The organism is Vibrio sp. R10-SG3-ISO3 (assembly GCF_059834225.1).
On record NZ_JCBDHE010000048.1, the window covers coordinates 1 to 57671 of the forward strand.

Genomic DNA, 57671 nt, shown 5'->3' on the forward strand with positions numbered 1-57671 from the left:
AACGCATCGGCGCAAGACTCGATCACCGCAGTGGCGGTGGACAGTCATATGGTCTCTCTCATCGGTGCATTAACGGATGGCAAGTTTGAGCAGTTGGACATTCTTAGCCGAGAAAATATTCCTGCCGCTATGCTTAGCCGAGAAGTTAGGGTCGGTGTGAGCGCTCGTCGTTGGACGGACTTAGAAGTGGCCAAATTTGAAAAGCTCACCGGGTATCGTCCGACCGAGCTTTACTTTACCGCTGATGTGGTGGCCGTATTAGCCAACGAAGAGAACCCAAACCAAGAGGTGACATTGCAACAGCTCCGTGACGTTTTTGGTTGTAACGACGATGTCCTGCCTACGCGCTGGTCAACGTGGGGCAAAGAAGCAGAAACGCCGCTGATGCTGCCTTTTGCGGTGGATGAAGGTTTAAAACTCCATCATACCTTCCACGAGTGGGTCACGTGCAAGGAGGGCACCTATGCGGCGACGCAGTTTGTCGCGGATGAAGAGGGGCTGGAAGAGGCGCTGGATGATAACGAGCAAGCGCTAGCGTATGTGACCTATTCCAAACGTTGGCAAGAGGCGAATATCTTGTCGGTCGTCGATGACCGAGGTGATCGTTACGATGTGAATAAAGAAACCATCTTGTCGGGCCGTTATCCGCTGTCGAGTGTTTATTACTTGTATCTCGATTTGCCACCGCATCGAAATTACTTTTCACCGTCAGAAAAGCAGTTTATCGAGTTGGCACTGAGCCAAGAGCATCAATCGGTGCTCAATCGCTATGGTTTTATCAGTTTACCTGAACAGGCGATTTGGCGAAATTATGTCAAGCTAGGCTTAGAGCTACCTATCGTTGAGGGTGGTTATAAGTAACCATTTCACTGACACTAACTCATGCGATCTAAAAAGCCCCAAACGGGGCTTTTCTATTAATTGAGGCGGTGACAGTCCAATTAGGACTCGACCATGACGCGCGTATCTTCACTCAGCGATTCGAGTTCGTTGGCCACATCGTCAATGCTGATCTCCTGTGGCAATCGAATTGCCATGTTGGCGGTGAACAAACTCGAGCTCACTCCGCCACCGCCCGCAATAAAGACGCGTTGGCAATCCATGTCGAGAATATTAATACCTTGACCATCCAGTACGTGAGTGATCTCATTAACGATGCCGTTGCGATCGTTAGCGTCTAAACGGATTTGATAAATCGCATCCGAGGCATGAGCCGCAGTGTCTGAGTCGACAATTTGTACCAACAACTCATCATAAGATTGGAATGCGGCTTTGACGGTGTCTACGTTCTCCACCGGGACATCGACTTTGATCACGGCTGCGACTTGATCCTCAATAAAGTTCACTTTGCTAATCAGCCATTTACCGCCGTTCTCATGGGTAATGGCCGCAAGGTTTTTGATTGTGGTTGGCGTCGCTTTACCAACAAAATTGACAATAAATGTATGAGTCATAAGTGCCTCCTGCGTTCTTGGACGAAAACATATCGTCTCATTTCAGTGTAGGATCGCGGTAAAGTTGAGGTTTGACTTAGGTCAATTTTTCAAGCTAATACATTGTTGAAATTGAGAATATTGGTACTTCTGACACAAAAAAGCGACGCATGGCGTCGCTCGATGAAGAAGTGTGAACACGAGATGTTGGGTTTAAAACGTCACTTTAAGCTCAAAGCCGTAAAAGACGGGGTCATAGGTTGCGCCTGAATTGAGGGCAAACGTCGCGGCCTCTTGGTTACCAAACCACGGATTGCTCACGTACTGCCACTCTGCGCTGCCGCCCCAGGCGTCAGTCACCCAGCCATGAATATGGCCAACGGGGTTCAAGAAAAACAGTGTTACGTCACCCATGCCTTGGGACCCGAATACTTCACCGCCATCGGAGACGATACTTTGTTCTGCTTCAAACATCATCTCACCAACCACGGCGCCAAAGAATGGGGTGATGAACAGATCTTGCCAAGAGGGCACTTCCGCAAACGCTTCCACCCCGTACTCCCAGAAAAACGCTGACATCGTAGCGGAATAGAGGAAGGACTCAAACTCATTGAATCCAGCGTGACGCGCCGCAGTGTAGTAGACACCCCCAAAATAGGGGTGCATGACGTAATTGAGAAAATGCTCGTCACGATCCCAAACTGGACCATCAGAGACGTTGTCTTTCCACTTCTTACCCAAATTACTCAGGTCACGACTCTCTTCATCCCACTTAGTGATGGACTCAGGCAGTAGAGTCATCAGACCGACAGTGGCGACGCTGAGGCCTAAAATGGTGTAGGTTTGGCCCATCAAGTAATCCCAGTTTTTCTCACTTTGCACCGTAAGATAGCGTGGGCGAGGAGGCTCAGAGAGCTCAAGCTCATTTGCGCTCAGACTTAAGGTAAAAGGATCACCGCTTTGGTATTGGTATGAGTGCGCGTAGAAGGTATGGGGCTTTGCAGGGATATAACTCAACTCTATCGGCTGAATATCATGTTGGCTTCCTGCTGCGGCATAAGACGACGCCGTTAATAATAGTGCACCCACGCTTTTTCTAAACACATGAACTCCAAAGGGTTGTTATATTGATCGCGCTCACAATTATCCCTTATAGAGGGGAGAATGCAAACCAGTAAATGTCATAAATAAGAAACTAGGTGATATTAGTAATGTCTGTCACTATAGAGCGATAACAAAAAGATAAGTTTCACGCGCTGACGCTACCAAATAAAGGAATTCATATGTTAAAAATTGCCATGTTAAGTACTGGGGAAGAAGTGCTCCACGGAGACATCGTCGACACCAATGCCGCTTGGCTGTCTGAGCAGTTCTTTACACACGGATTTTCACTAGCTAAACGTTCTACCGTTGGTGATGAAGAAAGTGCCCTAGTGGAAGAGCTGTTGATGTTGAGCTTTAACTATGACGTGGTGGTGGTTAATGGCGGCCTCGGACCAACCAGCGATGATTTAAGCGCGCACGCAGCTTCGTTGGCTGCAGATGTGGAGCTTGTGCTGTATCCCGAGTGGCTTGATAAGTTGACGGCCTTTTTTGCTGCCCGCAACATGGCAATGCCCGAAAGTAACCGCAAGCAAGCGATGTTACCTAAAGGCAGTGTCTTACTCGACAATCCTATCGGCACGGCGTGTGGGTTTAAGGTCGTGATCAATGACTGCGTGTTTTATTTTACACCGGGTGTGCCGAGTGAATTTAAGCGCATGGTCAAAGAGCAAATCTTGCCTGATTTAAAACAGCAGCACCCTCAAGTGCAGGGGTACGAATGCAGTCGACTCTATACGTTTGGCACGTCCGAATCGGCGTTGTCTGACACGCTCGATAAAGTGTCATTACCTGAGGGGTACACTCTGGGCTATCGGTCTTACCTGCCTTTTATTGAGGTCAAACTCTTTGGCCCGAAAGGAGAGCTAGAGACACGGGTTAAGCTACTGCAACTGATCTTTAATCTCATTGAACCTAGTGTGGTGTCGGTAGATGAAACCATGCAAAAGCATGTCGCGTTTTTAATCGAAGAGCGTAAATCATCGATTGCGACCGCCGAGCAATCGACGTTTGGCGCGCTATCTCAGTGGTTGCACGCTGAGCCCGAGGCAGCGCAATACTGTGGTCATGGCTGGGTGATTGGTCATGCGGTCTCGGTGGGCGAGCAAAAAGAGGATTCATTAGCGGCGGCGTTCGCCTTGGCGGGGGCGACTCGCGAGAAATGCGCGACGGATGTCGCTATTGTGACGGGCAAGGTCATAGAGGGGGTGTTCTCCCTCGCACTATCGACTCCAGAAGGTGAATGGGGGCAGACGATGAAGTTCAATCGCCAATATGGCCGTCAGGATCAAATTACGATCATTACGACCACGGCTGCAGATATGCTCAGACGCTATTTGTCAGCGAAGCCCCTGTTTGCGAAATACAGCTCGTTATCTCGTGAAAAAGAGCTGTTCGTGCCACGAAATGCGCTCGAGAGTTAGTCAATAACAGTGAGTCTGTCAAATGACTCACTGTGTCACTTCTCCTTATCTTTATGAAAAGTAAGTTTATTTTTTACTCCCTCAGAATTAAACCTTTTAGAAGAAATCGTTCTAATGGTTAAACGGATGATTTTCAATAGAAGCGCTGTTTGTCTTACTTTTGCAACGTGCATTTAACAAAATTGATCGTAAACTGGAAATTCGGCAGGGTGTTGCAAAGGAGAGTGACATGTTTAATCAATCGAAGATCCTTATCTGGTATCAAGTGGCGAGCCAGAAAGTATTTCTTGGTGAAGCGCTCAGTGATGAGCATCACGATGTGATTTCTATGTGGCTCAACGCCCCAGAAGAGCTCACACCTAGAGAGAGTTTGGGCTATCGACTTTCACTGTTTGATGATGACGGAAGACAGATTGGTGACAAACCCGTCTCCATGATGACCGCCGATGAGTTTTTGTCCGGTATTCGTCTTCAGATGTAACCTCAATCTCGATAGCTCTCTGGGTTGCTCTGGTCTTTTCAGTGATTCAGTTTCGGCTGTTGAAGATTGGATATGAAGTGTCAAAATTGATAACAGCAGTAAAGAGTAAGGCCAGCATGACGCTGGCCTTAATGTTGTTGGGAATAGGATGGTGCTTGATGTCAATCGGTATGCGCTCACCAATCGCTGTTAAGCGCGTTTTTCCTTAAGGCGATAATTGACGTCAGCCACTTCCACATCCGACTTTGCTCTGCATATACAAGGCAAAATTTCATCACCCTGTGTATAAGCCATCGCAAAACCAACGTATTCCACCTCGCCTGAGACCAAGGTACAGCGGCACGCTCCACAGTGTCCATCTCGACAGTTATATTCAGGTTCCAGTCCGGCCTGTTCCATCGTCTCCAATATCGTGTTGGACGAATTGGATTGGATGGTGGTAATCGCGTTGATTTTGATACTGGGCATTACAGTTCGAAGTCCTTGAAGTCATCAGCACGTACGTCGCTGTCAATCTGACCGACAAGGTACGATGAGATCTCCGCTTCTTGCGGTGCGACTTGGACATTATCTGATGATAACCAAGCGTTGATCCAAGGGATCGGGTTCGATGTCGCATTTGGATAAGCGGCGCTCAGTCCGACAGCTTGCATACGAATGTTAGTAATGTACTCAACGTATTGGCAGAGGATGTCTTTGTTCAAGCCGATCATAGAACCGTCTTTAAACAGGTACTCAGCCCACTCTTTCTCTTGTTCCGCCGCGGCTTTAAACAGGTCGAAGCACTCTTGCTTACACTCTTCTGCGATCTGCATAAATGAGAAGTCATCTTGACCATTGCGAAGCAAGTTGATCATATGTTGGGTGCCAGTCAAATGGAGCGCTTCATCACGAGCAATCAACTTAATGATTTTCGCGTTACCTTCCATCAGTTCACGTTCTGCAAATGCAAAAGAACAAGCAAAGCTCACGTAGAAGCGAATGGCTTCCAATGCGTTTACAGACATCAAGCAGAGGTAAAGTTGCTTCTTCAAATTGTGTAGAGAAACCGTGACTTCTTCGCCTTTGATCTGATAAGTGCCTTCACCAAAACGGTGATAGTCGTTGGTCATCTGAATCAAATCATCGTAGTAGCGTGAGATGTCGTCCGCACGCTTCAAGATGTGCTCGTTTTCAACGATGTCATCAAACACGAGGCCTGGATCATTCACAATGTTACGAATGATGTGCGTGTAAGAGCGTGAGTGAATCGTTTCAGAGAACGACCAAGTCTCGATCCACGTTTCGACTTCTGGCAAAGAGACCAAAGGCAACAGCGCGACGTTAGGGCTGCGACCTTGGATCGAGTCAAGTAGCGTTTGGTATTTCAGGTTGGAGATGAAAATGTGTTTTTCATGTTCTGGCAGTTTGTTGTAGTCGATGCGGTCACTCGACACGTCGACTTCTTCTGGACGCCAAAAGAAAGAAAGCTGTTTTTCGATCAGTTTTTCAAATATCTCAAATTTCTGTTGGTCGTAGCGAGCGACGTTGACAGATTGGCCCAAGAACATAGGCTCTTTGAGTTGATCATTTTTAGTTCGGTTAAAAGTACTGTAAGCCATGATGCCTCAATTCCTTTTATGCCCCGAGACTCGGGGCATTAATTTGGTTAAACGTTGCAAATCCTAGTAAGCGTTAGATCTTACAACCGCCGCCTGCACAATCGTCGTCTTGCGGCTGAACGGCGTCTTTTTGGTCGTCGCTCGCGCCATCACGCGTGTTGTGGTAGTACAGGGTTTTAACGCCGTATTTGTACGCAGTCAGAAGGTCTTGCAGCAGTTTCTTCATTGGCACTTTGCCACTTTCAAAACGGCTTGGGTCATAGTTAGTGTTCGCGGAAATCGCTTGGTCAACGAATTTCTGCATGATGCCCACTAGGTGCAAGTAACCGTCGTTTGAACCAATATTCCAAAGCAGTTCGTAGTTGTTCTTAAGCGCAGTAAAGTCAGGCACCACTTGTTTCAAGATGCCGTCTTTTGAGGCTTTAACAGAGACATAACCACGCGGTGGCTCAATACCGTTGGTGGCGTTAGAGATCTGAGATGAGGTCTCAGAAGGCATCAACGCGGTTAATGTTGAGTTGCGCAGACCGTGTGTCATGATCTCTTCACGTAGGCCATCCCAGTCGTAGTGCAGAGGTTCATCACACACTAAGTCCACGTCTTTCTTGTACGTATCGATAGGCATGAGGCCTTTCGCGTAGTTGGTCTCGTGGAACGATGGGCATTTGCCTTGTTCTTTCGCCAGTGCAACGGACGCCTTAAGTAGATAGTACTGCATCGCTTCAAAAGTGCGGTGCGTCAGTCCGTTGGCGCTGCCATCCGAGTATTTCACGCCATTTTTCGCGAGGTAGTAAGCGTAGTTAATGACGCCCACACCGAGTGTACGGCGGTTCATGGTGGACTTATACGCCGCTGGTAATGGGTAGTCTTGGTAATCAAGCAGTGCATCAAGTGCACGTACGACCAAGTCAGACAACTCTTCGAAGTCATCCAGTGACTGGATAGCACCCAAGTTGAAAGCAGAAAGCGTGCAGAGCGCGATTTCGCCAGAATCATCTTCAACATTGCTCAGTGGCTTGGTCGGCAAGGCGATTTCAAGACACAGATTCGATTGGCGAACCGGCGCAACGCTGGCGTCAAAAGGACTGTGCGTATTACAGTGGTCGACGTTCTGAATGTAAATACGTCCTGTGGATGCGCGCTCTTGCATCAAGATAGAGAACATATCGATGGCTTTCACCGTTTCCTTCTTAATCGATGGATCGTTTTCGTACTTAACGTACAAACGTTCGAACTCATCCTGATCTTCGAAGAATGCATCGTACAACCCAGGGACATCAGAAGGAGAAAATAGGGTGATGTTGCCACCTTGAACCAAGCGTTGGTACATCAAGCGGTTAAGCTGAACGCCATAGTCCATGTGACGAACACGGTTCTCTTCGACACCGCGGTTGTTCTTTAGCACCATCAATGTCTGAGATTCGCGGTGCCAAATAGGGTAGAAGACGGTTGCTGCGCCGCCACGAACGCCACCCTGAGAACAGCATTTGACGGCGGTTTGGAAGTATTTGTAGAACGGGATACAGCCAGTGTGGAACGCTTCACCGCCGCGGATCTCTGAACCCAGAGCACGGATTCGACCTGCATTGATACCAATACCGGCGCGTTGTGATACGTAACGCACGATGGAGCTTGCGGTCGCGTTGATCGAATCAAGGCTGTCGCCACACTCAATCAGTACGCATGAACTAAATTGACGCGTTGGGGTACGTACACCCGACATGATTGGCGTAGGCAGAGAAATCTTAAATGTCGACGTCGCATCGTAGAATCGCTTGATGTAGTCAAGGCGCGTCTCTTTCGGGTAGTTTGCGAACAAACACGCTGCCACAAGGATGTACAAGAATTGAGCGCTCTCGTAAATTTCCCCTGTCACACGGTTTTGAACGAAATACTTACCTTCCAGCTGTTTCACAGCGGCATAAGAGAAGTCGAGATCGCGGCGGTGGTCGATGTAAGCATCAAGCTCATCTAGCTCAGACTTAGTGTAGTCCTCTAGGATGTGCTGGTCGTATTTACCCATATCGACAAGACGCGCAACGTGGCTGTACAGCGTTGGTGGCTCATATTGACCGTACGCTTTCTTACGCAGATGGAAGACGGCTAAGCGAGCGGCGAGGTATTGATAATCTGGCGTCTCTTCTGAGATAAGATCAGCGGCTGACTTGATGATGGTCTCATGGATATCAGAAGTGGTGATGCCATCGTAGAACTGGATGTGAGCGCGAAGTTCTACCTGCGACACAGAGACATTATCAAGGCCTTCTGCTGCCCAGGTAATCACTCTGTGGATCTTGTCCAGATCAATGTTTTCTTTGCTGCCATTACGTTTAGTAACGGTGAGTTGTTGGTTCATTCTGCTTCATTTCCCTAACAAAACTGATTAAAGCCGTGTTTATATGTAATTCTTGTAAAATTGATTCCAGCTTTGTGATCAAAATCATTCTATACATTGTAGTACAAACACAATATATAGGGGTGCATCGATGTGCGGGTTACAAGATAGAGCTATCGAAGACGGTTTTCAAGTTACAGTTTTGGGATGACTTGTGGATAACTGACAAAAATAGAAAAAACAGTAAGTGACTACTAACCGATGAGGAAAGGGCAAACAAGATTGTACAAAATTACCGTTTTGGAATCGGTTTAGAAGTAACCATAAACAAAAAAAAATTCCTTGATCTTTGCTAATTTTTTTTCTGCGTTTTTTGATGTGTTTAAAATGGAATCACGTGCACAAAAATCGACCTAAAAAGGCGGTGGACTTGTGTTACCGCCTAGGAGATGACCACTAGATGTTGTGCGCTGACGGGGTTCATCGATCAACGTTTTTGGGTGTGGACGATGTAGTTCACGTCGACATTAGTGCCTAATCGATAGCGATCAGTGAGCGGATTGTAGTGCAGCCCGGTAATGCCGAGTTCAGTAAGATCCGTTTGATCAATCATCTTGATAAGCTCAGATGGGCGAATAAATTTCTCATGCTCGTGGGTGCCTTCCGGCACGATTTTGAGGAGCTTCTCCGCACCGACAATCGCAAAAAGATAAGACTTGATATTGCGGTTAAGTGTCGAGAAGAAGACGTGACCACCTGGCTTGACAAGGCGAGCACAAGATTGCACAACGGAAAGCGGATCAGGAACGTGCTCAAGCATTTCCATACACGTCACAACGTCGTAACTTTGGGCATGGGTTTGCGCATGGTCTTCAATGGTACTCTGAATGTAGGTTAACTGAGTGCCGGTTTCCAAGGCGTGCAAGCGAGCGACTTCAAGGGGCTCTTTGCCCATATCGAGACCGGTTACTTCCGCGCCTTCTTTCGCCATGCTCTCAGCTAAGATGCCGCCGCCACAACCGACATCCAACACACGCTTGCCAAACAGCCCACTGGCCATGTCGAGCACATATTGTAGGCGTAGGGGATTGATTTGATGAAGGGGCTTAAACTCGCCTTCTAAATCCCACCAACGTGATGCCATATCTTCGAATTTCTTTATCTCTTTTGGATCGACGTTTTGTGATTGGCTCATAGTCATCTCTGTATCCATACCTAGGTTATTGGGCGACATTATACTCAATCATCTCCTTGGCACCATGAAAGGGCGCACTTTTCTGTATGGCTGGCTAAAAAGTAGTCATTAATCAGCAAGATAATTCATGAGTGTGCAATTTCTCAGCGTTTGATTCACAACCAAGCTCACAACCTGATAAAACGAGAGGGAAAGTAATGCCGAACTATTGATTTGTGTGTTATATTTTTGCACCTTAAACGTATTGTACATACGATCTATAAATAGAGGGATAATGGCTCTATGAGCGATCTAGCTAAAGAGATCACGCCCGTAAACATTGAAGATGAGCTGCGAGGTTCCTACCTAGACTATGCGATGTCAGTCATCGTTGGTCGTGCTCTTCCAGATGTGCGTGATGGCCTAAAGCCTGTACACCGCCGCGTGTTATTCGCGATGAACGTACTAGGTAATGATTGGAATAAACCATACAAAAAATCTGCCCGTGTTGTTGGCGACGTTATCGGTAAATATCACCCTCATGGTGACAGTGCTGTGTACGATACTATCGTACGTATGGCTCAGCCGTTTTCATTGCGCTACATGCTTGTTGATGGCCAAGGTAACTTTGGTTCTATCGATGGTGACTCCGCAGCAGCAATGCGTTACACCGAAGTGCGTATGGCAAAAATTGCCCACGAACTTCTCGCTGACCTAGACAAAGAAACCGTAGATTACGTGCCAAACTACGATGGCACAGAGCAAATCCCTGCGGTACTGCCGACAAAAATTCCTAACCTACTGGTGAACGGTGCCTCTGGTATCGCGGTAGGTATGGCCACCAATATTCCGCCTCACAACCTAGGTGAAGTGATTGATGGCTGTCTGGCTTACATCAATAATGAAGAAATCACGATTGATGAGCTTATGGACTACATACCGGGTCCTGATTTCCCGACTGCGGCGCTCATCAGTGGCCGCAAAGGCATTGTAGACGCGTACAAAACCGGTCGCGGTAAGATCTACATGCGTTCTAAAGCGGAAATCGAAGTAGAGAAGAATGGCAAAGAGACCATTATTGTCACTGAAATTCCTTATCAAGTGAACAAAGCTCGTCTGATCGAAAAGATTGCTGAGCTGGTTAAAGATAAGAAAGTGGAAGGCATCAGTGCACTGCGTGACGAGTCTGATAAAGACGGCATGCGCATTGTGATTGAATGTAAGCGCGATGCAGTAGGCGAAGTGGTGCTCAACAACCTCTACGCACAGACTCAGCTGCAAACGACTTTCGGTATCAACATGGTGGCTCTAAATAACGGCCAGCCACAGCTATTCAACCTAAAAGACATGTTGAAGTGCTTCGTTGACCACCGTCGTGAAGTGGTCACTCGTCGTACTATCTTCGAACTACGCAAAGCACGTGAACGTGCGCATATCCTTGAAGCGCTATCCCTTGCGCTTGCAAACATCGATGAAGTTATTGAACTGATCAAAAACGCACCAACACCAGCAGAAGCGAAAGTGGGCTTGGTATCGCGTGGTTGGGATTTGGGTAACGTTGCATCAATGCTTGAGCGTGCTGGTACTGATGCCGCACGTCCAGAATGGCTAGAAGATCAATACGGTATCCGTGATGGTCTGTACTACCTAACAGAAACTCAAGCGCAAGCCATTCTAGAACTTCGTTTACATCGTCTAACCGGTCTAGAGCACGAGAAGATTCTTGATGAGTACAAAGCGCTTCTAGATGAAATCGCGGAGCTTATGCACATCCTGGCTAGCACTGAGCGCTTGATGGAAGTTATCCGTGAAGAGTTAGAAGCGGTACGTGATGGTTACGGTGATCCTCGTCGTACAGAAATCACAGCGGCCACCCATGACATCGATATGGAAGAGCTGATTGCTCGTGAAGACGTAGTGGTAACCCTGTCTCACGAAGGTTATGTGAAATATCAGCTACTGAGTGATTACGAATCTCAGCGTCGTGGTGGTAAAGGTAAGAGCGCCACCAAGATGAAGGAAGAAGACTTTATTGAGCGTCTGCTTGTCGCCAATACGCATGACAATATTCTCTGCTTCTCGACTCGCGGTAAGACCTACCGTTTGAAGGTGTACCAATTGCCTCAAGCGACACGCACAGCGCGTGGTAAGCCAATCGTTAATATTCTGCCTCTTGAAGAGGGAGAGCGTATTACCGCTATTTTGCCAGTTGATGAGTTCTCGGCAGACAAATACATCTTCATGGCGACAGGCGATGGTACAGTGAAGAAAACGTCACTGGATCAATTCGCCAATGTTCGTTCAAATGGTCTGATTGCAGTGAACTTGCGTGATGACGATTCACTGATTGGTGTGGATATCACTACCGGCGAAAGCGACATTATGCTGTTCTCTAAAGCGGGCAAAGTGGTGCGCTTTAGTGAAGATAAAGTCCGTGCGATGGGCCGGACCGCAGCAGGTGTGCGCGGTATGAAGCTAGCGGATGATGACCAAGTGGTGTCACTGATTGTTCCTGCGAACGAAGGCGATATCCTCACTGTGACGCAAAACGGCTACGGTAAGCGTACTGAATTGGCGGAATACCCAATTAAAGGTCGCGCAACCCAAGGTGTTGTCTCTATCAAAGTCTCTGAACGTAACGGCCCAGTCGTTGGCGCTGTTCAAGTAGAAGAAGGCGATGAGATGATGATGATCACCGATGCCGGTACACTGGTACGTACTCGTGTGGCGGAAGTGAGCCAAGTCGGTCGTAACACACAAGGTGTGACTCTGATCCGCACCGCTGAAGATGAATCGGTCGTTGGATTACAACGTATCGATGAAATCGAACAAGCAGACATCATCGATGGCGAAGATGCTGAGCAAGATGAGTCAGCACAAGTGAGCGCGCCAACTGACGCACCGGATGTGAATGACGGTGATGACGAGCAAGTGTAATCTTACTCTGTTACGTTGATAAAGAAAGCCGAGGTTAATCCCTCGGCTTTTTTGATCGATTAAAAATTGGCGTCAAAAATATATCGTTATAACAATAGTTTAGCTAATTGATGAGCGAAATTTAATTCACGTGCATAGGTGCTATTTTGCCTATAGAATGCGCGCGATGTTTATTTACTCACTCAATGCGAACCATGAAGTTATCACTCAAACAAAAACTCATTATTGCTAGTTTGTCGGCCGTTGTTTTGATGGCCAGCGTCTTGACTTGGCTGTCTGCCCAGCAACTTGCCAATCAAACTCATCAAGGTGTACAAGACCGTGCAGAAAGTATCGCCAATGCGGCGACCTCAGGTATTGCCGACTGGATAGCGATCCGTAAGGATATTGCGTCTGCCTTCAATCAATACGTGGGCGAAGAGAATGTTGTGCCTTATCTGCAACAAGCAAGCAATGCTGGTGGCTTCGACGACATTTTCTACGGCACACCGAAAGGAGAGATGTTCCGTTCTCACCCTGAGCGCAATCGTGCCGACTACGATCCGCGAGTCAGACCTTGGTATATCGATGCCAAGAATGCAGGACGCCAGATGATCACCACGGCTTACCAAGATGCAATCACTAATGCGCTGCTTGTGACGATCGCTCAGCCGATTACGCAGGGTACGCAGCTACTCGGCGTGGTTGGCGCCGATGTGCTGATTGATCAGCTGATTAACGACGTCATCAACCTTAATGTAGGCAAAAATGCGCACGCGATGTTGATTGATACACAAGATGGTAATTTCCTCGCTCATCCTGATAAAACCTTGCTGCTCAAACCGGTCAGTCAGTTGTTCGACCGATTATCTTTGCAAGACATCAAACAAGCAGCAGACGAGGGATCGATACATCGATTACATCAAGGCAATCAAGAGAAGCTGTACTATTTCAAATCCGTTGCCCACACTCCTTGGATTTTTGCTATTGAAATGGATGTGACGACTGAAGAAGCGGCGCTCAATCAGTTGATGATCAAGCTGGTGGTGACGTCACTGGTGATCACGGCAGTGGTCATCGCACTGGTCTCTTGGTTGGTGAGCTTCCTATTCCGCGACTTAGTGCGCGTGTCGACCGCGTTGGAAGCCATTGCGTCAGGCGAAGGGGATTTAACTCAGCGTCTAGAGCCAAGAAGTGACGATGAAGTGGGTCAACTGGCGGCAAACTTTAATACGTTTGTCGGCAATATGCATGCGATGGTATCGAAGCTGAGCCTTGTGTCTGCCTCATTGTCTGAGCAATCGAAAAGCACAGCACGAAATGCCGCGCAGCGAAGTGAACGAATTCGTTTGCAGCAAGATGAGATCAACATGGTCGCCACAGCCATCAACGAGATGGCGGCCGCGACGCAAGAAATTGCCGGCAACGCGGACCACACAGCGCAGAACTCTACCCAAGCGGTGTCAGCCTGTATGCAAGGTGGTAAACAAGTGGTGCAAACGCAAAGCTCGATTCAGAACCTGGCTAATGAAGTTCAAGTGGCGACAAAAGTCATTCAAGAGTTAGAAGTCCATGGCAACAGCATCAATACCATTCTTTCGACGATTCAAGATATCGCAGAGCAGACAAATTTGCTCGCCTTGAATGCGGCCATTGAAGCCGCTCGCGCTGGTGAGCAGGGTCGTGGGTTTGCGGTCGTTGCCGATGAAGTGCGCGTGCTTAGCCAACGCACACACTCATCGACCAAAGAGATCCAACACATGATTGAGACGCTGCAAGGCACCACGCTAAAAGCGGTGGGCATCATGCGTGATAGTGGACAATTAGCGGGAACCAGTGTTGAAGACGCGGATTTGGCGGCACACAGCCTCACTGATATTCAACATGCGGTCGAGCGTATTAGCGATATGGCGACTCAGATCGCCTCAGCGGCAGAAGAGCAAGCCTCGGTGACGTCAGAAATCACGCGTAATACGGTTGGTATTCGTGATGTCTCCAATGAATTAGCCGATGAAGCGCATGACGCTGCGGCGCAAGCAAGACAGCTTTCCGAACTCTCACTTGAGCTTGAACAAGAGATAAAGCGTTTTAAGCTCTAAGCGATGAGATGAAAAGCCACTAAGTAGAGATATCATTGTTAAGATAAAACAACGCCCAGCTTAGCTGGGCGTTGTCGTTTCAGTCGAACAGGTCACTTAGTCAATGAGACCGTAGTCTGCGGCAAGAATGTCGATGATCTCTTGCTTAGGATTATCGCTGAGCGTAATCGCTTTGCCGGTGATCTTTTCTGCGATACCTGTGTAGGTCTTTGAGATGTCCATCAACGCAGAGAGAGGAAGGGCATTATCACGAGCTAGGGCTTCACGCTCAGGCATGCGATCTTTATTGAGCAAGATGTCTGGGTCAGGGAAGTGGTTTAGCAAGAATTGGCGGAAACCTTCTTTTGAGTTCTCGACAATATTGCCGGCTTGGTATTGCGCTTCATCCCAAATACGTGAAGAGTCCGGTGTCCCCACTTCATCCATGTAGATGACTTTTTCCTGACCCGCCGCGTCGGTGACGTAACCAAACTCAAATTTGGTATCAACAAAGATTTGACCGACTTTCGCTAGCGCAGAGCTAATAACGCCAAAGCCTTCACTGAGTAGCTTCTCATAAAGCGCGATGTCGCTTTGCTTTGAGAAGTTAAACGCGGCAAAGTTCTCCTCAATGTTACGGCGACTGATGTTAACGTCGTCCGCTTCTGGTACACCAGGGATGCCACGCAGAATGCCTTTAGTGGATGGCGTCATAAGTAGCTCTGGAAGCGCTTTGTCTTTCTCTAAGCCCTCAGGTAGTGTGATACCACAAAACTCGCGCTCACCTTTTTCGTAAGCACGCCACATTGAACCGGTGATGTATTGGCGGCAGATGGCTTCGATCATGATGGGCTTGGCTTTTTGCACGATCCAAACCAGTGGGTGAGGAATGTCGAGAATGTGGCTGTCTGCGAGCCCATTGTCTTTAAACAGTTGGAACCAGTGGTTGGAGATGGCGTTTAACGCCGCCCCTTTACCTGGCACGCCTTTTAGATTCCCTTCACCGTGCCAAATGCAGTCAAACGCGGAGATACGGTCACTGATCACCATAATTGCTAGTGGTGCGTCAGGCGACACGTCGTAACCTTTTTCTTCGATAAGGCGTCGGCTATCGGCTTCGGTTAGCCAATACACAGAGCGGACTTTACCACTGTGAACCGGTTTATCAGTGCGGATGGGAAGATCGTCATTAACGGCGAGAACTTGTTCTGCGAGACTCATTTAGACATTCCTATAATTTGTCAAAAATGGTTGATAAGCCATGAAGGCCCTTCATTTGCAGAGCATGATACCAGAACTTTTTCTCTGTTCCAGATAAAAAGCAAACGTTTGCTTGTTTTTAAGTTGAATGAGTTAGGCCTTGGTTTCAAATCAAGAAACCGCGAAAAGAAACGCCTCTTATCACAACGATAGGAGGCGAAGCAGTGAGGTTTCGATTTAGTGGTAGTGATGCATAGACGCATCAACAAAAAAGACTTCACACTGATGTTGCTTGGCCAGTTCTTTCAATAGTCGCTGTTCGATAAGAGAGAGCTCACTTGAGGCAACCACCGCACTGGCGTTACCTGATTGAATCGCTTTGGTCACAATATCGACTTCCGACTGAATTTGCGATGGCTTCATGTGGATGATTTGATTGCAACGCACTTGATGTGAGGACAGTTGAGCAAAATCTGGACGTGGGCATTTACCTGTAAATAGAATCCACTGTTTCTGCTGTGACAGATCAGCCAGTCGTTCAAGGCTGGTGTCATCCAAAGACAGAGGCTGGGTAGACTGAGCCAACACATTAAACTTTGAGTAGCCGTGACGAGGTGTTTGAACTGAAATCATAATACTGTCCTTTCATACATGCTGTATGTGTATACAGTAGTTTTGTTGTGGCGAAGACGCAAGCATTTTTTGCGCGCAAAATGAGCGGGTCAGGTAGGTTAATAAAAGGGGGTTGTTTTCTAACTATCTGATAAGTAGTTAAATTATATTGGTTTGATAGGTTGAATGAGAGCTTTGAAAAGGTGCAGAAAATGTGATGGGTGACTCACTCTACTCAGCAGGAGGCCAAGTAGAGGCGAACAGGGTGAGAAGAGGTGCTAGAGAAAACGTTCTGGATAGTCGCTAAAAATACCATCCAATTGAGAAAGGTGTTTGAGTCGTTTCGGATTATTGATGGTGTAGCACCACACTTCATACCCGGCATCTTGTAGTTTTGAGACGGTAGACTTGGTCGCCCATGTTGCGCCAATATTGCAGCCTGTCGCCTCCACCTCTTTGAGAAGTCGCCAATCCTTGCGCTTCAATCGCTCGGTAAGTAAAGCGCGTCGACACTGAGGAATTTGCTTTGCTAACTCGCGCATCACGTCATGGCTAAAACTCGACAAAATAATGCGCTCTAGCGGTATTGAGGTCGCATTGAGCGTAGAGGCCAATAGCGCGCATACCGATTGGGCGTCGTGGGTATCAACTTTCACTTCAATATTCAGCTTGATGTCGCTGGGTTCAATAAGTGTCAGTAGCTCTTCAAGGGTTAACAGGGTTTGTGGTGTCACTTGACCTTCATGGCGCGCCGCAAAATTGAGCTGTTTGAGCGCACTGAGGGTCAAGGTGTCGACTCTGCCTGTACCATTTGAGCAACGGTCAACAGTATGGTCGTGACACACGACGAGATGACCGTCTTTGCAAGGCTGCACATCGACTTCAACCCAAGTAAGGCCAAGATCTATCGCCGCTTGAATGCTGGCGGTGGTGTTTTCTGGATAGTGTCCTGCCACGCCGCGGTGGCCAATAATGAGCATATCTGATTCTCAACGAAGTTGTTTGGTCTGAGAATACGCGTCATTGAGTGGATGTGGTAGTCATTTTGATCTCTAAGTTGTGCTCGCTCTTTCAACAGATTGCGATTAATTCTACTGGTTTTTATGCCATTAACGATATTTTTATCTAATATTTAATTTGAAGATAAAATTAAATTGGAAAAAAGAGGTTTCAGACGATTAGAATACGCCCAGAGCACTAAATTTGATTGGAACAAGGAAGAGAGCATGAAGATCGGAGTGATCGGCGCTGGCGCAGTGGGTGTGGGTGTCTGTAATTATCTACTGACATTGGGCAGTATTAGTGAACTGGTGTTGTTGGATCAGAATCTAGCAAGGGCGGAAGGGGAAGCGTTCGATTTTCGCCATACTGCCGCGCTAACATTCACAAAAAATACCCACATTGTGCCGACCGATGACTATCTCAGTTTGATTGGCGCAGACATTGTCGTGATTACCGCGGGCGCGCAGATTAAGCAGGGGCAGACTCGAATTGATTTGGCAGAAATCAACGCCAAAATTGGTGTTGATATCGCGAGGAATGTTGAGCGCGTCGCACCGAACGCGATACTCATCGTGGTCTCCAACCCTTGTGACATTGTCACACACTTTATCACAACCAATACTGGCTACACGGCGGAGAAAGTGATCAGCAGCGGTTGTGTGATTGATACCGCACGTTTGATGAGTATTGTGGCTAACCGCGTCAACTTAGATCCTAAAAACGTTTTCGGTTATGTTCTTGGTGAGCATGGAAGCAACTGCTTCACCCCCAAGAGCTTAATTTCGATCGCCGGACAACCTGCAGATTATTACTGCGATACACACAAAATGCCTCGTATTTGCGCGGATGAACTGCTTGAATCGGTCAAGCAAGCGGGTTACGAGATATTTAAGCGCAAGCAAAACACCACACACGGTATTGCCGCGAGTGTGTTCCGGGTTATTCAAGCCATTATGATCAATGAACGCTCGGTGTTGCCGGTTGCGACCTTGATACAAGGGGATTATGGCCTCGACAATGTTGTGCTTAGTTTGCCAACCGTCGTCGGGCAAAATGGTGCCCAAGCGATTTTGCAACATCCCTTTACTCAAGATGAGCTCAGTACGCTCCATGCGGTGGCGGATAACGTCACGAAAATCGTTGAACAAGTGGCGGCGCAAACAGGTTTGAATGCCCGTTAACGGGGTACTCTTTGCAAGATCACAACCTGTCTCGCTACTGGCTTGAAAAAGAGGATTGGGCTCACAGCTTAGAGTTTTTACTCTTTGCCAAGAGTAAGACGCTGCTAATTTATAATGTGAATACATTGTTAAATTAGCAGCGTTATGCACATTCATACCATTGAAGGTTATATTCAAACCATCTATCTCGCTGAGTATCCCGACAAACTCTTGCTTCTTGACGGCGCTAGTCGAGCCGACATTACCTACTTGTGCCAGTTCATTGAGCAGCAACTTGCGCGTCCTCTGTGCGATCTGAAAGTCGTTGTGGTGACACACATGCACCCCGATCATGCGGGTGCGGCGCATCGTCTTAGAGCATTAACGGGGTGCCAGATAGTTTCTGCCGACAAAAAGACCCATTGGTATCAAGGGTGGTCGGGTGGGGCGATGTTTTTGTCTGACTTGCTACTCGCATTATGGGTAGCGGGCAGAATGAAAAAAGCACGCGTCAACCTCTGGTATGACCGTTACCTCAAGCCTGATAGCGTAGTCAACGAAGGGGACCAGATACCTGGATTTCCAGATTGGACGATTCTAGAGACGCCAGGCCACACTGATCGGGACCTCTCTTTGTGGCATGAGCCCACACGGCTACTCTATGTGGCGGACTTAATGGTGGAAGTGAAACAGCACCTAATCTCACCTTTTCCAATCTTTTATCCTAATTATTATCGGCGTTCCGTCGAGCGGGTTTTCAAGCTAAACCCAGAGACTTTGCTCGTTGCTCATGGTGGCTCGGTGACTTTCGATGAGAGTGCCTATCGGCACCTTATCGCGACCACGCCCACCACTCCCTCAACGCACTGGAGGGCAACAAAAACCAAGTTACGCGCAGTGCTAAAAGGCCTATTCGCTCAGGTCACCATGAAAAGGAAACAGTAACTGTTCTGTGTCAAAGCCAGCGGATTGGGCAATCCTGACGTATTTATTGAGCTTGTACGTAGGCAAATCAGGCTCTCTGGCGAGAATCCATAAATAGTCTCGATTGTAACCGCTGACGACCGCAGCTGAATAATCCTCTTCTAAATAGAACACCACATAACTGCCGTAAAACGGTCCAAAGAAAGAGACTTTGAGGTGCCCAATCTCCTCTCCATCGACAAACTTGGCGACACCTATCGCTTCTTTCCACTGGTTATCTTCATCGTTCCAGCCACGATTGATCACTTGCACGCTGCCATCATCATTGAGCGAGTATTGTGCGCTGACATGGCTGAGGCCCCGTTCAAAGCTGTGATCAAGCCGAGCAACCTCATGCCATGTGCCAAGATAGCGCTCGAGAGAAAACTCATTGACAGGCGCGATGCCGGTGGGTGTCGAAACACAACCTGACAACAGTGAGATCAGTACCGCAAATAGCGCCAAAATACGGGGATGAAGGGTCATGTTACACCTCTCGTTGTGGATAGAGTGCATTGAAACAAAAAGAGAAACCGGATGGTTTCTCTTAAGTATGGTGCATTCATCGAGTAATGACGATCATTTTGAGTCTAAGCAGACAAATTCGGCTCGCCAACGCAGACGATCCGAGCTGCTCATGGTCGCAAGCAGCTCTTTACCCGACAATTGGGGGTAGGCATGTTTGATGCGATCTTGTTCACCAGAAGGGCAAGATTCATAAGCACGAACGTGAGTGAACGTACCAGTGAGATGGTTTGAAAGTAGCGCTTTTGAAAGGCAGAAGCCGTACATATCCTTTTCCATGTCCAACGTTCCTATCTGTTGAGCAGCATCGAATCTTGTGCGTGAGTCGCTTCTTTTAAACGGTGTGCTGCAGGTTAGCCAATGACGATTACCACTGAGTGTTCAAATAGTATACAAAACAAATGCGGTTTTAGTGCATAAAACGTTCTAAAAACGGTTTGATCTTAATCAACGAAAAGGAGGTTAATAACTGAATAAACATGAAGTGAACTCAAAAAAGCAACCTTGCGGCTAAAAAATCACCAAGTCATTAGCATTTTGATCTCAATTCACTTGGGGAATTCACAGTTTGGATGAGCGCCAGTCGTCCAATACTGGCATCGATGTTAGCCTTAAAATGTCTCATTATAGGAAGGTCTCTTGATCGCAGCGACACGCGATCGGCAGTGAGGAAAAGTATGAATTGGAGCAGTATCAGCTTTCGCAAACGGATGCTGATGATCATGACATTATCTGGGCTAATCGAATTGCTCTTGCTCTCGGCCGCCGGCTTTATTTACATCAAGCATTCGCAAGAAGAAGAGATGGGCTTGAAGGCGCTTGGGGTGGCCTCTTTTCTTGCCAAATCACCGATTGTGATTGAAATGATTGAAACCGGCCAAGTGCAAAGTCAGCAGCGCTATCGTGATTTGACCCAGTTGATTGGCGCCGCGTTTATCGTGATCGGCGACAAGCAAGGTATGCGTTTGGTGCACCCAGTCGATGATCGAATTGGTAAGCCAATGCGCGGTGGTGACAACAAGCGCGCTTTGGTCGACGGGGAGGCGTACATCTCGTTCGCCAAAGGGTCACTGGGTTACTCAGTGCGGGGTAAAACGGCGGTGTTCAATCAGCACGGTGAAATCATCGGCGTTGTGTCTGTCGGGTATTTGATTGACCGGCTTCAAGATAGGATTGAACCATTCCTGTTCTTCTTGATTGTGATGGCATTGATTGTGGTCGGTGCGAACGCCTTGGTCTCTAGCTATGCATCACGGCGCTTTCAAAAAGCGATATTGGGGTTTGAGCCCGAAGAGATTGGCCGACTTTATGTCGAGTTGGATGTGACACTGGAAACCCTTAAAGAGGGCATTTTGAGTATCGATGGGGCCGGTAAACTGCGCTCAATCAATAAAAGTGCCTGCCAAATTTTAGGTTTGGATAAACAGGCATGTTTGAATCAGCCACTCAGTGAAGTATTGCCACACAGTGACTTACATACTGTGTTGACGACTGCTCGCACCGATAACGACATCAATCTTTACCTCAATAATAAACGTCTTATTGCCAATCGCAGCCCGATTATATTGGATGGCCAGGTGGTCGGTGCGGTGTCCAGTTTCCGCTTGCGTGACGACATCACCGATTTAACTGAGCAATTAGCCAAAACCAAAGAGTACGCAGAGATGCTCCGCTCTCAAACGCATGAGCATCGAAACAAGCTCAACACCATCAGCGGCATGGTGCAAATGGGGGAGTTAGAGGGAGTGCTTGCATTGATTGGCCAAGAGACTGAGCATTATCAAGTCTTAATCGAATTTTTACGCGAGACGGTTAAAGAGCCGCTAATCGCGGGCATGTTGCTTGGCAAAACCGAGCGCGCGCGCGAGCTTGGATTAGAGTTGACGGTAGAAGAAGGCACAAGACTCGAGCCGTTACCAAAGCGAATCAATGCCGAAGACATAGTCACCATCTTAGGTAATTTGATCGATAACGCGTTCGATGCCGTGCGTGAGGCAATTAGCCAAGAAGGGCAATTAGCCCAATCGAGGCGCATCATAGAAGTGTCGATCAGTGATTATGGTAACGAGATCATTCTTGAGGTGAGCGATCAAGGTTGCGGCCTACCGGCACATCTAAGTAAAGAGGAGCTCGTTCAGCGCGGCGTGTCGAGTAAAGACCAATCCAATCGCGGGGTCGGATTATACTTAGTGAATGAGCTCTCTACACGTTACCACGGACAGTTAGATATTACCGATAACAAGGATTTTGGCACCAGAATGACAGTCTATTTACCAAAGGAAGAGCGAGGATGAGTTCGGCGATTCGAATCATGATTGTGGAAGATGACTTAGCCATCGCGCAGCTTCACCAACGTTATCTCGATCAGATGGGCGGCTTTGAGGTTATTGGTATCGCGACAAGTAAAGTGGAGGCAGACATGCAACTCGATCTGCTGACCCCCGATCTCGTGCTGCTCGACGTTCACTTGCCTGATGGAACGGGGTTGGATATTTTGCGTGAATTGCGCGCAAAACAGCGCCAGTGTGACGCGATTTTGATCACGGCGGCGCGCGATGTTGAAACCTTACAACAGGCGATGCGCGGTGGTGTGGTGGATTACTTGCTCAAACCCGTCGTCTTTTCGCGCTTAGAAGCGGCATTGAGCAAATATCGAGATAGGCAGCAACAACTGACGCACAGTGACGGTATCGATCAACGCTTAGTGGATAAAATGCTGCAAGCATCCACACCCGCGACGTCCAATGTGGCCCGATTGCCAAAGGGAATTGATGCCGTCACGTTGGATAAAATTCGTGCACTGTTTAAGCAAGTCGAGAGTTTGACCGCGGATGAGGCGGGCGAGCAGATTGGCGCAAGCCGAACCACAGCTCGGCGCTACTTGGAACATTTAATCAGTACGGGTGAGCTGACGGCGGATCTCAACTACGGCACGGTCGGGCGTCCTGAGCGCTGCTACAAATCTGCTGCGGCGGAATGAAGTTGTGGTAAAGTATTGAAAAGTTAAGCTATTGGTGTGAATGGAATGGAAAGTGTTTTCATCGTTGTTGCGATACTAGTGATCTTCTTTTTCATCGTGCAAAAGCGATTTCTTAAGCAAGATGAGCTCAAAGACAGCGCCTACAAACGCAAGGGCGCACTACTCAACATGCAAGAGACGGCGTTTTACAATGCTCTTATCAGCGCGGTTGGTCAGCAAGCGGTGGTGTTGAGTAAAGTGAACATGGCGAACGTGATAGCGCCCAAAGCCACCGACAAAAAGCAGTGGTTTATCGCCAACAACCGCATTGCGCGCAGCTATTTCGACTATGTGGTGTGCGATCCTCGCTCTTTGGATGTGCGGGCCGTGATTGAGCTTGATGACGGCAAAGAGCTTAATAAAGGTAAAGTCGAGCGCCAGAAGCTGTTGATGCACGTATGTAAATCTGCCGGGATCCCGCTCATCGGTGCATCGGTCAAGCACAGCTATCAAGTCGGGAGACTGCGTCGATTGCTCGCCGCACATATTGATCTGATTGAATCGGATAAAGAGGTGCGTTTTTGCAAACGCTGCGGCAGCCCAATGAACATCAAGATCGCCAGCCAAGGGGAGTTCAAAGGTCGGCGTTTCTTTACCTGTAGCCGTCAACCTCACTGTACTTACACAGAAAACTACAATGTCGTGTTTGACGATGAGTCAGACACCGCAGAATAGCGGCCCTATGAGGCCGCCGCTTCATTGCATACCATGACCTGATTTCGGCCATTTTGTTTGGCGCGATAGAGCTCTTTGTCGGCTTCACGCAGCACACTTTCAAGATCGTGGTAGTGGTCGCACTGGTAAACCCCAATACTGACGGTTAAATGAATCGGCTCTTCACGAGAGTGAAAGTTTGCACGTTCAATCGTGGCGCGAATCTGCTCGGCTTTATGCATCGCCTGCGATAAATCCGTGTTGTGCAGAGCAACACAAAACTCTTCGCCCCCAATGCGATAGACCAGGTGCTCATCGCTTAAGGCATCAATCAGTGCCGCCGTCTGTATCAGCACCTTATCTCCGACATCGTGGCCAAATTGGTCATTGACCTGCTTAAAGTAATCCAAATCTAAGATCAGCAACGAGAGAGGCAGTGTTTGGCTCTCACGACGATAACGCTCGAAGTTATGCACCAACGCATGGCGGTTGTAGACACCCGTCAAAGCGTCTCGTGATGCCAAGTGACCTAAGGAGGTTTCAGAGGTTTTACGCTTGACCTCCAAGACGTGCGCAGTCACCCACACCGCGGCAAAGGCAAGCGCAAAGTTAATCGAGAGGTGGAAGTAATCAAGTAGGGCGGTATCGCCGTTTTTTTGAGAGATGATCACCAACTGTAAAGAGAATCCAATCGCTGTTGCAATGAAGCCTTGTCGACGACCAAGAATCAGATAAAAGAGAACAGGGTAAAGGAACGCCCACACAAACAAACCGTGCGCGACTGGGTGGCTATAGGTCGCGATGCTAATGATAGCCACCACGCTATAAATGTAGAGCACTGCTAAGGTGTTCGAGTGCCTGCCATGATAGCAACAGTAACCCACGTAAAGAGAGAAGGTGCAAAACATCGCTTCTATGTAGGCAAGCGTATAAAACGGTCCAACATAGACGTTCACAATGGCCACCAGCATCGACATGGCAGCCAACACTAAACTAAGCCAAAATAACGTTGCCCGTCGCAATTGCCGCGACGGTCGAAAAATATCGAGTTCGTTCCCTGAAGCCATCTGTTAACCGCTGTTTTATTATACTTTTGTTTGATTAATAGACATATTATGCCATTAATTTCACTAATCAAGTTCAGGCGTGAAGTAAGATCACACTAATGAAAATGAAATTAGGTGCACTGTTACAGTGTTAGTGTGATCTCAAAGCATAAATGGCAGATAGGTGTTTGAATTCACTTTAGTTCACGTCTACCCCTTTAGGGTAGTTTGATTTTTGAATTGATTTACGTCATGAAATAAATCAACCAACCGATAAACAATGCGCTCAGATATAAGCACCTAACTCTTAGGAAGTATTATGAGCAAGTTGAAACTGGTCATCGTCGGCAACGGCATGGTTGGCCATCGTTATCTGGAAGATTTGGTCGATAAGACGGATATCTCACAGTTTGACATCACGGTTTTTTGCGAAGAGCCTCGTGTTGCCTATGACCGTGTCCACCTTTCTTCTTACTTTTCTCACCATACCGCGCAAGAACTCTCTCTCGTTAAAGAAGGTTTCTACGAAAAACACGCGATCAACGTCTTGCTCGGTGAGCGCGCAATTAACGTCAACCGAGACAAACGCACCGTCTATTCAAGCTCTGGCCGTGAAATTCAGTACGACAAGCTGATTATGGCGACGGGCTCTTTCCCGTTTGTACCGCCAATCAAAGGCCGTGAAAGCAAAGATTGTTTTGTTTACCGCACCATTGAAGATCTAAAAGCGATTGAAGCGTGTGCGAAGAAGAGCAAAGTCGGTGTGGTTATCGGCGGTGGTCTACTTGGCCTTGAAGCTGCAGGCGCACTAAAAGCATTGGGCGTAGAGACTCACGTTGTCGAGTTTGCTCCTAAGCTGATGGCTGAACAGCTCGATCAAGCGGGCGGTAATCAACTTCGTAACAAGATTGAAAGCATGGGCGTGAATGTTCACACCAGCAAAAACACACTTGAGATTGCACCAGAAGGCAAAAATGCACGTAACGTGATGCGTTTTGCCGATGGCACTGAGCTTGAGACTGACTTTATTGTTTTCTCTGCGGGTATCCGTCCACAAGACAAGCTCGCTCGTCAAATGGAGTTAGAGGTTGCACCGCGTGGTGGTATCGCAATCAACGACTACTCACAAACGTCTGATGAAAACATCTATGCGATTGGTGAGTGTGCGTCTTGGAATGAGATGTTCTATGGCCTAGTTGCTCCTGGCTACAAAATGGCAACCGTAGCGGTTGATCACCTTCTTGGTAACGACAGCAAGTTTGAAGGTGCGGACATGTCAGCGAAGCTTAAGCTTCTTGGCGTGAAAGTAGGCTCAATCGGTGATGCGAACGGTCGTACTCCAGGTTGTAAGAGCTACGTTTACCAAAATGAAGAGCAAGAAGTTTACAAGCGCCTGATCGTTTCTGAAGATAACAAGAAGCTTCTTGGTGCCGTAATGGTTGGCGATACGTCTGACTATGGCGACCTTCTTCAGCTCATGCTCAACGAAATCGACCTACCAGAACATCCAGATACGCTTATCCTTCCAGCGCACGCAGGCGCAGAGAAGCCAACACTGGGCGCTGACGCGCTACCAGAAAGTGCGGTTATCTGTTCATGTTTTGACGTAACGAAAGGCAAAGTGGCACAAGCCGTTGCTGAAGGTCATCACACGATTGCTGACATTAAAGCGGCAACCGGTGCAGGTACTGGCTGTGGTGGTTGTATCCCACTTGTGACTTCAGTGCTTAATGCTGAGCTGGCTAAATCTGGTATCGAAGTGAAGAACGATATCTGTGAGCACTTCGCTTATTCACGCCAAGAGCTGTTCCACCTGATTCGCATCGAAGAGATCAAAACGTTTGATGAACTTCTTGAGAAGTATGGTCAAGGCTATGGCTGTGAAGTGTGTAAACCTGCAGTCGGGTCTATTCTGGCTTCTTGCTGGGGTGAGCACATCCTTAAACCACAACAGGTTAAGCTGCACGATACCAACGATAATTTCCTCGGTAACATGCAAAAAGACGGTACTTACTCGGTTATCCCTCGTATGGCGGGTGGTGAAGTCACACCAGAAGCATTGAAAGTATTGGCTGAAGTGGCAGCAGAATACAACCTTTACACCAAAGTGACGGGCGCGCAGCGTATCGGTCTATTTGGCGCGCAAAAAGATGACCTTCCGGCCATTTGGAAGAAGCTGATTGCCGCAGGCTACGAAACCGGTCAAGCGTACGCCAAAGCACTGCGTATGGCGAAGACATGCGTGGGCTCCACTTGGTGTCGCTACGGTGTTCAAGATTCAGTTGGGCTAGGCGTGATGATCGAGAACCGCTACAAAGGCATCCGTACGCCACACAAGATGAAGTTCGGTGTCTCTGGCTGTACGCGTGAGTGTGCGGAAGCGCAAGGTAAAGACCTTGGCATCATCGCGACTGATGCAGGTTGGAACATGTACGTCTGTGGTAACGGGGGTATGAAGCCACGTCACGCTGACCTGCTAGCAAGTGACCTAGACGAAGCAACGCTAATCAAGTACATCGACCGTTTCATGATGTTCTACATCCGTACGGCTGCGCCACTCCAGCGCACATCAGTATGGCTAGAGAACATGGAAGGTGGCGTTGATTACCTGCGTGAAGTGATTGTCAATGACAAACTGGGTATCAACGAACAGCTAGAAACGGACGTGGCGAAATTGGTTGAAGCGTTCCGTTGCGAGTGGACGGATACCATCAACGATAAGTCGCAGTTAAAACGCTTCTCACACTTCATCAACTCAGATAAGCGTGATAACAACGTCGTGTTTGTTGATGAGCGTGCTCAGCACCGCCCAGCCACTTACACCGAAAAACACCCTGAGGTGAAGGGCGACATCCTTCACGTAGCAGTGACTGAATAAGAGCGGAGTCGTCATCATGGCATTTGAAAAAGTATGTGACATCACAGACATCATCCCAGGCACGGGCGTATGTGCGCTAGTGAAGGAGCAACAAGTGGCAATCTTTCGTCCGTCAGAAGCGGAAGAGGTGTTTGCTATCAGCAACATGGATCCCTTCGCGCGCTCCAACGTGTTATCACGCGGCCTTATCGGTGAGCACAAAGGCGAGCTTTGGGTGGCAAGTCCACTGAAAAAGCAGCATTTCAACCTAGCAACGGGCGTGTGTATGGAAGATGAGCGCTTCAGCGTCAAAGCGTTTAATGCCCGCGTCGTGAAAGGGGCGGTAGAGATTGAGGGCTAGCGTTATCGCTTACTTTCTTTCTTAGAGTCAATAGATTAAAGGTTCCCTGTTGGCGCAGGGCTGCGACAGCTGGGAGCCTTTCCCTATTCACTTTTATTTTTAAACTTTATGGAGAGACAATGATGTCTGATTTCAAGCCTGCTGAATTCGTGCAAACGATGATCAACGTTGGTGAAGCGAAAACCAACACCCATACGCGAGATTTACTTATCCGTGGCTTTATGGCGGGTATTATCCTGTCACTGGCGGTGGTTCTGGCGCTCACGACGATTACCCAAACTGGGTTGGGTGTAGTGGGGGCGATGGTGTTCCCTGTGGGCTTTGTGATTTTGAGTATCATGGGTTATGACTTGGTTACCGGTGTCTTTGGCTTGGCGCCGCTAGCGAAATTTGAGAACCGTCCAGGCATCACCTGGGGCCGCGTACTTCGCTGTTGGGGGCTTGTTGGCCTAGGCAACCTAGTAGGCTCTATCTTCATCGCTTACATCATTGCACTGTCACTGACCTCCAACTTCACCAATGATGGCGGCGCCGTCGCTAAAACCATCATCAATGCATCAACAGCACGCTCGGCGGGTTTTGAATCATTAGGTATGGATGGTTGGATCACCTGCTTCGTGCGCGGCATTTTGTGTAACCTCATGGTGTGTCTCGGTGTGATTGGTAACATGACCGCACGCCGTTTAAGTGGTCGTATCGCCGCTATGTGGTTCCCTATCTTTATTTTCTTCGCGCTAGTATTCGAGCACGCAGTAGTAAATATGTTCCTATTCCCGCTAGGTATGATGCTGGGTGCGGATTTTGGTGTCGCGACATGGTTAAACTTTAACCTAATCCCAACGATTTTAGGTAACATTGTCGGTGGCCTTGTGTTTACCTGCATCCCTCTCTATCTCACTCACGCGAAAACAGCGCCAGCGCTTGACGCAGAAGAGACGAACGCGCAAGCAACTCCGGTATTGAACGCGAAATAATGTCACTCAGCCCCGCTCTCCGCGGGGCTGAATTTCGATAACAAGTGATGATTTCAATAGAGCGATTGTCACTTTTTATCGTGAATTTTTAAGAGTGGTGGCTATGTCTACAAACGCCGTTAACACAAATCAAGGTGGTTTTGTCTCTTTGGTCGGAGCGGGCCCGGGCGATCCGGATTTGCTGACAGTGAAAGGGTATCGAGTTATCCAGCAAGCGGAGGTCTTGGTTTACGACCGATTGGTGTCAGAGGCGATCCTCGCCATCGCTAACCCTGAGGCAGAGCGGATTTACGTGGGTAAACAGCTCGATTTTCACTGTGTACCGCAAGATCAAATTAATCAAATCTTGGTCGAAAAAGCCCAGCAAGGAAAACGTGTCGTGCGCCTTAAAGGTGGTGACTCATTCATCTTTGGCCGTGGTGGCGAAGAGTTGGAAGCGCTCGCCGAACACTATATCTCATTTGAAGTGGTGCCGGGCATCACCGCCGCCGCAGGTGCGACCTCTTACGCGGGGATTCCTTTGACGCACCGAGACCATGCCCAGAGCGTGCAGTTTATTACCGGTCATGTTCAACAGAATGGACAAGAGATTCAATGGTCCGCGCTGGCACAGCCCAACAACACGTTAGTCTTTTATATGGGCTTAAAACAGTGTCGCCACATTCAGGCCAATCTTATTGAGCAGGGTATGGATGTCGACATGCCCTGCGCCATCATCGAAAACGGCACTCGTAAAGAGCAGCGTGTCTTAACGGGTAAACTCGCAGATCTGGCGAGTCTAGGCGAACAAGCCGTGAGCCCCGCGCTGATTGTGGTCGGCAGCGTCACACAATTGCATCGTTCATTGCATTGGTTTGCACCAGAAAATAAGACGGAATAATCGTTATTCCTAGTGAAGCGGCGCAGGGCTGCTTATTCTCCTTAACAACGAATAAACGCGAACGCTTTGTTGGAGCAACGATGAAACGAATGACCACGTTATTTGCCACCCTTATCATGGCAGCCGGCGCAAACGCCAATTTGATTATTGATAAAAACGGCGTTGATGAGAAAGACTTCATCTACGATAAGCATCAATGTGAAGAGTTGGCCAATCAAGTGCAAAAAGACACCCAATCACGTGGTGCTGTCGGTGGTGCAGCCAAAGGCGCAGCGCTGGGCGCGGCGGGTACGGCAATCGCTGGTGGTTCAGGTTCGGAAGGTGCGAAGAAGGGCGCAGGCGTGGGCTTAGCGGTTGGTGTGCTTGGTGGCAGTAAAGATCGCCGTGAAAACCAGAAAAACTATGAAGCTGAACGCCAAACCGTGATGCGTAACTGCATGACCAACCGTGGCTACACCGTATTAAATTAACAACTCGTTGGCTAGACGAGCAATAGCGGCAGGGCTCTCTGCCGCTATTGTTATTGCCAATAGACCGATTTCTCAACCTCATCGAATTCTGTTACAGTGCCGAACCATTGCTAAATCACCAGGTTGGATGCACTTGATGGAAACCATCGCACTCTTTGTGGATGTGCAAAACATCTATTACACCACGCGCGCGCAGTTCCGCGCTCACTTCGATTACAACCAATTTTGGTACGTTGCGACACAAGGGCGTCAAGTGTCGATCGCCCATGCTTACGCCATCGCTTCTCATGATCCTAAACAACGCCAGTTCCACCACATCTTGCGTGGTATCGGGTTTGATGTGAAGTTAAAACCTTTCATCCAGCGTCAAGATGGCAGTGCGAAGGGGGATTGGGATGTGGGTATCGCGCTCGATGTCTATGAGGCGGCGGCCAAAGTGGATAGAGTCGTTCTGCTGTCAGGGGATGGGGATTTTACCTTGTTACTGGAGCGCATTAAGCAGCGTTTTAATACGTCCGTTGACGTTTACGGTGTCGAGGCACTGACAGCGCAAAGTTTGATAGAGGCGAGTGATCGATTCATCGCCATCGACCACGATCTATTACTGCGTCGCTGATTCTGAATCGGCTACGCTCTGCTCAGTCTCATTATCTGATACTTGGGTTGCGTTCTCTTCCTCGTTTTCAAGCTTGGCGCGCTCGGCTTTTGAGATGTAACGCGGCTTGTTGCTTTTGTGCAGCTTAGCGTTCGCTTTTTTCTGTTTTGACTTCAAAATCTGGTTGATGCGTTTTTTACGATTCATGGTGAACACCTTATCGAGTAGAGGGCGCACATCCTAGCAGATTCCACCTACGCTGCAAGACTCCCCCGTCATTTGAATGGTTGAATTATCACTCGTAATGATAGTTTCAGCATCAAGATTAACCCCGATCAATAAAGGATTGGCAGCATCGCTTTACCCTTAGTGCATATTTCAATAATGACAAAGGGAAATGAGTGTGAATTCATTCAAACTGAAAATATCCGCGGCGATTGGCAGCATGATTGTTGTCATCGTTGCATTGCTGACGGTGACTGGATTTTTATCATTCAAAGAGGAGAGCGTGGCTCTCAGCCAAACAGTGCTGATGGAGAAAAATGCTGCAGTAGAAACCTACCTAACTGAGAAGTTTACTGGCTACCAACACGTCTTGTCGGGCGTTAAGGTGAGCGTTGGTGATATCACTGACCAAGGTTTATCGACCAAAGCGGTGACGCAGTTGGAAATGCTTTATCGCACACAGCAGTCTTTTATTGAGGGCGCGTATATTATTGATGTGGATGGCGGCATATACAACGTGGAAGGTCGCCAAATGGATTTCAACGTTAAAGAGCTCAGCCGCTCTTATTACACTGCACTGTTCACACAAGGGAAGACATTTTTCGTTTCGCCGCCTTTTGTTTCTGCTGTGACACAAAAAGAAGTGGTGGTATTGGCCTACAAAATCAATCCTCAAGTGGCTGTGATCACCTCGATCTATCTCGATTCATTGCTGACTAAAATCAAAGGTCGCAATGACATGTTCCTATACGGTGAAGATGGCACTATTTTGCTATCCCCGTATCAAGATCTATTAGGAAAAGACATCTACCAAGAGCGCCCGCTCTATAAACAATTCAACAAGGATACCCAGATCCTACAATACGAGGCAGTCGTGGATGGTAAGGCGACCGACTTCACCGCTTTTTGGACAAAACTGGACGTCAGTGGATGGAAGTTTGTCACCTTCATCCGTGATGCGCAAATTGAGCGCAATGCGAACGATCAATTGATCACATCAGCTGTTATAGGCTTTGTGAGTCTGCTGCTAGCGATTGGCGTGCTGTTTGTGTTGGTCGACAAACTGGTATTAGTCCCGGTTGGCGGTACGCCCGATGAGATTGCGCATTTGATGGAAGAGATGGCCAAAGGGGATTTCAGTCAAGAGATCCCGCAAACGGGCAAAGAGACGGGTATTTATCTCTCTCTGATCAAGCTCAAACTGCAACTCTCTGAGCTGATTAAGAACACACACGGCATCTCGGAAAGCGTCTCCTCGGCGTCTGAGCAGCTCAACGTCATCATGAATGACACCAAATCCAACGCACATCAAGAGTTGGCGCAGATGGAGCAAATATCCACAGCCATCAATGAGTTGTCTTCTACCTCTCAAGAGGTGAGTCAGCAAGCGGTGCAAGCGGAAGAGGTTGCCAAAGGTGCACGTGAGAATGTCGCCAACGGTAAGCTGACTCTGGAGAAAAATATCGCCTTGACCGATTCTATCAGCGCCTCCGTAAATGACAGCGCGCAAATTGTCAGTGATTTGCGTCAGTTTGCGCTGGAGATCAGCAGTGTGATTGAAGTCATCAATACCATTTCAGAGCAAACCAATTTGCTGGCGCTGAACGCAGCCATTGAGGCGGCGCGTGCGGGTGAGTATGGGCGAGGCTTCGCCGTTGTGGCCGACGAAGTGCGCAGTTTGGCATCCAAAACGCAAGACTCTACCGTAAGCATCAAAGAGATCATTGAAAAGCTGCAAAAACAATCTGATGTGGCGCAGCACAATATGAGCAAAAATGTTGAGTTGATTGAGGAGTCAGTCGAGCTCGCCGATCGCGTCAAAGCCTCATTTGAAGAGATTTATCGCGCGGTGGACGCCATCTCTGAAATCAACACGCTAGTGGCCACCGCCGCGCAAGAGCAATTTAGCGTCACCGAGGACATTTCCCAAAACACCACTCACGCCTATGATCTGGTGCAAAAGAACGTCTCGGGTGTGGATGAAACGCTGCAAGCCTCGGCTGAGCTGTCAAAACTCGCGGTCACGCAAAAAGAAGAACTTGGCTTTTTCAAAGTGTAACGCCTTCGACTTGCACTTGGTTTATCAAGACTACACATTAAGCTCGCCATTTGGCGGGCTTAATTTTTTTGTGTAGCTCCGCTACTATGGCGTAATGAATGGTGGATAGATAATTAGAGGTGTGAATGGATTTGGCCAGTAGGATGGAGCTGTTGCTGGAAGTCTCGAAAGCGGGCTCGTTTGCCAAAGCGGCAGACCGACTCAATCTCGACCGTTCAGTGCTCTCTAAGCAGGTGAAACAGCTTGAAGAGCATTTAGGGGTAAGGCTTATCAACCGAACTACCCGTTCGTTGTCGCTAACCGATGTCGGCTATCAGATTGTGGATCAAGCCAATAAAGTCAGTTCGCTGCTCGAAGAGACCAAGCAAATTGCCGAGTCTTACCATAGTGAGCCGGTCGGCAACTTGAGGATCTCAAGCAGCACGCTGTTTGGGCGTAAGTACATTCAAAAGGTGGTGGAAGCGTTTTTGGAGAAATACCCGAAAGCGACCGTCAACTTGGTGCTGGATGATTTACGTGTTGATGTGATCAAAGAGCGCATTGATCTCGCGTTTCGCATCGGCCCAATGCGCGATTCGTCCATGGTGGCGAAACGACTGGCGGACAACAAATTGGCGCTGGTGGCGTCTGAAGAGTTTGTTGAGCAGCATGGTTTGCCTGAGACCCCTGAGCAATTGGTGGCCCTCCCTGCGGTTATTTACGCTAACAGCAGTATTGTGATTGATAAATTGCAGATCCACTCGAAAGATAACTTGCGCTTGGACACCTTCACCATGACCGGGCCATATCGCGTCAATGAGCCTCAGTTAGTGATAGACAGCGTTAAATCAGGGATGGGGTATGCCATGATTGGTCAGTTTATGATTTCCAAAGAAATCGAAAAGATGGGGTTGGTTCAGTTGCTCCCCGATTATCACATGCCCTCTTTTGGTGATGTCTACGCCCTGTATACTCACCGCAACGTTTCGCCTTTGGCAAAAGCCTTTATTGATATTGCTCAGCAAGTCATCGGGACGCCGCCAGTGTGGGAGCAGTACTTTAGCTAACATACACCAAGTAGATTGAGTGAAAGCAGAGCGAACCATAACGTCCGAGCAATAAAAAACGCCCAGTTGATACTGGGCGTTTTGATATACTGAGCAGACTGGCCGTACAAGGCGCGTCTCACTGTGACGATTCACGCAGACAGCTGTGGACAGCAACCGTCTAACTTAGAATGAAGTGAGGTAACGTTGTTCGCGAACGACTTCGCCGTTGTCATCAACCAGTTCAAAGGTGAAGGTACGGCCGTTATCGAACAAGTTTGCCGCAACGAAGGTGCCTTTTGAGCCTGAAATGTGAGTTTTGGTGCCGTTGCCGACGACTTTAACCGGTACGTTGCTGACCGGTTGGCCATCTTTCAATACGGTAACTTTCGCTTGGTTGTTGTTAGGTTCAACGTTCAGTGTGTAGTCGCTAGCCGCAAAAGCCATGCTTGAAGTCAGTGTGGTAAGGGCGAGTACTGATAATACTTTTTTCATCTTGATTTCCTCAGAATTTGTTCACATGGGAGAAATTGTTCTCTGTACGGAATGTATTCTGCGTGAAATCATAAATGTGATAAATATCACGTTTGTCATTTTACATGTGCAAAAATGGCAATAATATCGCTGTTGAATTTTAAATTAACCACCCCAATGTCACGAAATTAATTTTATTGTGGCTAAATCTGCACGTTTTTTTTCTGGCGAGCACGGATAACAGCACATTGAGCGCTTGATGTCAGTCACGTTGTCGCGTAGCACGTGAAAAGTGAGCTCTAGATCACATTCCAAATAACTCATTGGTATAGTTGCAAAAAGATTGATCCGACACTAGGGTCGTCAGCTTTCTAAAGCCTGATACTGCGGCGAGAAATTATTCTCAGGATGAGCTGTGTCATGCAAAAGTACTTGAAATTCATTATACCGATCGTGATTCCACTGATCGTTCTCGCCTTACCTCTGTCCGCTTTCCCGTTTGACGGATTTACGCTAGTACAACAACGTGTAACGGCGATTTTTTTACTGGCTGCGTTGTGCTGGGTATTTGAGCCGATCCCCATCTATGCCACGTCAGTGGTGATTATTGTGTTGGAATTACTGCTGGTTTCCAACAAGGGTATTTATTGGTTTCGCGCCAATGAGGGTGAGGCGCACTTTGGTACCTTACTCAACTACTCTGACATTATGGCGACCTTCGCAAGCCCAATTATCATGCTGTTTTTGGGTGGTTTTTTCTTGGCGATGGCCGCAACCAAATACCGGTTGGATGTGAACTTAGCACGAGTATTACTCAAACCGTTTGGCCATGATCCTAAGTATGTGATGCTCGGGTTAATGCTGATCACGGGCATCTTTTCCATGTTTATGTCCAACACGGCCACCACCGCGATGATGCTATCGATCTTAACGCCGGTGATTGCGCTGTTTGGCCCCAAAGATCCAGCGCGTGTGGCGTTTGCACTTTGTATTCCGGTCGCGGCCAATATCGGCGGCATCGGTACGCCAATCGGTACGCCGCCTAACGCGATCGCGTTGAAGTATCTGGTGGGGGAGAACAGCATCAGTTTTGGTGAGTGGATGGCATTTGGTGTGCCGTTTGTCGTGGTGATGATGGCGCTCGCATGGGTGTTAATGAACAGCCTTTATCGCGCGCAGCAGCAACGCATTGAATTGTCGATCAAAGGAAAATTCCTCAAGACGCCGAAAGCAATCTTAGTGTACGCGACATTCACTTTGACCATTGTATTGTGGTTGATGGGCTCTAGCCACGGTATGAACTCCTACACCGTGGCGCTAATTCCGGTCGCGATCTTCTCGCTCACCGGCATCATCAACAAAGAAGATTTGAAGAAGATCTCTTGGGATGTCCTATGGCTCGTTTCCGGTGGTATTGCGCTCGGTCTCGCGCTGGACAAAACCGGATTAGCACAAAGTGTTGTTCACAGTATTCCGTTTGATGCTTTCTCTCCTTACGTTGTCCTGTTTGGCGCCGCAATGCTCTGCTTGTTGATGGCGAATTTCATGTCTCATACCGCCACCGCCAACTTGTTGATGCCTATTATGGCCGCACTTGGCACCTCGATGACGTCACTGGCGCCATTGGGCGGTGAAGTGACCTTGATTCTTGTGGTGACATTCGCTGCATCCCTTGGCATGTCGCTTCCCATCAGTACGCCGCCCAACGCGCTCGCACACGCAACCGGTCACGTACAGAGTAACCAGATGGCAAAAGTTGGGGTGATTCTTGGCGTGGTGGGCGTGTTACTGAGCTTTGTGTTGGTGTGGATTTTAAATCTTGTCGGCTATGTTGGATAACGTCGTGGACGAGCTGATTTGTCACTATTTTTCAGATCCAGAACGCCAAATTGATTTGGCGGCGAATCAGGTGATCTTGCAACAAAATGGCAGTAACGATCGGCTCTACTATGTTCGAGAAGGTGAGCTTGAGGGGTTTGTTGAATCCGAATCCAAAGGCAAACGCATTAAGGTGTTTACCGCTGGGCCAAGTGCCTTCATTGGCGTGCACAGTTTTTTCTCCGGGACGTGGATGGCCTCCTCAACGGTCATCAGCAAAACGGACGTCAAACTGGCTTGGATTGATCGTACCACGGCAGCGGTGGAGCCTGAACGGTTGGGGCCGCTCAATGCGCAGTTTATGCCGGTGATGGTCAATGAACTTAATCGCCGCCAGCACCGAGCGACCCAAGAAGCGCTAGCCAAAGAAAAAGCATTGCAACAGCTGCATACCGCCGAGCAGATGACTACCTTGGGTCAACTGGCTGCGGGGATCGCCCATGAACTCAACAATGCGATTGGTGTTGTCAGTAGTAAAACGGAGCGCCTGCAACAAGAACTGAGTGAACTGCTTTCTGAGGTCAAACCTGCTTATAAGGCGCACTTTGATTTTGGCTTGCGGCAAGGGCAAATGATCTCGTCACGAGAGATTCGCCGTTTGGCAAAAAACATCGAGCAGCGCTATCACGTTGATAGCAAAACCGCCAGTGCGCTCGCACGTGCGTTGGCCAGTGATGAGGTGCCAAGCGAGTGGCTCAGCGATGTCGACTCTGCGCTCAAATATTGGCAGATGGGGCGGGGTATGCACGATTTGCGCAGTGCTGCGCGCCATTCTGTTGCCATCGTTAAATCGGTGAAGCAGCTTGGGCGTACGGACACTGAGCCGCTGGAGCTGCTCGACATCAACGACACCCTCAACAAAGCCCTTGCGTTGCTGCAAAGTGATTTACGCCGAGTGAATGTGCACTTGCGGCCTGCTCAATTACCAAGGATTCAAGGCACCTCGACCGAATTTGTTCAGGTATGGAGCAACATCATCAAAAACGCGTGTGATGCGATGCGCAGCACAGACGACCCGATGATTGAGATACACACTAAGGTGGTCAACCAGAGGATTTTGGTCACCATCGCAAACAATGGGCCAGAGATTGATGAGCCGACCCGGCGCAAAATTTTTCAGCCCAATTTCACCACCAAAAAAGGTGGTCTATCGTTTGGCTTGGGCCTTGGGCTTGCCATCGTTAAAAGAATCGTCAGCGAAAATGGCGGTAGTGTGGTGGTCAAAAGCGATCCTTCACGCACCATTTTTCGCGTTAAGTTACCGTTAGGAGAGAGCAATGGATAAGCTGAATGTCATTTGTGTTGACGACCAACGAGAAGTATTAAGTGCGGTCGTTCAGGATTTAGAGCCACTCAACCAATGGCTCACGGTGTTAGATTGTGAATCTGGTGAGGAAGTGCTGGAGCTAATGGATGAGCTTGATGCACAGGGCGAGTTTATCGCAGTCGTGGTCTCAGATCATGTTATGCCTGGAATGACAGGGGTAGAACTGTTAACCGAGATCACCAATGACCACCGATTTAAGTACACCAAGAAAGTATTGCTCACTGGACAAGCGACCCACACCGACACCATCACCGCTATCAACACCGCCGGGGTGAGTCACTATTTTGAAAAACCTTGGAGCGCAAAGGAATTGCAAGGGTGCGTGCGAAGCTTGGTGACAGAGTATCTCTTTGATATGGGACTCGATTATCAACCTTTTCATCAGCAGCTTGATCAAACCATCGTATTGAAACGACTCAGCTAGGCGCAAACAAAGCGTGAAAGTGCACAGGAAAATTGAATAACCTCGATGTTGAGGTTATGTTTATAATATTATTATAAACAGTAAGTTGAGTTGGCTATGGTTGGATATCGTCAGGTTAAAAAAGCGTCGTCGCGCTTCGCGGTGTATGTCATCCCGCCTCTGTTGATTTTTGTTGCCTCAGTCTACTTTGCTACGCAAAAAATTCACCAAACCTTGCAAGATATCGGTGACCATTACATGGTCACCTATGAGCGCATCATCAACGGTATTCTTGATGAAAACCGCGCCGCACTCATCGCGCCCAATCTCTGTCATGTTATTCAGCAAAACATGCGCTTTGAACGTGAGGTGGAAGAGCAGCAAACCCTCCGCAATGGCCAAGTGATCTGCTCATCATTGAGCAACACCAGTGCGTTGTTTCCGCTGACCGAACCGGTGGAAAATCAGACCATTGAGGTGGTGCCGCTCCCTAACTCTGTGGATGTCTCACTAGCGGTAATTAATTCACGTGTGATTGATGGAGAGATCTACCACGCAGTGTCGCTGGTGGATAGAGATTTTATGCGGGCACGTTTGGGCTATCTGACGGAGCCGAACATCAATACGGCGGTGTTAATCGTAAACGGCAAAGTTGCTCCTGCTGGTGCGAGTATCCCAAACAGTTGGTTCGTGTATTCGATAGAGTCCAGTCAATTTGGCCATCGAATGCTCGTCGAGGCGAGCAGCGAGTTAATTCGACAGACCACGCTGTATTACGTGAGTCTCGCAGTACTGGCGTTAATCGTGCTGTATATCGCGGTGTTTTTACTTAGAATTCAGCTGAGCGCAGAGCGCAGCATGTACGCAGAAATTAAGCTCGCACTGCGTCGCAATGAGTTTGTGCTCCATTATCAGCCGCAAGTGGATGCGGCGTGTGGTCGAACGGTCGGGGTGGAAGCGTTGGTGCGTTGGCAGCATCCCACTCGAGGTTTGATCTATCCGGATGTGTTTATTCCCGTGATGGAGGAGTTTGACTTAATCAATGAGTTGACCGATGTGGTGGTCAAGCAAGCATGGAATGATTGGTGCGATCGCCACTTTGATGCGCCGTTCCACTTAGGGATCAATTTCCCGCCGGGTTACTTTGCCTCAGCGGAGAAGCAACTATTTTTGGTGAATCATCACGACCAGTTCGCAAAGCGCAACATTGTATTAGGTTTAGAGGTGACCGAGCGTCAATTGCTTGATGGTCAAGCCCGGGAGGGTATAGCAAAGTTGCGCGAAAAAGGCCTCGAAGTGTTGATTGATGATTTTGGCACTGGACAAACCTCACTCGCGGTGTTGGAGCAGACCAAAATCGATGTGCTTAAAATTGACAAGTGCTTTGTTGATACCATCGGCGTCGACAGCGTGAGCGCACCAGTGCTTAACGCCATCATTAATCTAGCCAAAGCGCTCAACCTGACCATGATCGCCGAAGGGGTTGAGTACGCGGAACAAGCCGATTACCTTCTCTCACAAGGGGTCAACTTGCACCAAGGCTACCTGTACAGTAAACCTGTGCCGCTTGGGCAGTTAGATCTATAGTTGTGGCGTGGTTGAATGGATGTAGTGCGTCTAACTCAGCTAGGAGGCAAAACCAAGTGCACAAAATTGTCAGACGCTACGGTTTGCATCTCGGTATGGATGTCGCGTTTAGTGACGAAGAGAGTGCTCTGTATATTAATATTGGTAGTGGGTTTTAGGGAATAGCAAAGTCCCCCGTTACATGGCGTGACGGGGGGCTAAACTCAGTTAATCAAACCGAATGCTCGGGGCAGGGCCAAACTGATGTCTGGGACAAAGGTGATGAGCAGGAGAGTGATGATCAATACCGCGCAAAAAGGCAAAACTGCACGTATTACGCTCTCTATCCTTGCGCCGCTGACACTGCAGCCGACGAATAGCGCTGTCCCTACTGGGGGCGTCGCTATCCCGATGCATAGGTTGAAGATGATCATCATCGCAAAGTGAATCGGGTGCATACCGAGTTGAGTTGCGATGGGCATAAATATTGGCGTGAAGATGAGCACGGCAGGGGTTAAGTCCATAAACATCCCCACGATGAGCAAAATCACGTTCATTAGGATGAAAATAATAATCGGGTTGTCCGAAATCGATAACATCCATTCACTGATAAGATTAGGCAAACCGGTGAAGGCCATCGCCCAAGACATAATTGTTGATGCACCAATCAAGAACAGCATAATCCCTGTGATTTCAGCCGTTTCCACACAGATGGTTTTTAGCTCTTTAACGCCTAGAGTGCGATAACATAATGACAAGAAAAACGAATACAAAACGGCGATACACGCGCCTTCAGTGGCGGTAAAGATTCCCCCTATAATCCCTCCAATGACGACCACGACCAACCCCAAGCTCGGTATTGCCCGCCAAGTAATGGTAAGAATTTCTCTCGCTGTTTTTGGTTGCGACAAGGTTCGATAACCTTTTTTCTTGGCAATAAAGTAGGCGACAACCATACAGCTGAGGCCCATTAAAATGCCAGGCACATAGCCGGCGATAAACAGCGCCGCGATGGACGTACCACCACTGACGACAGAGAAGACGATCAATGAATTACTGGGTGGAATTAATAAGCCTGATGGACACGACGCTACATTCACTGCGGTAGCGAACGATTTGTCGTAGCCTTCCTTTTCCAGCTCTGGTTCTAGTGTTTTTCCTACCGCTGCCGCCGCGGCGACCGCTGAGCCGGAAACCGAGCCAAACAACATATTGGCAATCACATTCACATGTGACAACGAGCCGGGCATTTTTCCAACCAAGAGTTTTGCGAACTCGACCAACCGGTTGGCTATTCCACCTCGATTCATGATGTTCCCTGCCAAAATGAAAAAAGGAATGGCAAGCAAGCTGAAGCTATCAATGCCAGTCACAATCTTTTGACCTGCGGTCATGAAGGCCACGTGAGGAGGAAGGATAGTACACATGATCACCAGTGAGGACATTGCGATGGCGATCGCAATCGGAATACTGAAGCTGATCATGACGATAAAGAGGCATAAAAGCCAAAAACCTACAGAGATATCCATATCATTACCCTTGAATGCGTCGCTCTTGTTGGTTGAAGAGCAGTAAGGTGTTGAGAAGAAGGTAAACCAGCATTAACGCTCCTGAGAGCGGCAAAATGAAATAGACATAAGCCATCGGGATCTGTAGCGCAGGCGAAAACTGCAGCATCGTCCGACCAATGAGCTGGCTGCCACCTTTGATCATGGCAAGATAGATAAAGGCACACGACACCAAGTTGATGAGTAGATGGCAGTATTTTTGGTATTTAGGACCCACTGAACCGACAAAAAGGGTGATGGCCAGATGGCCATTTTTACCGAACAGATAACTGGCACCCAGCAGACCGAACCATATCATGGTGTACCGGGCAAGCTCATCAGTAAAAGAACTGGGATCGTTAAGTACGTAGCGACTAAACACCTGCCAAGTCACAGTAATGACCAGACTAATAATGGCCACGCCACACAGTATGAGTATCACTTTATCTAACGTCGTTTTTAACGTGTTAAGAGCAGAAACCATTGAAACTCCTATTTACAATGATTCAAAGTTGCAGCCCCACCGCGATGGTGGGGCTTGTTACTTTAAGGGGAAATCAGAGCTTTTGGATGGCTTCAATGTAGGTGCCTAAGACAGGATCTTGCTTGGCACTGTCTAACATCGGTGCGACTTTTTCGCGGAACTTGTCTTTGTCGACCTCAACAAATTTTACGTCCAATGTTTCGGCCAACTTCTTGTTCTTACTGTCGATATCAGCCCAGATCTTAATTTCTTCTTCCATCGATTCGGCGGCAGCTTCGCGGACTATGGCTTTCTGAGCGTCATTGAGGCTACTCCATGTCACTTCTGAAATCATGATGAGATCAGGCGTCATCATATGTTGATCCATGGAATAGTATTTCGCGACTTCAGAGTGTTTCATTTCGACTAAGCTGGAAATGTTGTTCTCTGCGGCATCAATTACGCCTTGCTGAAGCGCGGTATACACTTCCGTAAACGGAACGGGCGTCGCGCGTGCACCGAGCAGTCTCACCATTTCCATCATGGTTGGAGATTCTGGAACACGGACTTTGAGGCCAGCAAGATCGTCGGGGGTTTGAATGGGTTTCGAGCTGTAGAAACTGCGTGAACCAGAATCATACAGTGTGAGCCCGATGAACCCTTTTCCTTCGCTAGACTGGAGAAGTTGCTGTGCTGTCTCACTGCGCATAAAGGTATGCATATGGTCTGCATCACGGAACAAGAATGGGATAGAGATCGCTTTGTAAGTGGGTTCAAACGATTCAGCCAACGATCCGTTGATTTTCGCCATATCGATGGCGCCTGTCACGACTTGCTCTGCTTGATCTCGCTCTGACCCAAGCATGCCATTAGGAAAGATTTTCACGTCCATTTCGCCATTGGATTTTTCTTTCACTTTCGCCGCAAAGATTTCCATCCCTGCATGGGCAGCGCTCTCTAGGTTCATCGCGTGACCTAATGTTAGCGTTCGAGCTTGCGCACCGAAAGCCAAGATCATCGAGGCGGCAGCCACCGTCAGAATCGTCTGTTTCATGTTGTCATCCTTTTTATTTTGGTCGGTAGAGTGAAGCGTCTTTCAAACTTCCTCATCAGTATTTTCTTGAATTATTTGTAATACAATGACACAAAAGTTTATATGTGCGGCAAGCCAGCATAATTGAGTGGAATTTAAACTGAATTGTGATTTTACTCATATTAATTGTTGCTAAAATCACCATTTTTGGACTTTTTTTTTACTTTAATGCGTAATTTAGGCTGATTTGGTGGTATTTTGATCTGCGTGGCAAAATGCAACTTTATACTGTGAGTTACATTGGTTTTTTAGTTTTTGGTTATTTTTGAATAAAAATTGATCGATAGCATGTAGGACAATAACACAAAAAGGAGTGTCAAAATGAAACAAATGTTAGTGGCAACATCGCTACTTCTGTCCTTACCGACGTTTGCTGATGTGGCCAATAATGGTGTGAACTATCCCGTCCCTGCAGACAAGTTCGACATGCGCCACTGGAAGATCACCATTCCTTCAGACATTAACCAAGATGGCCGAGTCGATGAGATTGAAGGTGTCGCGATGATGAGTTATTCACACTCTGACTTTTTCTATCTCGATAGCCAAGGGCATTTGGTGTTTGAAGTGCACAATAAAGCCATCACCACCAAAAACTCTAAAAATGCTCGTTCAGAGTTGCGCCAAATGGCAAGAGGTGCGAACTTTGCCATCGGAACGCATGATCCTTTAAACAACTGGGCACTATCGAGCCATCCAGACGCCGAATCGTTCAGTGCTATTGGTGGTAAACTCGAAGCTACGCTCAAGGTTAATCATGTCTCTCTTCATGCTAAGTATCCAAATAAGTATCCCGCCTATTCTGTGGTAGTCGGGCAGATTCACGCTGAAAAAGACAACGATCAAATCAAAGCCAAGACAGGTTTTGGTCACGGAAACGAACCGATCAAAATTTTCTACAAGAAGTTTCCAAATCATAAAATGGGTTCAGTATTCTGGAACTATGAACGAAATTTAGCCAAAGACGATCCCAATAGAGAAGACATCGCCTATCCAGTCTGGGGTAACACTTGGGAAAATGATGCCGAGCCTGGTGAAGCAGGCATCGCCTTGGGTGAGTCATTCAGTTATCAAATTGAAGTTAACGGAACGACCATGTCTCTAACGTTTGAAACGGACCGTCATGACACCGTGACTTATGAGATTGATTTGAGTAAGGGGATTGATGACAAGGACTCACCTACCGGCTACGCAAAAGACGCGTTCTACTTTAAAGCAGGCGCCTATGGTCAATGTAGCGTTCAGGATAGTCACCCAATATGGGGCCCGGGTTGCGAGGGCACGGGTGATTTTGCCGTGGACAAACTCAACGGTGATTACAACAGCGTGACCTTCACAGAGTTAAAACTGAATGGCCAATAGTCTTAATAGACAGCGTTTCGATAGGTAAAGAGTTCGCCGTGCTCAGTCACGAGTGCCACTCATTCGCGTCTCAGACGGCGACTCTCCAAACAATTGACGGTAGCTACGGCCAAATTCTCCCATATGATAAAAGCCAAAGCGAAAAGCGATGTCTGAAATCGAACCATCCTCGAATGGCGCCTGTAGGGCACGCCTTGCTTGATTGAGCCTGACGCGCTTGATGTACTGTTTGGGTGACACCTGGCAATAGTGCTCGAAGGCGTATTGTAACGTTCTTCGGCTGACATGTGTCGCTTGGCAGAGATCACTGACGGTGATGGGGCGATGAGAGGGCGCTTGAGTGACGTAGTCGATGGCGCTCTGGATAAGACGTTGTTGCTGAGGGGCCGCCACCCGAGGGGGTGGCGCAGAGCTGCGAGATAGTAATTCGCTAATGAAATCACACAATAATCGCTGATGAGTGTGCGCTGACCATACATGCCTTTCTGGATTGAGCAGGACACTGAGGTAACGTCTGAGGAGATTGGCGGATGACTCGTCTGTGATTCCAAGTAATGCGGGGTTGAGACCGGAACCTTGATGGTCGGTTTCACACAGTACATGATCAAGCACTGACTGGTCAGCGACGATACCGTAGATGGCATAATCTCGCGGTGTGACGAGTTCAAACTCGCTGTTGCTATCACGCACGAGAATATCAGAAGCATTCATTGGCCGCTGGTTGACAGTAATCGCACTAGCCTCAACGCTGAGACCTAGCCATATCCCTTCTTCAATCGAGCATTGCTGACGAAGTGAACGATTGCTGTCTTCACGAAACACATGCAGATGACGAAACCGTCGCTCTTGTATCATCCCACTAAAATTCCCCTCGCTGAGTTGATCATACTCTTGATGCCAGTTAATCAATTGGCCTGCTTGCTGATTTGCATCATTACAGTGACGAGTGCACAAGTTTGGTTCACTGGTTGGGGTATCGAGATCCATCCTGTAATACTCCTAATCTCCACTTTGCGCCATTGTGGGGCGCCCATCATTAACTCATTGAATAAAAAGGGGTTAAAGATTGCCAATTCTTGATAGTTGATTGGAACAGTTTTCGCTTCATTCCTCTTAAACACACGCTTAAAGAGTTCATTCTCTTACTGGGAATGATGAAGAGAGCAAGAACTGCACCAATAGCCAAAAAGAGGTAATGGATGGCGATTTATCGACGGCAGCAAGGAACGACAGTATATACCTTTGCTTCACTGACGGAACTGATGGCCAAAGCGACACCTGAGCGATCAGGCGATCGTTTGGCTGGCGTGGCAGCAGAATCCGCCACCGAGCGCGCAATTGCGCAAATGACGCTGGCGGACTTGCCACTGAGCACATTTCTCGATGATCTTCTTATTCCTTATGAGGACGACGAAATCACGCGTTTGATCATCGATACACACGACCGTGAGGCGTTCAAGTTGCTCGCTCACCTGACGGTGGGTGGCTTGAGAGACTGGTTGTTGAGTGATGAAGCCGATAGCCACACTTTGACCGCCATTCGGCCTGGCCTAACCCCTGAAATGGTCGCGGCAGTGAGCAAAATCATGCGCAATCAAGATTTGATTCTCGTCGCGAAGAAGTGTGAGGTGGTGACGGCGTTTCGCAACACGATCGGCTTACCCCAACGTCTATCCACACGCCTTCAGCCCAACCATCCCACAGATTCACTCAACGGGATCGCCGCGACCATTTTCGATGGCTTGATGTATGGCAATGGCGATGCGGTGATCGGTATCAATCCGGCGACAGACAACGTGCCGCAAGCGGTTAAATTGATGACCCTCATGGATGATGTTATTCAACATTACGCGATTCCTACTCAATCCTGTGTTCTGACCCATGTGACCAACACCATCGAAGCGATTGAGATGGGCGCGCCGGTTGATTTGGTTTTTCAATCTATCGGCGGCACGCAGGGTACCAATGACACGTTTGGTATTAACCTCAATATTCTTAAAGAGGCTCAAGATGCCGCACTCTCGCTAAAGCGAGGCACAGTGGGCAACAATGTCATGTATTTTGAGACAGGCCAGGGCACGGCGCTGTCGGCCAATGCCTTTCATGGTGTCGATCAGCAGACTTGCGAGACGCGCGCCTACGCTGTGGCCCGTCATTTTGATCCGCTGCTGGTGAATACCGTGGTGGGTTTTATCGGTCCTGAGTACCTGTTCGATGGGAAGCAAATCATTCGCGCCGGATTAGAAGATCACTTTTGCGGCAAGCTGCTCGGGCTGCCGATGGGTTGCGACATCTGTTACACCAACCATGCTTACGCGGATCAAAACGACATGGATAACTTGCTGACGCTACTTGGTGTGGCTGAGTGCTCCTTCATCATGGGGATCCCTGGCTCTGATGACATCATGCTTAACTATCAAACGACTTCTTTTCACGATGCGCTTTATGCGCGAAAAGTGCTCGGACTAAAGCCCGCACCAGAGTTTGAACGTTGGTTAATGGAGATGCAGATCTTTGAAGATGTCAGCGGTGTGCGCCTCAGTAATCAAGTCGCGAAATCGTTTTCCAACGCAATGAATCGAATCCAGGGAGCGTAGTTGATGGGTAAAGTGATCAGATTTGAGTCTCATCCTGCTCGAGAAAGTGTGGTCGAGAATCCGTGGCAGAAACTGAAAGATTTCACCTCCGCACGCATTGCACTCGGCCGCTGCGGGAGTAGTGTGCCGACCAACGAATGGCTGTCGTTTAGTTTTGACCATGCCAAGGCGATGGATGCGGTGCATTGCGCGCTCGACATTAACAAACTGGCGCAGGACATTACTCAATCAAGCGTAATGACTTCCCAGATAGGACGCGAGCCCATTGTGGCGAAATCAAAAGCCAACGACCGCTTCGAATATTTGCAAAGGCCCGACTTTGGCCGTGAACTGAGCAAAGAGAGCATGGAGGTGATCGCGCAGCATCGACATGACCAACACGCTTATGACTTGGCCTTCGTTGTGGCCGATGGCCTTTCATCGGTAGCGATTCAGCGACATGCAGTGCCATTGCTGGAGGCTCTGCTTGTGAGACTCACCAGCCAACACAACGCGCCTTGGCGCATCGCCCCCATCACGATTGTTGAGCAGGGAAGAGTGGCAGTCGGTGACGATGTAGCCCAGTGCCTCAATGCCAATATGGTTGTCGTTCTGATTGGTGAGCGCCCAGGGCTAACTTCGCCGGACAGCATGGGGATGTACCTCACCTGGGGCGCCAAGCGAGGCAGCAAAGACTCTGAGCGAAACTGCATCTCAAACATTCGGCCACAAGGTTTGAACTATTCCGACGCTGCTTTTCGCGCCAGTTATCTTCTTGAAGAAGCGCGTTCGCTCAAGCTGACAGGCGTTAATCTCAAAGACCGATCCAGTATGGATGAGCAGCAAGATGGCCTGACGCTCGGCGAGCAACACCAATCAAACTTTCTAATTTCAAAACAGTAAAGGGAATCACTATGTCTAAACATCAAGAATACCTTGCCAAACGGCAACTGAAACGAGGCACTGCCGGTTGGGTGCTATTAGCAGGACTAGGGGTCTCGTATGTGATCTCGGGAGATTTCGCAGGGTGGAACTTTGGTATTGCCCAAGCGGGTTGGGGCGGATTTCTGATTGCCGCCGTCGCGATGGCAGTCATGTATTTAACCTTGGTTCTCTCTTTAGCGGAAATGTCTGCCGCGATTCCAGCCGCAGGCGGTGGCTACAGTTTTGCACGACAAGCCATGGGCCCAACAGGTGGGTTTATCACCGGGCTTGCCGTCTTGATTGAGTACGCGTTGGCGCCAGCGGCCATTGTCATTTTCATTGGGTCTGCCGTCAATGAACTGATCGGGATTGATGGGCCTTGGGTCTATGCACTCTTTTATGCGGCGTTTATCGCTGTGCACCTAGCAGGTGTTGGCGAAGCACTTAAAGTGATGATGGTGATCAGCGGTCTTGCGGTGTTCGCCATCCTATTGACAGCTGCGGTGCTTATTGGCCATTTTGACGCCAGCAATCTATTCGATATTGCCCCAGCAAGCGCGCAAGCCACAGAGGCACTGCCTTATGGTTGGTATGGTGTTTGGGCCGCGTTGCCGTTTGCGATGTGGTTGTTTCTGGCAGTAGAAGGAGTGCCACTGGCTGCCGAAGAAGCTAAAGATCCCGCGAAAGATGTACCAAAAGGCATCATAGGTGCGATGTTATTTCTGCTGTTTACTGCGGCGTTAGTTGTGCTTTTGCTGGCGGGCGCAGTAGGCTCAAACGTGATTGGTAGCAGTGCAGTTCCGCTGGTAGATGCACTTAAACTGACAGGTAATCCGACGATAGCCACTATTGTCAACGTCTTAGGGCTTGCCGGTTTGGTCGCGTCTTTCTTTTCGATCATTTATGGCTACAGTCGTCTGGTGTTTGCTTTGTCCAGAGCCGGTTACTTACCGAAGAGCTTGTCACTGACGAGTAAAAATAAAGTCCCTTCTCGTGCGTTAATCTTCCCTGGCATTTTTGGCTTTGTGGTGTCATTAACCGGAGAGGGCGATTTGATCCTCGCCATGGCGGTAGTGGGTGCGACCGTGTCCTATGCGCTGATGGCACTGAGTCATATTCTGCTTAGAGTCAAACAGCCCGAATTGCCAAGACCATACAAAACACCGGGCGGTGTGGTCACATCGGCGATCTGTTTGGTGTTATCGTTGATTGCCATGACAGGGGTGTACGCGTTTGATCCTTCTGCCTTTATGATGACACTCGGCTTGTTCGTGATTGGTGGTGCCTACTATGGCCTCTATAGTCGCAATAACTTAGTGGCGGGTACCGCAGAAGAAGAGTTCGCCATGCTCTCGATTGCTGAACAAGAGCTTGAATCGACCGCCTCTTGAGTAAACAGTTTAGATACTATGAAAGCCAAGCGGATTTAGCTTGGCTTTTTTACGTCTGGCGATGTGAGCGATTGCGTCGGCTACAGCGACGAGGGGGAGCCTTCTATATTTCATGGACACCGAAATTGAGTCCTACAACTTTCAGTTTGGACACCGTTTTGGTCACCAAACAATTTTTACTTAGCCACCATTTTGGACACCAGATGGACACCGAGCATTTTTGAGTATTAAGTTGATTGTTGTAGGTGAATAAAAAATGAATGTGTATGCACTTAGTAATTACGGGAGTAGGGTAAGAATTTAGGATTTAATCAAAACAAAGTTATATATTTCAATGGTTTGGTGAATATATATAATCTGTTTAAGCGCTAATGTCACAAAATTTGGACACCAAATGGTCACCGTTGCCTGTAAATTGTACAGTATCTATATCGCTGTTAAATTGTACAGGATAAAACCCAATGAAGGAATTGAAGAGCTTTGAGTCGGCACTTTTTGACAACGTAGAATTCAAGAAAATCGCGCTGAAGGACCTGTTTGCTGACGACATTCTAGAGCGACTTTACGGCGAAGCGAATCCTATGACACTGCTAAGAACTCAGCCTAAGGTAAACTTCAATGGTGAGTATTTATTCAATTTTTCGACACTTCAGTCGCCGATAATAGCGTATCCTTTTCGGCGCCATTTTCGATTCTTGGTTGGCAGTTTTACTGTTGATAATTTGCGTACAGCGGTCGCTCAAAAGCTAATTTCTCCTGATTGTCACCTGCCCGTTGTGGTCCTAAAGAAGAAGCCTACCACTTTTTCTAGATCGGTATAAGGCGTAGGCGTAGCATCTATCAAATAGTGGTATCCCGTTGGCTTTTCGTCTTTCTTCGGCCGACCACGACCTGAATAGATTGGCTCTTTAACGATGGTTGATTGTGCAATTCCAAGCAAATGACACTGGCTGGCGAAGTCGCCCATTGCTTGCTCGGCATCCACTGCGCAGGCAAACTTCTTTTTCATTAGTTGCCCCAGCGCTTTCTGCTCTTTGGTGATCTTTTTGTCTAAGTTCTTATAGAACGTTACCTCTTCTCGCTTGGTTGCTTGTTCACTATGAATCAACAGCCACTTCTGAGATACCGAGCCATAATCAGCGTCAACCCAGCAACCCGAGTAGCCATTACCGATACGGCTCAAGTGCTCTGGCTCAAGGTTCATTAAGGCTTCTTTGGCTGACTTAATGGTCATTGGAACACGCGTAATAAACTTCTGTTGTTGCTCATCCAGTGAACGAATGCTTTCTTCGGTGTATAGAGCGGCATCGGCGATGAAGTAGCGACTGTTTTGAGCTGCCTTCAGGCAATGAATATGCCGTTTAGTGACCTCTGAGAATGCCTTAGCATCATTGGTGTTGCCACTAAGCGCTTGCATGTAAACAGGTAGGCCTGCTTGGTTTTCACAAATCAGCTCAAGGACCACTTGATTTAGCTCTGGACGGTGGTCTCGGCTGTAACCTTTTACCAGTTTGATGGCATTAAGATCTTCGTCTTGGGCGTATTCACCATCGACATGGAAGCTAGTGATATCAAGGTGGACAGAGTCTGTTTTAAGTCCTAGCTTATCAACGACATGCTCTGCAATCGCTTGATAAAGCGCGGAGACATCTACTTCATATAAAGCATCTAAAGTACGTCCGAGTACATCGTCAGTTAAATGGTGCGCTGCAATGTCTTTAGCGAGCAACTTGGCAACAGGCTTTGTCTCGAAGAAGTCAGAGAACATATGCAACGTTCTACTGTGAAAGCCAAGGCCATTGAGAATCATCGCTAAGACCGCATCGCCATGTGAAACGTTGTGATCCGAGTACTTGGGAATGATGCGATCAATAATGCCTGGTAAACCGATTTCATGACAGAAAGCAGCAATTAGCCCTAAGTGATCTAGGCGCTTAATGACAGGTTGAGCAGCAGACATAATAAAGTGACCATTAAATAGCAGTAATAGATCAAAACTGGGGATCGCGGTCAAGAGGTCTACGGCACTAACATCTGTAAACGATCACTGGATCACATTGTTTTAATTCTGAAATTGGCTGCGGAATGACGGTTAGATGACTCCTATCTGCCTTTTATGGTTTAGAGTAAGAGTTTATACACATGCTATTAATATGATTTTCCCCTATGGTTCATATTAATACTTTGTTCGAATATGATAGCTGCCTCGAAAACTAGCTTACTCCTGAATCAAAGATGAACCTGACTCATAAAGACTACTTCAAGATTGCCTTCCCTTTCATTGTATCAACCGTTACGCAACCCTTGTTGGGAGCGATAGACACAGCGGTTATAGGTCAATTAGGCGTCTCAGAGCTTCTCGGTGGAGTAGCGGTTGGCACGGTGATTATGAATACCTTGTATTGGTTGTTTGGTTTCTTCCGCGTAAGCACAACAGGGCAAAGTGCGATGGCTCTGGGTAAGAATTGTCATACAGATCAAGCGAGTAGCTTATTTCGTCCGTTTGTTCTTGCCTTGTGTGTGGGGCTGTTCTTTATTGCTTTACAGTCGCTGATTTGGCGAGGCGCAGAGTGGATCATCGAGCCAGATGCCATCGTGGGAAAAAATGCCAGGACCTACTTTGACATTATGATTTTTGGTGCGCCATTTGTACTACTCAACTACACCATCATTGGCTGGTTAATGGGGCAAGCCAAAGCCAAAGTCACTCTGTTCACTCAGGTGTTTGGTAATGTGCTCAATATAGTGCTTGATGTCCTGTTTGTTGTCTATTTCGATATGGGCATTGCTGGTGTAGCAATAGCCACTCTGATCGCGCAAATTACCACGTTCGTAATTGGTGCCGCTTTGGTTGTTAAAACCTGTCAATTTTCACTATTTGATCATATTCGCATGACAAAAATGTCTAGCAAAGACCTCAAAATGATTGTCTCCTCGAATATGGATTTGTTGCTTCGCACCGTTTGTATTCTGGTGTTCTTTAACATGATGGCGCGCGTTGGCTCTCAACTTGGTTCTGATGTGTTAGCAACTAACGCGATCTTGATGCAAGTGACCTTTATTGTCAGCTACATGTTCGATGGTGTTGCGAACGCATCGAGTGTTTTTGCAGGAAAAGCGGTAGGGCAAAAGAATCCATCTCTGCTCGACAGTGTTATCAAGTTAAACACTCAGTGGACAACGGTGTTTGTTATTGTACTAACACTTATCATATTGCTGTTTAAACAGCAGATTGTGATGTTGTTTACTACGCTACCTGAATTGATTGAGCTTTATCAGGAAATGAGTCCTTGGTTGTTGGTTTTCCCATTGGTGGCGGGGTACGGTCTTACTTTCTACGGGGTCTTTACCGGAACGGGAACGACACGACCAGTACGTAACTCAAGCATTCTTACACTGGTCGTGTTCTTGGTCGTTCAGTTTATCTCTGTGCAATATTGGGGTAATCATGGACTATGGCTAGCTTTTACACTTTTCTATGTTGGGCGTTTTGTTTTATTAGTGCCATATATTGACCAAGTTAAGCAAAAATGCTTATGAGGTGAGGTTCTCTTGGCTAGATTCTCGTGGTAACATTGATATGTTATATTATTACATTATTGTGTTGTTACCTAGATGCCTCAACCTATACTTTCTGTCAATAAACTTTGCCTTGCTGATTCTAAGCGCATATTTTTCAGTGATATCTCTTTCGACCTGTGTGAAGGCGAAGTTATTGCCATTATGGGGCCGTCAGGTATTGGTAAGTCCATGCTGTCGAAAGCGGTCGCAGGGTTTTTGCCATCCGACATTTGTGTTGAAGGTAGCGTCGAACTAAACGAAGTGGAAGTCAGCGGACTAGCTATGCTGCAACGCGCGGTATTTCAACGTCCAGCCGTTATTTTTCAAGACGCTTTAAAAGCGTTGAATCCTTTGGCATCAGTAGAGCAACAGTTATGTTTAGCTCTTACTGGTAACAAAACACGGTTAAACTCAGCAAATAGAGAGACAGTCTTAACTCTGCTCACCCAATTAGGGTTTGTTGAGCCAGTTTCGATACTTAGTTTATATCCAAGCCAACTCTCTGGTGGTCAGCGGCAGAGAATTTGTATCGCAATTGCTTTACTCGGCAGTTCGAATCTCATTATCGCTGATGAACCAACCAGCGCCCTTGATCCAATAACTGAAGCTGAAATCCTCGAGTTGTTTCATACTAGCGTCAAACGGCGTGACATCAGCGGACTGCTGATAACTCATGATCTCTATTCCGCTTTGGCATGCGATAAAATACTGGTGATTGCTGATAACAGAGTGGTCGCTTACGGCGAACCGCGGCATGCCATTTCTCAAAGTCACCATCCTTTCTGCCAACAATTAGCAAAGTTACTCCCTTAACACTGTATTTGGAGCCTATTTTGAATAAGCAAGATCTGTCTATATCTGCTCAAGTCCGCTTTGAACAAGTGACTGTACAGTATTACTCCAAACCACGTTGGTTGGGCGGTAAACCATTTAAAGCGCTAGACCAATTAGACTTACTAATAGAAACCAACGATATTGCCATCGTTGGTCCGTCTGGTGCCGGTAAATCCACTTTGATTGAGTTGCTATTTGGTCTTAGACAACCTAGTTCGGGTGAGGTATATGTTTGTGGCTATCCGCTTTCTAAAAGTTCGGGTAAACAGCATCATGAATTGTGTAAACACATTCAACTGATCCCGCAAGAGCCGCAATCGAGCTTAAATCCTTATTACACGGTTCGTCAGATCCTCACTGAATCACTGAATAATATCAGTGGTCGGCAAGCGCAATACGAACAAGTAGAAAAAGTTCTTCAAGATGTCGGCTTAGATCTATCGCTTTTGGATCGTAATTCTCAGCAATTGTCTGTCGGTCAAGCACAGCGTGTTGCGATAGCGAGAGCGCTGATTGTCGAGCCATGTATTCTCGTCGCTGATGAGCCGACGAGCAGCCTTGATCCGGTTAGTCGTCAGCAGATTATTAATTTGTTTGCTGAGATACAAAAAGCCCGCCACATGCGACTTATTCTGGTCACTCATGATCTCGATGCAGCGCAGACGTTGTGTAATGACATTCTTGTTTTAGATAAGGGGCGTGTTGTTGAACATCGCGAATCGCAAAGTTTAGTAAGTAATCCAACACATTTTATAACGAAAGCGCTGCTAAGTGCTCAACACCGCAGCAATAAATTTACTATCGGAGAAGTATCCTATGCATCTTAATACTCCTAAATTAGCATTAACGCTGGTTTTAGGCTCTTTATTGACAGGTTGTTTTGATTCTGGCGAAACTCAACCAAAAGTAGAAAACGAAAAAGCAGAACAAGCGTCTGAAATTAGAATTGCGATGCTACAACCGCCAAGAACCGGACTGTCACCGCTATCAGATGATGCGTTTAAACTATCTCGTTGGAGCACAGCAGAAACACTAGTGAATCTTAGCGATAAATCTGTTGCAGAACCAATGCTAGCAACTGAGTGGAATCAGGTTGAAGACAACGTATGGCAATTCAAGATTCGCCAAGGCGTTAAGTTCCATGATGGTTCTGCTTTAGATGCCAAAGCTGTGGTTAACTCATTACAAAAAGCGTTAGATGCGGCACCTAAGCCACGTATCTTAGATGGTATCGAATGGCAAGTTAGCGAACTGGATGACTTCACGGTTGAAATCAAAACCACCTTTAATGACCCACTGTTACCAAGTCGTTTATCTAGTCCACAGCTAGCAATTTTGTCGGGCTCGGCATACAAGGAAAACGGTCGTGTTGTACCAACAAATACAGGTACAGGTCCGTTTGTGCTGACTGAAATCAATGGTACAAGCAGCGCTAAGCTAGAACGTTTTGATGGCTATTGGGGCGAAAAGGCTAAAATTGAACGCATCTTTGCTCAATATGTTCCAGATGGTTTTGCTCGAGCGGCAGCACTCCGTACCGGCGAAGCTGATGTGGTAGAAGCTGTACCTGTATCGCAAATTGCGACCATGGATCAATCCCAACTGCACGAAGTGGCGATGCCTCGTACCAATACGCTTTACTTAAACAACAAGTCGGACGTATTTAGCCAGATTGAACTACGTAAAGCAGCAACGCAAGCGGTTGACCGTGAGCAAATTGTTAAAACGGTTTATGAAAATCATGCCGATTTAGCGAAAGGCTTACTAGGTCCTGCGCTGGCCTGGGCAGAATCAGTACGACAAGACTATCCTCGTGCTGAAATGGTTGGTGAATATAAAGCGAATGGTGAAAAGATTACTATCGGTACATTTACTGATCGTGCTGAGCTGCCAGAAGTAGCGGTACTGCTTAAACAGCAATTAGAAGCGGCTGGTTTCGTGGTTGATTTAGATATCCGTGAGTATGCTCAGATTGAAAACGATGCGTTGGCGGGCAAGTTTGATGCATTCTTACTATCACGTGCAACTGTTTTGGATTCTGGTGACCCAGTTGCCTACATGCAAAGTGATTATGGCTGTAACGGCTCATTCAACTTAGGTCTTTTCTGCTCTGAAGAAGTTGATGCTGCGTTAAAACATGCTGATCGCCAGCCTTTGGGTGAATTACGTCAGAAAGCGATCATTGATGTAGAGAATAAAATTCTTGAGCAATTTGCTGCGATTCCACTTCTACACGAACGTGTTATTCAAGGCGAGAGTGCGACAGTGAAGGGGGTTCAGCGCGATCCGCGTGAGCGTCGTCTCGTTGATCAGTTTACTCAGGTAGACTAGTCAGATGGTGTTTCCTGTTTACATACGTTCAATTATGAACGCATGTATGCCTTGGCTATCTCGCATCCTTGCCCTTAGTGCAGTGGTCATATTAGTCGGATTGATGCCGGATATCGCTGGTATCGATCCTGCTCAGGCTATTTTGCGTGCGCGTGCTGGTGCAAATCAGTTATTGACTGCGGAAGCACTGCAATCCATTCGTGATGACCTGCAACTGGACCGCGGTGTTTATGAACGCTTGTGGGACTGGCTCAGATTAGCATTACAGGGAGATTTTGGCGTCTCCTGGGTGGATAGCTCGCCCGTTATGCAAAGTATTCAGCATACCGCGAAGACCTCATTATTGCTTATGATGAATGCGCTCGGTATAACCTTATTACTATGCAGCATTAGTGTGTTTTATACCGTCAATCGCTGGCAAAAGAAACGTCTTGATAATAACCACAATAGTTTGAGTTCGGTTTTGGTTTCTTTGCCTGAATACGTTGTCGCCGCACTGCTGATCTTGGTGTTTTCTATCTGGTTAGGCTGGTTTCCACCCTTTGGCTGGAACGGGGTGCACAACCTCTGGTTGCCGAGTTTAGCTCTGGCTCTGCCTGCAAGTGGGCTATTCAGTCGTTTACTCAGTGACAGCTTGAAACGAGTATTGAATGAGTCTTGGGTTATCACCTGGTTGTCTGCCAATGTTAGCAAATTGCAAATTTTGCGTTTTGCTCTGTGGCGAGCGCTGAGTAATCTCATTCCGCAAATCGCCATGATTGTGATTGGTTTGACAGGCGGTGCTGTTGCCGTTGAACAAGTCTTCTCGATCCCAGGTATTGGCCGTTTGATCTTAGGCGCTGCGAAATCCCAAGACTTGCCAGTGTTACAGGCCGGGTTATTGGTGCTTCTGGTCTTTTCTATTCTGGTCAGCAGTGTGAGTATTTTGACCCAACGCTGGTTGCTTGGTCATAGTGTTTCCAGCGGCAAACTAATCAGTAGCCACAGTACGTTCCGTTTTACGCAGAATAAAATCAAACGCGCGGTGAGCGGTACGATTATTGTTTTATTGGCGGGCTGTGTTGGCTGGGCTTTACTACGTGACCCATATCTGATTCAGTTTAGCCGTTTGGCACCACCTAGTTATGCAGCTCCATTTGGTTCGGATGCCGTTGGTCGCGATTTGTTAGCGAGAGTCGGTGGAGGGATGCTATCGACTCTGAAAATGGGTCTATTGGCGACATTTTTCTGCTTTGTAATTGGATTGCTGCTAGGGTTTGTTACACGTTTCAGCCAAGGGCTGATTGAGATAACAAAAGGCATCCCGTACATTGTCGCTGGCTTGCTCGTAGCTGGGTTGACAGGCATGAATCCAGACAGTGCGCTAATTGCCATTGTATTAGTTTCGTGGGCACCGTTAGCGGCGCACTGTTCAAGTTTGCTGATGGAAGCCAAAGCACAGCCATACACACATTTAGCGCCAACTTGGGGTACTACGCAGTGGCGCGTGCTGCGCTATTACTTACTACCTTATGTACTTCCGCCGTTAATAAGGCACGCATTACTTCGACTGCCGGTGATTACGTTAAGTTTAACCTCACTGAGTTTTATCGGCCTTGGTGTTAAGCCTCCAGAACCCGAGTGGGGCTTGTTAATTGCAGAAAACCTACCTTATATCGAGCGCGCACCCCAAGGTGTATTGCTGCCTATTCTCGGTTTGGTATTTGTTTCAATCGCGGTGAACTTAATCTTTGATGACTAACGGTTAGAAAAAGTGCTTTTGAGGCTGGATATT

General features: G+C 47.8%; 49 protein-coding genes and 1 pseudogene. 31 read left to right on the forward strand and 19 right to left on the reverse strand.

Going from position 1 to position 57671, the window contains the following annotated elements; genetic code table 11:
* Positions 1-861 (forward strand): PstS family phosphate ABC transporter substrate-binding protein (locus AC6R1A_RS14840; protein WP_500646195.1); only part of this gene is annotated, 861 nt, incomplete at its 5' end.
* Between the two features lie 80 nt (positions 862-941).
* On the opposite strand, the gene AC6R1A_RS14845 is transcribed toward AC6R1A_RS14840, so the two are convergent.
* The gene (locus tag AC6R1A_RS14845) at positions 942-1454 is read right to left on the reverse strand and encodes a glycine cleavage system transcriptional repressor (protein WP_500631151.1); all 513 of its coding nucleotides are present in this window, start codon (positions 1452-1454) and stop codon (positions 942-944) included.
* A gap of 192 nt (positions 1455-1646) precedes the next feature.
* A complete protein-coding gene (locus AC6R1A_RS14850; protein WP_500633330.1) occupies positions 1647-2537 on the reverse strand; it encodes a DUF3943 domain-containing protein in 891 nt (296 codons plus the stop codon).
* 179 nt (positions 2538-2716) lie between these two features.
* On the opposite strand from AC6R1A_RS14850, the gene AC6R1A_RS14855 reads away from it, so the two are divergent.
* The gene (locus AC6R1A_RS14855; protein ID WP_500633331.1) at positions 2717-3958 is read left to right on the forward strand and encodes a CinA family nicotinamide mononucleotide deamidase-related protein; all 1242 of its coding nucleotides are present in this window, start codon (positions 2717-2719) and stop codon (positions 3956-3958) included.
* A gap of 229 nt (positions 3959-4187) precedes the next feature.
* Positions 4188-4439 (forward strand): hypothetical protein, encoded by a 252-nt coding sequence (locus AC6R1A_RS14860; RefSeq protein WP_487903140.1) that lies wholly within the window; start codon positions 4188-4190, stop codon positions 4437-4439.
* Positions 4440-4628: 189 nt separating this feature from the next.
* Here AC6R1A_RS14860 and yfaE read toward each other — a convergent pair whose 3' ends face one another.
* The 4 genes from yfaE to ubiG all read right to left on the reverse strand — a co-directional run bounded on the left by yfaE (position 4629) and on the right by ubiG (position 9570).
* A complete protein-coding gene (gene yfaE / locus AC6R1A_RS14865; protein WP_487903141.1) occupies positions 4629-4907 on the reverse strand; it encodes a class I ribonucleotide reductase maintenance protein YfaE in 279 nt (92 codons plus the stop codon).
* Entirely contained in the window at positions 4907-6040 is a 1134-nt protein-coding gene (gene nrdB / locus AC6R1A_RS14870; RefSeq protein WP_500631148.1) for a class Ia ribonucleoside-diphosphate reductase subunit beta, read from the reverse strand. The genes yfaE and nrdB overlap by 1 nt, the downstream gene beginning before the upstream one ends.
* A 73-nt stretch (positions 6041-6113) precedes the next feature.
* Positions 6114-8396 (reverse strand): class 1a ribonucleoside-diphosphate reductase subunit alpha, encoded by a 2283-nt coding sequence (gene nrdA / locus AC6R1A_RS14875; protein WP_500633332.1) that lies wholly within the window; start codon positions 8394-8396, stop codon positions 6114-6116.
* A 466-nt stretch (positions 8397-8862) separates the two neighbouring features.
* Complete coding sequence (gene ubiG / locus AC6R1A_RS14880; protein WP_500633333.1) at positions 8863-9570, reverse strand: bifunctional 2-polyprenyl-6-hydroxyphenol methylase/3-demethylubiquinol 3-O-methyltransferase UbiG; 708 nt, start codon at positions 9568-9570, stop codon at positions 8863-8865.
* Positions 9571-9852: 282 nt separating this feature from the next.
* On the opposite strand from ubiG, the gene gyrA reads away from it, so the two are divergent.
* Together gyrA and AC6R1A_RS14890 are read left to right on the forward strand one after the other, a co-directional pair.
* Positions 9853-12486 (forward strand): DNA topoisomerase (ATP-hydrolyzing) subunit A, encoded by a 2634-nt coding sequence (gene gyrA, locus AC6R1A_RS14885; protein ID WP_487903143.1) that lies wholly within the window; start codon positions 9853-9855, stop codon positions 12484-12486.
* Positions 12487-12680: 194 nt separating this feature from the next.
* The gene (locus AC6R1A_RS14890; protein ID WP_500633334.1) at positions 12681-14564 is read left to right on the forward strand and encodes a methyl-accepting chemotaxis protein; all 1884 of its coding nucleotides are present in this window, start codon (positions 12681-12683) and stop codon (positions 14562-14564) included.
* Positions 14565-14660: 96 nt separating this feature from the next.
* Here the strand turns inward: AC6R1A_RS14890 and AC6R1A_RS14895 are convergent, their stop codons facing one another.
* The 3 genes from AC6R1A_RS14895 to AC6R1A_RS14905 form a co-directional block, all read right to left on the reverse strand.
* Positions 14661-15764, reverse strand: coding sequence for a phosphoribosylaminoimidazolesuccinocarboxamide synthase (locus AC6R1A_RS14895; RefSeq protein ID WP_500633335.1), 1104 nt, complete (start codon positions 15762-15764; stop codon positions 14661-14663).
* A 216-nt stretch (positions 15765-15980) separates the two neighbouring features.
* Positions 15981-16373, reverse strand: coding sequence for a hypothetical protein (locus AC6R1A_RS14900; protein WP_500633394.1), 393 nt, complete (start codon positions 16371-16373; stop codon positions 15981-15983).
* A 260-nt stretch (positions 16374-16633) separates the two neighbouring features.
* On the reverse strand, positions 16634-17335 hold the full coding sequence (locus tag AC6R1A_RS14905; protein ID WP_500627666.1) for a glycerophosphodiester phosphodiesterase: 702 nt from the start codon (positions 17333-17335) through the stop codon (positions 16634-16636).
* A 246-nt stretch (positions 17336-17581) separates the two neighbouring features.
* Here AC6R1A_RS14905 and AC6R1A_RS14910 point away from each other — a divergent pair, with 246 nt between their 5' ends.
* Both AC6R1A_RS14910 and AC6R1A_RS14915 read left to right on the forward strand, forming a co-directional pair.
* Entirely contained in the window at positions 17582-18538 is a 957-nt protein-coding gene (locus AC6R1A_RS14910) for a lactate/malate family dehydrogenase (RefSeq protein WP_500633336.1), read from the forward strand.
* A gap of 144 nt (positions 18539-18682) precedes the next feature.
* Positions 18683-19462 carry an MBL fold metallo-hydrolase gene (locus tag AC6R1A_RS14915; protein ID WP_500631140.1) on the forward strand — a complete coding sequence of 260 codons (780 nt, stop codon included), beginning with the start codon at positions 18683-18685 and terminating at the stop codon, positions 19460-19462.
* Here AC6R1A_RS14915 and AC6R1A_RS14920 read toward each other — a convergent pair.
* Complete coding sequence (locus tag AC6R1A_RS14920) at positions 19427-19966, reverse strand: lipocalin family protein (protein WP_500631139.1); 540 nt, start codon at positions 19964-19966, stop codon at positions 19427-19429. The genes AC6R1A_RS14915 and AC6R1A_RS14920 overlap by 36 nt on opposite strands.
* 93 nt (positions 19967-20059) lie before the next feature.
* Positions 20060-20284 (reverse strand): hypothetical protein, encoded by a 225-nt coding sequence (locus AC6R1A_RS14925; protein WP_500631138.1) that lies wholly within the window; start codon positions 20282-20284, stop codon positions 20060-20062.
* A gap of 398 nt (positions 20285-20682) precedes the next feature.
* On the opposite strand from AC6R1A_RS14925, the gene AC6R1A_RS14930 reads away from it, so the two are divergent.
* Genes AC6R1A_RS14930 through AC6R1A_RS14940 form a run of 3 tightly spaced genes read left to right on the forward strand, consistent with a single transcriptional unit; the run spans position 20683 to position 23699 of the window.
* Positions 20683-22299 (forward strand): ATP-binding protein, encoded by a 1617-nt coding sequence (locus tag AC6R1A_RS14930; protein ID WP_500631137.1) that lies wholly within the window; start codon positions 20683-20685, stop codon positions 22297-22299.
* Entirely contained in the window at positions 22296-22985 is a 690-nt protein-coding gene (locus AC6R1A_RS14935; protein ID WP_500633337.1) for a response regulator, read from the forward strand. The genes AC6R1A_RS14930 and AC6R1A_RS14935 overlap by 4 nt, the downstream gene beginning before the upstream one ends.
* Positions 22986-23030: 45 nt before the next feature.
* Positions 23031-23699: a DUF2726 domain-containing protein gene (locus AC6R1A_RS14940; RefSeq protein ID WP_500629772.1), complete on the forward strand. Its 669-nt coding sequence runs from the start codon at positions 23031-23033 to the stop codon at positions 23697-23699.
* Between the two features lie 5 nt (positions 23700-23704).
* Here AC6R1A_RS14940 and AC6R1A_RS14945 read toward each other — a convergent pair whose 3' ends face one another.
* On the reverse strand, positions 23705-24745 hold the full coding sequence (locus tag AC6R1A_RS14945; RefSeq protein ID WP_500633338.1) for a GGDEF domain-containing protein: 1041 nt from the start codon (positions 24743-24745) through the stop codon (positions 23705-23707).
* A gap of 298 nt (positions 24746-25043) precedes the next feature.
* On the opposite strand from AC6R1A_RS14945, the gene nirB reads away from it, so the two are divergent.
* From nirB to AC6R1A_RS14975, 6 genes are all read left to right on the forward strand, one after another.
* A complete protein-coding gene (gene nirB / locus AC6R1A_RS14950; protein ID WP_500633339.1) occupies positions 25044-27602 on the forward strand; it encodes a nitrite reductase large subunit NirB in 2559 nt (852 codons plus the stop codon).
* A gap of 16 nt (positions 27603-27618) precedes the next feature.
* Positions 27619-27942, forward strand: a complete 324-nt coding sequence (gene nirD / locus AC6R1A_RS14955) for a nitrite reductase small subunit NirD (RefSeq protein WP_334552280.1) — start codon at positions 27619-27621, stop codon at positions 27940-27942.
* A 119-nt stretch (positions 27943-28061) separates the two neighbouring features.
* On the forward strand, positions 28062-28916 hold the full coding sequence (locus AC6R1A_RS14960) for a formate/nitrite transporter family protein (protein WP_500631132.1): 855 nt from the start codon (positions 28062-28064) through the stop codon (positions 28914-28916).
* 103 nt (positions 28917-29019) lie between these two features.
* Complete coding sequence (gene cobA, locus AC6R1A_RS14965; protein WP_500633340.1) at positions 29020-29796, forward strand: uroporphyrinogen-III C-methyltransferase; 777 nt, start codon at positions 29020-29022, stop codon at positions 29794-29796.
* 80 nt (positions 29797-29876) lie between these two features.
* A complete protein-coding gene (locus tag AC6R1A_RS14970; RefSeq protein WP_500633341.1) occupies positions 29877-30266 on the forward strand; it encodes a glycine zipper family protein in 390 nt (129 codons plus the stop codon).
* Between the two features lie 136 nt (positions 30267-30402).
* Positions 30403-30882: a LabA-like NYN domain-containing protein gene (locus tag AC6R1A_RS14975; RefSeq protein ID WP_500633342.1), complete on the forward strand. Its 480-nt coding sequence runs from the start codon at positions 30403-30405 to the stop codon at positions 30880-30882.
* On the opposite strand, the gene AC6R1A_RS14980 is transcribed toward AC6R1A_RS14975, so the two are convergent.
* On the reverse strand, positions 30868-31068 hold the full coding sequence (locus AC6R1A_RS14980) for a DUF2986 domain-containing protein (protein ID WP_500633343.1): 201 nt from the start codon (positions 31066-31068) through the stop codon (positions 30868-30870). The genes AC6R1A_RS14975 and AC6R1A_RS14980 overlap by 15 nt on opposite strands.
* Positions 31069-31258: 190 nt before the next feature.
* Between AC6R1A_RS14980 and AC6R1A_RS14985 the strand changes: the two genes are divergently transcribed.
* Together AC6R1A_RS14985 and AC6R1A_RS14990 are read left to right on the forward strand one after the other, a co-directional pair.
* Positions 31259-33145 (forward strand): methyl-accepting chemotaxis protein, encoded by a 1887-nt coding sequence (locus tag AC6R1A_RS14985; RefSeq protein WP_500633344.1) that lies wholly within the window; start codon positions 31259-31261, stop codon positions 33143-33145.
* Positions 33146-33270: 125 nt separating this feature from the next.
* Positions 33271-34191, forward strand: a complete 921-nt coding sequence (locus AC6R1A_RS14990; protein WP_500631129.1) for a LysR family transcriptional regulator — start codon at positions 33271-33273, stop codon at positions 34189-34191.
* Between the two features lie 165 nt (positions 34192-34356).
* Here AC6R1A_RS14990 and AC6R1A_RS14995 read toward each other — a convergent pair whose 3' ends face one another.
* Positions 34357-34665 carry a hypothetical protein gene (locus AC6R1A_RS14995; RefSeq protein ID WP_487903459.1) on the reverse strand — a complete coding sequence of 103 codons (309 nt, stop codon included), beginning with the start codon at positions 34663-34665 and terminating at the stop codon, positions 34357-34359.
* A gap of 399 nt (positions 34666-35064) precedes the next feature.
* On the opposite strand from AC6R1A_RS14995, the gene AC6R1A_RS15000 reads away from it, so the two are divergent.
* The 4 genes from AC6R1A_RS15000 to AC6R1A_RS15015 all read left to right on the forward strand — a co-directional run bounded on the left by AC6R1A_RS15000 (position 35065) and on the right by AC6R1A_RS15015 (position 39839).
* Positions 35065-36483 (forward strand): SLC13 family permease, encoded by a 1419-nt coding sequence (locus tag AC6R1A_RS15000; RefSeq protein WP_500633345.1) that lies wholly within the window; start codon positions 35065-35067, stop codon positions 36481-36483.
* Positions 36473-37807 carry an ATP-binding protein gene (locus AC6R1A_RS15005; RefSeq protein ID WP_500633395.1) on the forward strand — a complete coding sequence of 445 codons (1335 nt, stop codon included), beginning with the start codon at positions 36473-36475 and terminating at the stop codon, positions 37805-37807. The genes AC6R1A_RS15000 and AC6R1A_RS15005 overlap by 11 nt, the downstream gene beginning before the upstream one ends.
* Entirely contained in the window at positions 37800-38273 is a 474-nt protein-coding gene (locus tag AC6R1A_RS15010; RefSeq protein WP_500633346.1) for a response regulator, read from the forward strand. Before AC6R1A_RS15005 ends, AC6R1A_RS15010 begins: the two co-directional genes overlap by 8 nt.
* A 96-nt stretch (positions 38274-38369) precedes the next feature.
* Positions 38370-39839: an EAL domain-containing protein gene (locus AC6R1A_RS15015; protein ID WP_500633347.1), complete on the forward strand. Its 1470-nt coding sequence runs from the start codon at positions 38370-38372 to the stop codon at positions 39837-39839.
* 203 nt (positions 39840-40042) lie between these two features.
* On the opposite strand, the gene AC6R1A_RS15020 is transcribed toward AC6R1A_RS15015, so the two are convergent.
* From AC6R1A_RS15020 to AC6R1A_RS15030, 3 genes are all read right to left on the reverse strand, one after another.
* A complete protein-coding gene (locus AC6R1A_RS15020) occupies positions 40043-41347 on the reverse strand; it encodes a TRAP transporter large permease (RefSeq protein ID WP_334552257.1) in 1305 nt (434 codons plus the stop codon).
* Between the two features lie 4 nt (positions 41348-41351).
* Positions 41352-41849, reverse strand: a complete 498-nt coding sequence (locus AC6R1A_RS15025; RefSeq protein WP_487903464.1) for a TRAP transporter small permease — start codon at positions 41847-41849, stop codon at positions 41352-41354.
* Positions 41850-41922: 73 nt separating this feature from the next.
* The gene (locus tag AC6R1A_RS15030; RefSeq protein ID WP_334552255.1) at positions 41923-42882 is read right to left on the reverse strand and encodes a TRAP transporter substrate-binding protein; all 960 of its coding nucleotides are present in this window, start codon (positions 42880-42882) and stop codon (positions 41923-41925) included.
* Between the two features lie 360 nt (positions 42883-43242).
* On the opposite strand from AC6R1A_RS15030, the gene AC6R1A_RS15035 reads away from it, so the two are divergent.
* Entirely contained in the window at positions 43243-44280 is a 1038-nt protein-coding gene (locus tag AC6R1A_RS15035; RefSeq protein WP_500633348.1) for a polysaccharide lyase family 7 protein, read from the forward strand.
* Between the two features lie 42 nt (positions 44281-44322).
* Here AC6R1A_RS15035 and AC6R1A_RS15040 read toward each other — a convergent pair whose 3' ends face one another.
* Positions 44323-45267 carry a helix-turn-helix domain-containing protein gene (locus tag AC6R1A_RS15040; protein ID WP_500633349.1) on the reverse strand — a complete coding sequence of 315 codons (945 nt, stop codon included), beginning with the start codon at positions 45265-45267 and terminating at the stop codon, positions 44323-44325.
* Positions 45268-45479: 212 nt separating this feature from the next.
* Between AC6R1A_RS15040 and AC6R1A_RS15045 the strand changes: the two genes are divergently transcribed.
* Genes AC6R1A_RS15045 through eat form a run of 3 tightly spaced genes read left to right on the forward strand, consistent with a single transcriptional unit; the run spans position 45480 to position 49171 of the window.
* The gene (locus tag AC6R1A_RS15045; protein WP_500633350.1) at positions 45480-46877 is read left to right on the forward strand and encodes an ethanolamine ammonia-lyase subunit EutB; all 1398 of its coding nucleotides are present in this window, start codon (positions 45480-45482) and stop codon (positions 46875-46877) included.
* 3 nt (positions 46878-46880) lie between these two features.
* Complete coding sequence (gene eutC / locus AC6R1A_RS15050; RefSeq protein ID WP_500627687.1) at positions 46881-47759, forward strand: ethanolamine ammonia-lyase subunit EutC; 879 nt, start codon at positions 46881-46883, stop codon at positions 47757-47759.
* Positions 47760-47770: 11 nt separating this feature from the next.
* Positions 47771-49171, forward strand: coding sequence for an ethanolamine permease (eat, locus tag AC6R1A_RS15055; RefSeq protein WP_500631121.1), 1401 nt, complete (start codon positions 47771-47773; stop codon positions 49169-49171).
* 775 nt (positions 49172-49946) lie between these two features.
* Here eat and AC6R1A_RS15060 read toward each other — a convergent pair.
* Positions 49947-51131, reverse strand: a pseudogene (locus AC6R1A_RS15060) (IS1634 family transposase); the annotation flags it as partial.
* Between the two features lie 275 nt (positions 51132-51406).
* Here AC6R1A_RS15060 and AC6R1A_RS15065 point away from each other — a divergent pair.
* The 5 genes from AC6R1A_RS15065 (at position 51407) to AC6R1A_RS15085 (ending at position 57638) form a co-directional block, all read left to right on the forward strand.
* Positions 51407-52711 carry an MATE family efflux transporter gene (locus tag AC6R1A_RS15065; protein ID WP_500633351.1) on the forward strand — a complete coding sequence of 435 codons (1305 nt, stop codon included), beginning with the start codon at positions 51407-51409 and terminating at the stop codon, positions 52709-52711.
* 75 nt (positions 52712-52786) lie between these two features.
* On the forward strand, positions 52787-53545 hold the full coding sequence (locus tag AC6R1A_RS15070; protein ID WP_238851735.1) for an ATP-binding cassette domain-containing protein: 759 nt from the start codon (positions 52787-52789) through the stop codon (positions 53543-53545).
* A gap of 17 nt (positions 53546-53562) precedes the next feature.
* Complete coding sequence (locus AC6R1A_RS15075; RefSeq protein ID WP_500633396.1) at positions 53563-54393, forward strand: ABC transporter ATP-binding protein; 831 nt, start codon at positions 53563-53565, stop codon at positions 54391-54393.
* On the forward strand, positions 54383-55897 hold the full coding sequence (locus AC6R1A_RS15080) for an ABC transporter substrate-binding protein (RefSeq protein ID WP_500633352.1): 1515 nt from the start codon (positions 54383-54385) through the stop codon (positions 55895-55897). The genes AC6R1A_RS15075 and AC6R1A_RS15080 overlap by 11 nt, the downstream gene beginning before the upstream one ends.
* 4 nt (positions 55898-55901) lie before the next feature.
* Positions 55902-57638 carry an ABC transporter permease subunit gene (locus AC6R1A_RS15085; protein WP_500633353.1) on the forward strand — a complete coding sequence of 579 codons (1737 nt, stop codon included), beginning with the start codon at positions 55902-55904 and terminating at the stop codon, positions 57636-57638.
* The last annotated feature ends 33 nt before the right edge of the window (positions 57639-57671 follow it).

What these genes read in the sequence shown, in the direction of transcription:
- AC6R1A_RS14995 (WP_487903459.1), bottom strand. Translation starts at nt 34,665, where the DNA reads ATGAAAAAAGTATTATCAGTACTCGCCCTTACCACACTGACTTCAAGC.
- AC6R1A_RS14935 (WP_500633337.1), top strand. Translation starts at nt 22,296, where the DNA reads ATGAGTTCGGCGATTCGAATCATGATTGTGGAAGATGACTTAGCCATC.
- eutC (WP_500627687.1), top strand. Translation starts at nt 46,881, where the DNA reads ATGGGTAAAGTGATCAGATTTGAGTCTCATCCTGCTCGAGAAAGTGTG.
- nirD (WP_334552280.1), top strand. Translation starts at nt 27,619, where the DNA reads ATGGCATTTGAAAAAGTATGTGACATCACAGACATCATCCCAGGCACG.
- AC6R1A_RS14945 (WP_500633338.1), bottom strand. Translation starts at nt 24,745, where the DNA reads ATGGCTTCAGGGAACGAACTCGATATTTTTCGACCGTCGCGGCAATTG.
- AC6R1A_RS14990 (WP_500631129.1), top strand. Translation starts at nt 33,271, where the DNA reads ATGGATTTGGCCAGTAGGATGGAGCTGTTGCTGGAAGTCTCGAAAGCG.
- AC6R1A_RS14855 (WP_500633331.1), top strand. Translation starts at nt 2,717, where the DNA reads ATGTTAAAAATTGCCATGTTAAGTACTGGGGAAGAAGTGCTCCACGGA.
- AC6R1A_RS14930 (WP_500631137.1), top strand. Translation starts at nt 20,683, where the DNA reads ATGAATTGGAGCAGTATCAGCTTTCGCAAACGGATGCTGATGATCATG.
- AC6R1A_RS14915 (WP_500631140.1), top strand. Translation starts at nt 18,683, where the DNA reads ATGCACATTCATACCATTGAAGGTTATATTCAAACCATCTATCTCGCT.
- gyrA (WP_487903143.1), top strand. Translation starts at nt 9,853, where the DNA reads ATGAGCGATCTAGCTAAAGAGATCACGCCCGTAAACATTGAAGATGAG.
- AC6R1A_RS14910 (WP_500633336.1), top strand. Translation starts at nt 17,582, where the DNA reads ATGAAGATCGGAGTGATCGGCGCTGGCGCAGTGGGTGTGGGTGTCTGT.
- AC6R1A_RS15035 (WP_500633348.1), top strand. Translation starts at nt 43,243, where the DNA reads ATGAAACAAATGTTAGTGGCAACATCGCTACTTCTGTCCTTACCGACG.
- AC6R1A_RS15065 (WP_500633351.1), top strand. Translation starts at nt 51,407, where the DNA reads ATGAACCTGACTCATAAAGACTACTTCAAGATTGCCTTCCCTTTCATT.
- nrdB (WP_500631148.1), bottom strand. Translation starts at nt 6,040, where the DNA reads ATGGCTTACAGTACTTTTAACCGAACTAAAAATGATCAACTCAAAGAG.
- AC6R1A_RS15085 (WP_500633353.1), top strand. Translation starts at nt 55,902, where the DNA reads ATGGTGTTTCCTGTTTACATACGTTCAATTATGAACGCATGTATGCCT.
- AC6R1A_RS15045 (WP_500633350.1), top strand. Translation starts at nt 45,480, where the DNA reads ATGGCGATTTATCGACGGCAGCAAGGAACGACAGTATATACCTTTGCT.
- AC6R1A_RS14970 (WP_500633341.1), top strand. Translation starts at nt 29,877, where the DNA reads ATGAAACGAATGACCACGTTATTTGCCACCCTTATCATGGCAGCCGGC.
- AC6R1A_RS14975 (WP_500633342.1), top strand. Translation starts at nt 30,403, where the DNA reads ATGGAAACCATCGCACTCTTTGTGGATGTGCAAAACATCTATTACACC.
- eat (WP_500631121.1), top strand. Translation starts at nt 47,771, where the DNA reads ATGTCTAAACATCAAGAATACCTTGCCAAACGGCAACTGAAACGAGGC.
- AC6R1A_RS15070 (WP_238851735.1), top strand. Translation starts at nt 52,787, where the DNA reads ATGCCTCAACCTATACTTTCTGTCAATAAACTTTGCCTTGCTGATTCT.
- AC6R1A_RS15005 (WP_500633395.1), top strand. Translation starts at nt 36,473, where the DNA reads ATGTTGGATAACGTCGTGGACGAGCTGATTTGTCACTATTTTTCAGAT.
- AC6R1A_RS14895 (WP_500633335.1), bottom strand. Translation starts at nt 15,764, where the DNA reads ATGAGTCTCGCAGAACAAGTTCTCGCCGTTAATGACGATCTTCCCATC.
- AC6R1A_RS14890 (WP_500633334.1), top strand. Translation starts at nt 12,681, where the DNA reads ATGAAGTTATCACTCAAACAAAAACTCATTATTGCTAGTTTGTCGGCC.
- AC6R1A_RS14860 (WP_487903140.1), top strand. Translation starts at nt 4,188, where the DNA reads ATGTTTAATCAATCGAAGATCCTTATCTGGTATCAAGTGGCGAGCCAG.
- AC6R1A_RS15020 (WP_334552257.1), bottom strand. Translation starts at nt 41,347, where the DNA reads ATGGATATCTCTGTAGGTTTTTGGCTTTTATGCCTCTTTATCGTCATG.
- AC6R1A_RS14845 (WP_500631151.1), bottom strand. Translation starts at nt 1,454, where the DNA reads ATGACTCATACATTTATTGTCAATTTTGTTGGTAAAGCGACGCCAACC.
- nirB (WP_500633339.1), top strand. Translation starts at nt 25,044, where the DNA reads ATGAGCAAGTTGAAACTGGTCATCGTCGGCAACGGCATGGTTGGCCAT.
- nrdA (WP_500633332.1), bottom strand. Translation starts at nt 8,396, where the DNA reads ATGAACCAACAACTCACCGTTACTAAACGTAATGGCAGCAAAGAAAAC.
- AC6R1A_RS15025 (WP_487903464.1), bottom strand. Translation starts at nt 41,849, where the DNA reads ATGGTTTCTGCTCTTAACACGTTAAAAACGACGTTAGATAAAGTGATA.
- AC6R1A_RS14980 (WP_500633343.1), bottom strand. Translation starts at nt 31,068, where the DNA reads ATGAATCGTAAAAAACGCATCAACCAGATTTTGAAGTCAAAACAGAAA.
- AC6R1A_RS15015 (WP_500633347.1), top strand. Translation starts at nt 38,370, where the DNA reads ATGGTTGGATATCGTCAGGTTAAAAAAGCGTCGTCGCGCTTCGCGGTG.
- AC6R1A_RS15010 (WP_500633346.1), top strand. Translation starts at nt 37,800, where the DNA reads ATGGATAAGCTGAATGTCATTTGTGTTGACGACCAACGAGAAGTATTA.
- AC6R1A_RS14940 (WP_500629772.1), top strand. Translation starts at nt 23,031, where the DNA reads ATGGAAAGTGTTTTCATCGTTGTTGCGATACTAGTGATCTTCTTTTTC.
- cobA (WP_500633340.1), top strand. Translation starts at nt 29,020, where the DNA reads ATGTCTACAAACGCCGTTAACACAAATCAAGGTGGTTTTGTCTCTTTG.
- yfaE (WP_487903141.1), bottom strand. Translation starts at nt 4,907, where the DNA reads ATGCCCAGTATCAAAATCAACGCGATTACCACCATCCAATCCAATTCG.
- AC6R1A_RS15040 (WP_500633349.1), bottom strand. Translation starts at nt 45,267, where the DNA reads ATGGATCTCGATACCCCAACCAGTGAACCAAACTTGTGCACTCGTCAC.
- AC6R1A_RS14960 (WP_500631132.1), top strand. Translation starts at nt 28,062, where the DNA reads ATGATGTCTGATTTCAAGCCTGCTGAATTCGTGCAAACGATGATCAAC.
- AC6R1A_RS15080 (WP_500633352.1), top strand. Translation starts at nt 54,383, where the DNA reads ATGCATCTTAATACTCCTAAATTAGCATTAACGCTGGTTTTAGGCTCT.
- AC6R1A_RS14985 (WP_500633344.1), top strand. Translation starts at nt 31,259, where the DNA reads ATGAGTGTGAATTCATTCAAACTGAAAATATCCGCGGCGATTGGCAGC.
- AC6R1A_RS14920 (WP_500631139.1), bottom strand. Translation starts at nt 19,966, where the DNA reads ATGACCCTTCATCCCCGTATTTTGGCGCTATTTGCGGTACTGATCTCA.
- AC6R1A_RS15030 (WP_334552255.1), bottom strand. Translation starts at nt 42,882, where the DNA reads ATGAAACAGACGATTCTGACGGTGGCTGCCGCCTCGATGATCTTGGCT.
- AC6R1A_RS14905 (WP_500627666.1), bottom strand. Translation starts at nt 17,335, where the DNA reads ATGCTCATTATTGGCCACCGCGGCGTGGCAGGACACTATCCAGAAAAC.
- AC6R1A_RS15000 (WP_500633345.1), top strand. Translation starts at nt 35,065, where the DNA reads ATGCAAAAGTACTTGAAATTCATTATACCGATCGTGATTCCACTGATC.
- ubiG (WP_500633333.1), bottom strand. Translation starts at nt 9,570, where the DNA reads ATGAGCCAATCACAAAACGTCGATCCAAAAGAGATAAAGAAATTCGAA.
- AC6R1A_RS14925 (WP_500631138.1), bottom strand. Translation starts at nt 20,284, where the DNA reads ATGGAAAAGGATATGTACGGCTTCTGCCTTTCAAAAGCGCTACTTTCA.